54 protein-coding genes, 1 pseudogene and 1 riboswitch (1 of these 56 running past the window's edge) are annotated in these 56717 nt (G+C 72.0%); of the genes and pseudogenes, 20 read left to right on the top strand and 35 right to left on the bottom strand.

Annotation, left to right across the window (positions count from 1 at the left end; all coding sequences use genetic code 11):
- The 4 genes from ftsL to DEJ08_RS07340 form a co-directional block, all read right to left on the bottom strand.
- Window positions 1-313, bottom strand: partial view of a cell division protein FtsL gene (gene ftsL / locus DEJ08_RS07355; protein ID WP_111054977.1) — the beginning only. 410 nt of this gene lie to the left of the window's left edge; only the first 313 of its 723 coding nucleotides appear in the window; it begins with the start codon at window positions 311-313; its stop codon lies off the left edge, out of view.
- 1 nt (window position 314) lies between these two features.
- Window positions 315-1280 carry a 16S rRNA (cytosine(1402)-N(4))-methyltransferase RsmH gene (rsmH, locus tag DEJ08_RS07350; RefSeq protein ID WP_071405412.1) on the bottom strand — a complete coding sequence of 322 codons (966 nt, stop codon included), beginning with the start codon at window positions 1278-1280 and terminating at the stop codon, window positions 315-317.
- A gap of 106 nt (window positions 1281-1386) precedes the next feature.
- A complete protein-coding gene (mraZ, locus tag DEJ08_RS07345; RefSeq protein ID WP_017886616.1) occupies window positions 1387-1818 on the bottom strand; it encodes a division/cell wall cluster transcriptional repressor MraZ in 432 nt (143 codons plus the stop codon).
- Window positions 1819-2528: 710 nt separating this feature from the next.
- On the bottom strand, window positions 2529-2924 hold the full coding sequence (locus DEJ08_RS07340) for an SCO2097 family morphological protein (RefSeq protein ID WP_110864614.1): 396 nt from the start codon (window positions 2922-2924) through the stop codon (window positions 2529-2531).
- Window positions 2925-3020: 96 nt separating this feature from the next.
- Here DEJ08_RS07340 and DEJ08_RS07335 point away from each other — a divergent pair, with 96 nt between their 5' ends.
- The gene (locus DEJ08_RS07335) at window positions 3021-4139 is read left to right on the top strand and encodes a polyprenyl synthetase family protein (protein ID WP_071405410.1); all 1119 of its coding nucleotides are present in this window, start codon (window positions 3021-3023) and stop codon (window positions 4137-4139) included.
- 69 nt (window positions 4140-4208) lie between these two features.
- Here DEJ08_RS07335 and DEJ08_RS07330 read toward each other — a convergent pair whose 3' ends face one another.
- On the bottom strand, window positions 4209-4565 hold the full coding sequence (locus DEJ08_RS07330; RefSeq protein ID WP_171907813.1) for an Rv2175c family DNA-binding protein: 357 nt from the start codon (window positions 4563-4565) through the stop codon (window positions 4209-4211).
- A gap of 172 nt (window positions 4566-4737) precedes the next feature.
- On the opposite strand from DEJ08_RS07330, the gene DEJ08_RS07325 reads away from it, so the two are divergent.
- Window positions 4738-6009, top strand: a complete 1272-nt coding sequence (locus DEJ08_RS07325) for a LysM peptidoglycan-binding domain-containing protein (protein WP_258367171.1) — start codon at window positions 4738-4740, stop codon at window positions 6007-6009.
- Window positions 6010-6091: 82 nt separating this feature from the next.
- A complete protein-coding gene (gene pknB / locus DEJ08_RS07320; RefSeq protein ID WP_111054986.1) occupies window positions 6092-8167 on the top strand; it encodes a Stk1 family PASTA domain-containing Ser/Thr kinase in 2076 nt (691 codons plus the stop codon).
- Window positions 8168-8322: 155 nt separating this feature from the next.
- Here the strand turns inward: pknB and DEJ08_RS07315 are convergent, their stop codons facing one another.
- The 3 genes from DEJ08_RS07315 to DEJ08_RS07305 form a co-directional block, all read right to left on the bottom strand.
- Window positions 8323-9708, bottom strand: coding sequence for a class II 3-deoxy-7-phosphoheptulonate synthase (locus DEJ08_RS07315; RefSeq protein WP_110864693.1), 1386 nt, complete (start codon window positions 9706-9708; stop codon window positions 8323-8325).
- Window positions 9709-9812: 104 nt separating this feature from the next.
- A complete protein-coding gene (locus DEJ08_RS07310; RefSeq protein WP_071405408.1) occupies window positions 9813-10538 on the bottom strand; it encodes a lysophospholipid acyltransferase family protein in 726 nt (241 codons plus the stop codon).
- Between the two features lie 93 nt (window positions 10539-10631).
- Window positions 10632-11585, bottom strand: coding sequence for an ROK family glucokinase (locus DEJ08_RS07305; protein ID WP_017886608.1), 954 nt, complete (start codon window positions 11583-11585; stop codon window positions 10632-10634).
- Window positions 11586-11706: 121 nt separating this feature from the next.
- Between DEJ08_RS07305 and DEJ08_RS07300 the strand changes: the two genes are divergently transcribed.
- Complete coding sequence (locus DEJ08_RS07300) at window positions 11707-13644, top strand: AMP-dependent synthetase/ligase (RefSeq protein WP_111054978.1); 1938 nt, start codon at window positions 11707-11709, stop codon at window positions 13642-13644.
- A 377-nt stretch (window positions 13645-14021) separates the two neighbouring features.
- Here the strand turns inward: DEJ08_RS07300 and DEJ08_RS07295 are convergent, their stop codons facing one another.
- The 3 genes from DEJ08_RS07295 to DEJ08_RS07285 form a co-directional block, all read right to left on the bottom strand.
- The gene (locus DEJ08_RS07295) at window positions 14022-14153 is read right to left on the bottom strand and encodes a hypothetical protein (RefSeq protein WP_258366694.1); all 132 of its coding nucleotides are present in this window, start codon (window positions 14151-14153) and stop codon (window positions 14022-14024) included.
- A gap of 142 nt (window positions 14154-14295) precedes the next feature.
- On the bottom strand, window positions 14296-14799 hold the full coding sequence (locus tag DEJ08_RS07290) for a peptide deformylase (protein ID WP_071405406.1): 504 nt from the start codon (window positions 14797-14799) through the stop codon (window positions 14296-14298).
- A gap of 1 nt (window position 14800) precedes the next feature.
- Complete coding sequence (locus DEJ08_RS07285; RefSeq protein WP_111054979.1) at window positions 14801-18211, bottom strand: pyruvate carboxylase; 3411 nt, start codon at window positions 18209-18211, stop codon at window positions 14801-14803.
- Window positions 18212-18271: 60 nt separating this feature from the next.
- Between DEJ08_RS07285 and DEJ08_RS07280 the strand changes: the two genes are divergently transcribed.
- On the top strand, window positions 18272-19084 hold the full coding sequence (locus DEJ08_RS07280) for a ParA family protein (RefSeq protein ID WP_027465232.1): 813 nt from the start codon (window positions 18272-18274) through the stop codon (window positions 19082-19084).
- Between the two features lie 345 nt (window positions 19085-19429).
- Here the strand turns inward: DEJ08_RS07280 and DEJ08_RS07275 are convergent, their stop codons facing one another.
- The 5 genes from DEJ08_RS07275 to DEJ08_RS07255 form a co-directional block, all read right to left on the bottom strand.
- The gene (locus DEJ08_RS07275) at window positions 19430-19990 is read right to left on the bottom strand and encodes a MerR family transcriptional regulator (protein WP_111054987.1); all 561 of its coding nucleotides are present in this window, start codon (window positions 19988-19990) and stop codon (window positions 19430-19432) included.
- A 184-nt stretch (window positions 19991-20174) separates the two neighbouring features.
- Complete coding sequence (gene ftsR, locus DEJ08_RS07270) at window positions 20175-20879, bottom strand: transcriptional regulator FtsR (RefSeq protein ID WP_027465230.1); 705 nt, start codon at window positions 20877-20879, stop codon at window positions 20175-20177.
- The gene (locus tag DEJ08_RS07265; RefSeq protein ID WP_051596676.1) at window positions 20879-21358 is read right to left on the bottom strand and encodes an FHA domain-containing protein; all 480 of its coding nucleotides are present in this window, start codon (window positions 21356-21358) and stop codon (window positions 20879-20881) included. The genes ftsR and DEJ08_RS07265 overlap by 1 nt, the downstream gene beginning before the upstream one ends.
- Before the next feature lie 135 nt (window positions 21359-21493).
- Window positions 21494-22525 (bottom strand): FecCD family ABC transporter permease, encoded by a 1032-nt coding sequence (locus DEJ08_RS07260; RefSeq protein ID WP_258367172.1) that lies wholly within the window; start codon window positions 22523-22525, stop codon window positions 21494-21496.
- Entirely contained in the window at window positions 22522-23556 is a 1035-nt protein-coding gene (locus DEJ08_RS07255; RefSeq protein ID WP_111054980.1) for a FecCD family ABC transporter permease, read from the bottom strand. Before DEJ08_RS07255 ends, DEJ08_RS07260 begins: the two co-directional genes overlap by 4 nt.
- A gap of 159 nt (window positions 23557-23715) precedes the next feature.
- Between DEJ08_RS07255 and DEJ08_RS07250 the strand changes: the two genes are divergently transcribed.
- Window positions 23716-25209, top strand: a complete 1494-nt coding sequence (locus DEJ08_RS07250) for a trypsin-like peptidase domain-containing protein (RefSeq protein WP_258367173.1) — start codon at window positions 23716-23718, stop codon at window positions 25207-25209.
- Window positions 25210-25230: 21 nt separating this feature from the next.
- On the opposite strand, the gene DEJ08_RS07245 is transcribed toward DEJ08_RS07250, so the two are convergent.
- Window positions 25231-26388, bottom strand: coding sequence for a hypothetical protein (locus DEJ08_RS07245; RefSeq protein ID WP_111054981.1), 1158 nt, complete (start codon window positions 26386-26388; stop codon window positions 25231-25233).
- Window positions 26389-26648: 260 nt separating this feature from the next.
- On the bottom strand, window positions 26649-26906 hold the full coding sequence (locus DEJ08_RS07240; protein WP_258367174.1) for a hypothetical protein: 258 nt from the start codon (window positions 26904-26906) through the stop codon (window positions 26649-26651).
- A 33-nt stretch (window positions 26907-26939) separates the two neighbouring features.
- Here DEJ08_RS07240 and DEJ08_RS07235 point away from each other — a divergent pair, with 33 nt between their 5' ends.
- Window positions 26940-27302: an RNA-binding S4 domain-containing protein gene (locus DEJ08_RS07235; protein ID WP_071405402.1), complete on the top strand. Its 363-nt coding sequence runs from the start codon at window positions 26940-26942 to the stop codon at window positions 27300-27302.
- Here DEJ08_RS07235 and DEJ08_RS07230 read toward each other — a convergent pair.
- The 5 genes from DEJ08_RS07230 to DEJ08_RS07210 form a co-directional block, all read right to left on the bottom strand.
- Window positions 27296-27673, bottom strand: coding sequence for a hypothetical protein (locus DEJ08_RS07230; RefSeq protein WP_175330823.1), 378 nt, complete (start codon window positions 27671-27673; stop codon window positions 27296-27298). The genes DEJ08_RS07235 and DEJ08_RS07230 overlap by 7 nt on opposite strands.
- 79 nt (window positions 27674-27752) lie before the next feature.
- Entirely contained in the window at window positions 27753-28682 is a 930-nt protein-coding gene (locus DEJ08_RS07225; protein ID WP_111054990.1) for a J domain-containing protein, read from the bottom strand.
- A 173-nt stretch (window positions 28683-28855) separates the two neighbouring features.
- On the bottom strand, window positions 28856-29932 hold the full coding sequence (locus DEJ08_RS07220) for a winged helix DNA-binding domain-containing protein (protein WP_111054991.1): 1077 nt from the start codon (window positions 29930-29932) through the stop codon (window positions 28856-28858).
- Complete coding sequence (locus DEJ08_RS07215; RefSeq protein ID WP_111095034.1) at window positions 29929-30675, bottom strand: phosphotransferase enzyme family protein; 747 nt, start codon at window positions 30673-30675, stop codon at window positions 29929-29931. The genes DEJ08_RS07220 and DEJ08_RS07215 overlap by 4 nt, the downstream gene beginning before the upstream one ends.
- A gap of 103 nt (window positions 30676-30778) precedes the next feature.
- On the bottom strand, window positions 30779-31705 hold the full coding sequence (locus tag DEJ08_RS07210; protein WP_284180518.1) for an NUDIX domain-containing protein: 927 nt from the start codon (window positions 31703-31705) through the stop codon (window positions 30779-30781).
- Window positions 31706-31766: 61 nt separating this feature from the next.
- Window positions 31767-31862, top strand: a riboswitch (TPP riboswitch).
- Here DEJ08_RS07210 and thiM point away from each other — a divergent pair.
- The 3 genes from thiM (at window position 31851) to thiD (ending at window position 34974) form a co-directional block, all read left to right on the top strand.
- A complete protein-coding gene (gene thiM, locus DEJ08_RS07205; protein ID WP_181439028.1) occupies window positions 31851-32714 on the top strand; it encodes a hydroxyethylthiazole kinase in 864 nt (287 codons plus the stop codon). Its footprint overlaps the riboswitch before it by 12 nt.
- The gene (gene thiE, locus DEJ08_RS07200; RefSeq protein ID WP_258367175.1) at window positions 32711-33460 is read left to right on the top strand and encodes a thiamine phosphate synthase; all 750 of its coding nucleotides are present in this window, start codon (window positions 32711-32713) and stop codon (window positions 33458-33460) included. The genes thiM and thiE overlap by 4 nt, the downstream gene beginning before the upstream one ends.
- A complete protein-coding gene (thiD, locus tag DEJ08_RS07195) occupies window positions 33457-34974 on the top strand; it encodes a bifunctional hydroxymethylpyrimidine kinase/phosphomethylpyrimidine kinase (RefSeq protein ID WP_111054994.1) in 1518 nt (505 codons plus the stop codon). Before thiE ends, thiD begins: the two co-directional genes overlap by 4 nt.
- A 103-nt stretch (window positions 34975-35077) precedes the next feature.
- Here thiD and DEJ08_RS07190 read toward each other — a convergent pair whose 3' ends face one another.
- The 4 genes from DEJ08_RS07190 to DEJ08_RS07175 form a co-directional block, all read right to left on the bottom strand.
- Window positions 35078-35587, bottom strand: coding sequence for a metallophosphoesterase family protein (locus tag DEJ08_RS07190; protein ID WP_111054995.1), 510 nt, complete (start codon window positions 35585-35587; stop codon window positions 35078-35080).
- Window positions 35584-36054, bottom strand: coding sequence for a MarR family winged helix-turn-helix transcriptional regulator (locus tag DEJ08_RS07185; RefSeq protein ID WP_051596672.1), 471 nt, complete (start codon window positions 36052-36054; stop codon window positions 35584-35586). Before DEJ08_RS07185 ends, DEJ08_RS07190 begins: the two co-directional genes overlap by 4 nt.
- Before the next feature lie 83 nt (window positions 36055-36137).
- Window positions 36138-36599 (bottom strand): VOC family protein, encoded by a 462-nt coding sequence (locus tag DEJ08_RS07180; protein WP_111054996.1) that lies wholly within the window; start codon window positions 36597-36599, stop codon window positions 36138-36140.
- 21 nt (window positions 36600-36620) lie between these two features.
- A complete protein-coding gene (locus tag DEJ08_RS07175) occupies window positions 36621-36917 on the bottom strand; it encodes a GNAT family N-acetyltransferase (protein WP_071405393.1) in 297 nt (98 codons plus the stop codon).
- 76 nt (window positions 36918-36993) lie between these two features.
- Here DEJ08_RS07175 and DEJ08_RS07170 point away from each other — a divergent pair, with 76 nt between their 5' ends.
- Window positions 36994-37629, top strand: coding sequence for an NADPH-dependent F420 reductase (locus DEJ08_RS07170; RefSeq protein ID WP_111054997.1), 636 nt, complete (start codon window positions 36994-36996; stop codon window positions 37627-37629).
- Between the two features lie 104 nt (window positions 37630-37733).
- Here DEJ08_RS07170 and DEJ08_RS07165 read toward each other — a convergent pair whose 3' ends face one another.
- Window positions 37734-38702, bottom strand: a complete 969-nt coding sequence (locus DEJ08_RS07165; RefSeq protein WP_111054998.1) for an aldo/keto reductase — start codon at window positions 38700-38702, stop codon at window positions 37734-37736.
- A 97-nt stretch (window positions 38703-38799) separates the two neighbouring features.
- On the opposite strand from DEJ08_RS07165, the gene DEJ08_RS07160 reads away from it, so the two are divergent.
- Window positions 38800-40035: a hypothetical protein gene (locus DEJ08_RS07160; RefSeq protein ID WP_146248519.1), complete on the top strand. Its 1236-nt coding sequence runs from the start codon at window positions 38800-38802 to the stop codon at window positions 40033-40035.
- A gap of 168 nt (window positions 40036-40203) precedes the next feature.
- Here the strand turns inward: DEJ08_RS07160 and DEJ08_RS07155 are convergent, their stop codons facing one another.
- On the bottom strand, window positions 40204-41061 hold the full coding sequence (locus DEJ08_RS07155) for a LysR substrate-binding domain-containing protein (RefSeq protein ID WP_017886578.1): 858 nt from the start codon (window positions 41059-41061) through the stop codon (window positions 40204-40206).
- A 136-nt stretch (window positions 41062-41197) separates the two neighbouring features.
- Here DEJ08_RS07155 and DEJ08_RS07150 point away from each other — a divergent pair, with 136 nt between their 5' ends.
- The gene (locus tag DEJ08_RS07150; protein ID WP_111055000.1) at window positions 41198-42520 is read left to right on the top strand and encodes an MFS transporter; all 1323 of its coding nucleotides are present in this window, start codon (window positions 41198-41200) and stop codon (window positions 42518-42520) included.
- A 178-nt stretch (window positions 42521-42698) separates the two neighbouring features.
- On the opposite strand, the gene DEJ08_RS07145 is transcribed toward DEJ08_RS07150, so the two are convergent.
- Window positions 42699-43346 carry an NAD(P)-dependent oxidoreductase gene (locus DEJ08_RS07145; RefSeq protein WP_111055060.1) on the bottom strand — a complete coding sequence of 216 codons (648 nt, stop codon included), beginning with the start codon at window positions 43344-43346 and terminating at the stop codon, window positions 42699-42701.
- Window positions 43347-43454: 108 nt separating this feature from the next.
- On the opposite strand from DEJ08_RS07145, the gene DEJ08_RS07140 reads away from it, so the two are divergent.
- Together DEJ08_RS07140 and DEJ08_RS07135 are read left to right on the top strand one after the other, a co-directional pair.
- Entirely contained in the window at window positions 43455-43817 is a 363-nt protein-coding gene (locus DEJ08_RS07140) for a winged helix-turn-helix transcriptional regulator (protein ID WP_071247254.1), read from the top strand.
- 50 nt (window positions 43818-43867) lie between these two features.
- Window positions 43868-44899, top strand: coding sequence for an NADPH:quinone reductase (locus tag DEJ08_RS07135; RefSeq protein WP_111055001.1), 1032 nt, complete (start codon window positions 43868-43870; stop codon window positions 44897-44899).
- A 103-nt stretch (window positions 44900-45002) separates the two neighbouring features.
- On the opposite strand, the gene DEJ08_RS07130 is transcribed toward DEJ08_RS07135, so the two are convergent.
- Both DEJ08_RS07130 and DEJ08_RS07125 read right to left on the bottom strand, forming a co-directional pair.
- The gene (locus DEJ08_RS07130) at window positions 45003-45188 is read right to left on the bottom strand and encodes a hypothetical protein (protein ID WP_111093138.1); all 186 of its coding nucleotides are present in this window, start codon (window positions 45186-45188) and stop codon (window positions 45003-45005) included.
- A gap of 41 nt (window positions 45189-45229) precedes the next feature.
- Window positions 45230-46039, bottom strand: coding sequence for a GAF domain-containing protein (locus DEJ08_RS07125; protein ID WP_110865089.1), 810 nt, complete (start codon window positions 46037-46039; stop codon window positions 45230-45232).
- Between the two features lie 113 nt (window positions 46040-46152).
- Here DEJ08_RS07125 and DEJ08_RS07120 point away from each other — a divergent pair, with 113 nt between their 5' ends.
- Together DEJ08_RS07120 and DEJ08_RS07115 are read left to right on the top strand one after the other, a co-directional pair.
- Window positions 46153-47049, top strand: coding sequence for a patatin-like phospholipase family protein (locus tag DEJ08_RS07120; RefSeq protein WP_111055002.1), 897 nt, complete (start codon window positions 46153-46155; stop codon window positions 47047-47049).
- Window positions 47046-49123, top strand: a pseudogene (locus DEJ08_RS07115) (S9 family peptidase). The gene DEJ08_RS07120 and the pseudogene DEJ08_RS07115 overlap by 4 nt, the downstream one beginning before the upstream one ends.
- Window positions 49124-49162: 39 nt before the next feature.
- Here DEJ08_RS07115 and DEJ08_RS07110 read toward each other — a convergent pair.
- Complete coding sequence (locus DEJ08_RS07110; RefSeq protein ID WP_111055003.1) at window positions 49163-50344, bottom strand: acyl-CoA dehydrogenase family protein; 1182 nt, start codon at window positions 50342-50344, stop codon at window positions 49163-49165.
- A 59-nt stretch (window positions 50345-50403) separates the two neighbouring features.
- On the opposite strand from DEJ08_RS07110, the gene DEJ08_RS07105 reads away from it, so the two are divergent.
- Together DEJ08_RS07105 and DEJ08_RS07100 are read left to right on the top strand one after the other, a co-directional pair.
- Window positions 50404-51012: a QsdR family transcriptional regulator gene (locus DEJ08_RS07105; protein WP_111055004.1), complete on the top strand. Its 609-nt coding sequence runs from the start codon at window positions 50404-50406 to the stop codon at window positions 51010-51012.
- Window positions 51009-51452: an acyl-CoA thioesterase gene (locus DEJ08_RS07100; RefSeq protein WP_111030304.1), complete on the top strand. Its 444-nt coding sequence runs from the start codon at window positions 51009-51011 to the stop codon at window positions 51450-51452. Before DEJ08_RS07105 ends, DEJ08_RS07100 begins: the two co-directional genes overlap by 4 nt.
- 5 nt (window positions 51453-51457) lie before the next feature.
- On the opposite strand, the gene DEJ08_RS07095 is transcribed toward DEJ08_RS07100, so the two are convergent.
- Both DEJ08_RS07095 and DEJ08_RS07090 read right to left on the bottom strand, forming a co-directional pair.
- A complete protein-coding gene (locus DEJ08_RS07095) occupies window positions 51458-51898 on the bottom strand; it encodes a VOC family protein (protein ID WP_071405380.1) in 441 nt (146 codons plus the stop codon).
- 224 nt (window positions 51899-52122) lie between these two features.
- Entirely contained in the window at window positions 52123-55599 is a 3477-nt protein-coding gene (locus DEJ08_RS07090; RefSeq protein ID WP_111055005.1) for a proline dehydrogenase family protein, read from the bottom strand.
- A gap of 105 nt (window positions 55600-55704) precedes the next feature.
- On the opposite strand from DEJ08_RS07090, the gene DEJ08_RS07085 reads away from it, so the two are divergent.
- Window positions 55705-56607 (top strand): LysR substrate-binding domain-containing protein, encoded by a 903-nt coding sequence (locus DEJ08_RS07085; protein ID WP_071405378.1) that lies wholly within the window; start codon window positions 55705-55707, stop codon window positions 56605-56607.
- The last annotated feature ends 110 nt before the right edge of the window (window positions 56608-56717 follow it).

The raw sequence follows: 56717 nt of genomic DNA, 5'->3' as shown, positions 1-56717 counted from the left end.
GGTTCTGCGGTGAGTCGAGGACCCGGAGCTGCTCGGACAGCGACTGCTGCGTGCGGGACAGGTTCGTCTGCTCGGCCGACAGCGAGTTGAGCGTGTAGGCGCCCTGGCTGAGCACCATGCTGATGCCGAGCTGGGCCAGCAGCAGGATGCCGAGCGCGGCGACGGCCACCACGGCGTACCCGATGCGGGGGCGAGCCCGGCGCTGGGCCGCGGTCGGGGTGACCTCGACCAGCTCGGGGCGGTGCTGACGGTCGGGGCGCGGGGCCCGCGACGGGACGACCGCAGGGTCGACGAGTGCGAGGTTCGTGCTCATGTCAGTTCCGGATCCGCTCGGCCGCGCGCAGGCGCACGGGGGTTGCTCGGGGGTTGGCGGCGCGTTCGGCCTCGTCGGCCAGCTCGGCGCCCTTGACGATCAGGGAGAAGGTCGGGGCGTGCTCGGGCAGCTCCACCGGCAGGCCGGCGGGGGCGCTCGACTTCGTGCGCTCCACCAGGGCCCGCTTGACGATGCGGTCCTCGAGGGACTGGTACGACTCGACGACGATCCGGCCGCCGACCGCGATGGCGTCGAGCGCCGCCGGGATCGCCCGCTCGAGCACGCTGAGTTCGGCGTTGACCTCGATGCGGAGCGCCTGGAAGACACGCTTGGCCGGGTGCCCCTGGCGCTGGATGGCGACCGGGGTCGCGTCGTGCAGCACCTGGACCAGGTCGCCGGACATCTCGAACGGCTTCGTCGCCCGCCGCTCGACGATCGCTCGGGCGTAGCGGCCGGCGAGCTTCTCCTCGCCGTAGCGCTGGAAGATGCGGCGGAGTTCGCCCTCGTCGTAGGTGGCCAGGACGTCGGCGGCAGTCTGCCCCTCGGTCCGGTCCATGCGCATGTCGAGCGGTGCGTCCTGGCTGTACGCGAACCCGCGCTCGGCCCGGTCGAGCTGCAGCGAGCTCACGCCGAGGTCGAACAGCACGCCGTCGACCTTCGTGAAGCCCTCGCCCTCGATCGCGTCGACGATGCCGTCGTACACGGTGTGCACGAGGCGGACACGGTCGCCGAAACGGGCCAGGCGCTCCCCCGCGATGCCGAGTGCGTCGGTGTCGCGGTCGAGTCCGATGAGCGTCAGCTCCGGGAACCGCTCGAGCAGGCCCTCGGAGTGGCCGCCCATGCCGAGCGTGGCGTCGACGACGACCTTGCCCGGTCCTTCGAGCGTCGGCGTGAAGAGGTCGACGATGCGCTGGAGCATCACCGGCGTGTGCGGGAAGCGTGGCGTCTCGTTGTCGTTGTCGGCCATGTGCAGCCCCTCGTCTCCTGGGCCGTGGGTCCGGATCCCCATCCATGCGACCTGACACCGGGGAAGTGGCGTCAGGGCTTCACGGCTGGGAGTCCCGATCCGCGGATCAGAAGATCCCCGGGATCACCTCCTCGTCGTTGTCGGCGAATGCCTCTTCGGCTTCGGCGTAGTAGGCCTCCCACGCGGGGGTGGACCAGATCTCGGCACGGTCACCGCTGCCGATGACCGTGAGGTCCCGCTCGAGCCCCGCGTACTCGCGGAGGTTCTGCGGGATCGTCACGCGGTTCTGCTTGTCGGGCTGTTCGGCGCTGGCCCCCGAGAGGAACAGACGCATGTAGTCCCTGGTGCGCTTCGACGTCATCGGGGCGGTCCGGATGCGCTCGTGGAGTTCCTCGAACGTCCGGGCGCTGAAGACCACGACGCAGCGTTCCTGGCCGCGGGTCATCACGAGCCCGCCGGACAGTTCGTCCCGGAACTTGGCGGGGAGGATCACGCGACCCTTCTCGTCGAGCTTCGGGGCATGAGTACCGAGCAGCACGTCGGGCCTCCCCTCCGCTCCACCGGACCGTTGCGAGCCCCACTTTACTCCACTCCCCTCCCCTCGACCAGGAATCCGCTCCCTTTTCCGCCCGCGACACCCCTACTGGGGGCATCGAAGCCGGAATGCACCCCGCGGGGATGACCGCGGACGCCCGGATCCATGCGGTTCGCGAGCGCCGGAGCAGCCGTGGAGGAAAGTGGAGGACTTTCGCAGCCGGTGGAGCGCCCCGGGGCGCGCCGCGGGCTCACAACGGCGAATGGTCACGAACTGTCGCTCGCGCGGGCCCCAGCCGACAGTTCGTGCGACCTCGGCGGCCACCGCGCGGCATGTCGTGACCACTCGCGCACGCACCGGCGGCGGTCCACCCCGGCCTCCCCGGCCTGGAGGCCCGTCCCACCTCCGCCGCAGAGCCCACACTGGCGCAAGGTCGGCTCCACCCCGCCCGGCCGCCGGTCAGCGCACCGTCACGACGTGCCGCCGCCGCGACGCCGAGTGGGCACGAACCGTCGCTCGCGCAGCCCCCAGCCGACAGTTCCTGCACCCTCGGCGGCCAGCACGCGGCATGTCGTGAACACTCGCGCCGGCACGACCCCGGCACGACCCCGGCCGGACCCCGCAAAAACCAGCCCCCGGGAACACCAAACGGGGCCGACCCGAAGGCCGACCCCGTGGAGGAGTGTGGAGGGAGTCCTGGCGACCCCCGTCAGCTACTGACTCTGGTCGTTCCGCTTGTCCCAGCGCTCGTTCATCCGGTCCATGAAGGACCCGCCGCCACCGGCGGACGGACGCGCCGACCCACCGGACGCGGGCTTGCCCGGCCGAGCGGGCTTCGCCTTCGGGGCACGCATGCCCGGGCGCAGCGCGAACAGGACACCGGCGAGCATCACGACGAAGCCGAGGATGCCGAGCAGCGGTGCCTTGATCACCAGGCCGACGATGACGATGGCGACCCCGGCGAGTGCGCCGAGGACCCCGAGCGTGATGGCTGTGTACGTCGGACGACCCTGTCGACGTGTGACACGCGCCACGAAATCGGAATCGTTCTGGTAGAGGCTGCGCTCCATCTCTTCGAGAAGGCGCTGCTCCTGTTCCGAGAGCGGCATCTTGGTTCCCTCTGTTCCTGGGATCGACGCGGGGTTGAAAAACGCGGGTTGAGTGGACCGATTCTATGCCTCGACCACTCCACTAGGGTAGGGATCGTGGCTGAGAGTACGCGATTAGTGGACCTCGTATCGGCGCGTATCGACCGGGCACTCGACGAGCAGCGTGAACGGCTCCTCGCGATCAGCCCCGACCTCGCGCCGTTCGACCGGTACGCCCGAGACCTGTTGTCCGGCGGCAAGCGCTTCCGGGCGCTGTTCTGCTACTGGGGATGGCAGTCGGTGGCGGGCCGTTCGGGCTCGTTCGACCCGCTGGCCGAAGGGTCCCGACAGACCACCGCCGAGGCCGTCGTCACGGTCGCCGCAGCGCTCGAGGTCTTCCACGCCGCGGCCCTGGTGCACGACGACATCATGGACCGCTCGGACACCCGTCGTGGGCGTCCGGCCGCGCACCGCCGCTTCGAGTCCCTGCACGAGGAGTCCGGCTTCGTCGGCGACCGCGGGCAGTACGGCACGAACTCCGCGCTGCTCCTCGGCGACCTGCTGCTCTCGCTGAGCGACTCGGTGTTCGACGAGGGCCTCGCGCTCCTCGACCCGGTGCGGGCCCGCATCGTCCGCCAGGAGTTCCACGCCATGCGCCTCGACGTCACGGCGGGGCAGTACCTCGACGTGCACGAGGAGACCGCCTGGCCCGTCATCGACGAGTCCGAGCACCTGCTCCGCGCCCAGCGCGTCATCGTCTTCAAGTCGGCGAAGTACTCGATCGAGGCCCCGCTGGTCATCGGCGCCCTGGTCGCCGGCGCGAGCGACTCCCAGCTCGAGGGCCTCCGCGCCTTCGGACTCCCCCTCGGCGTGGCGTACCAGCTCCGCGACGACATGCTCGGGGTCTTCGGTGACCCCGAGGTCACCGGCAAGCCGGCCGGCGACGACCTGCGCGAGGGCAAGCGCACCGTCCTCATCGCCTCGGCGCGCAAGACGCTGGCGAGCGGCCCGCGGCAGCTCCTGGACGAGCTCCTCGGCGACCCCGACCTCGACGAGGAGCAGGTGCAGATGCTCCGCGCGACCCTCACCGAGTCCGGTGCCGTGGCCGCCGTGGAGCGGTCGATCGAGCGGCACGTCCAGCGCGCCAAGGCGGCACTGGACGCCTCGCCGCTGACACCGTCGGCACGCGAGCAGCTCGCGTCGCTGGCCGACACGGTCAGCCGCCGGTCGTCCTAGACGCACCCCAAGACAGACGGGAGGCCCGGTGCCAGCTGGCACCGGGCCTCCCGTCTGTCCGGAACGCGTCTAGAGCAGCGACTGGGCGATGCGACGCACCTCGGCCTTGCGACCGGCGCGCAGCGCCGCGATCGGCGTGGTGCCCATCGCGTCGTCGACGGTGAGCATCCAGCGCACCGCCTCGTCGTCGGTGAAGCCGTTGTCGCCGAGCACGATCAGCGTGCCGCGGAGTTCGGGCATGGGCTCGCCGTCCTCCAGGAACTCGACGGGCACGCGCAGCACACCGCCGACGCGGGCTGCGAGCAGGGTCTTCTGCTCGAAGAGTCGGTGGATCCGTCCGGGGCTGGTGCTGAACATGTCCACCAGCTCGGGGACGGTCAGCCAGCGTTCGGAGAGGGACAGGTCGTCGACGGGTGCGGCACTCACACGCCCATGGTGCCAGAGTGACCGCCGGAGTGAATGCGCCTCGTTCGTCACATTCGTCACATCCACCCCATCTGACTCTCTGGTTGACTTGAGAATCAGGCCATGCCAGCGTTGTGGCACCTGTGAGTGCGCGCATGCGTGCGCACGGCTCAGTCGAGATCAGGAGAAACCCGTGGACCACGCTGCAGACGAAGTCGCCCGGCGCGCACGATCCGCCCGGTTCGCCACCATGCCCATCGTCCTCGCGGGCACCATCGCCGTGACCGCAGGCCTCACCGGCCCGGTCGCGCACGCCGAGCCCCGGCACGACGACGCCGACACGAACCACAAGCGCCACGTCGACCAGGACCGCGCCGTGACCGACCGCCCGGTGTTCGGCACCGCCGTCGCCCGGCCGTCGCAGACCGTCGTGCGGACCGTCGCCGCGACCACGAAGGCCCCCACCACATACACCGTCCACCACGGCGACACGGTCTCGGGCATCGCCGCCCGCTTCGGCCTGTCGGCGCAGGAGATCCTCGTGCGCAACGGCCTCGGCTGGAACACGATCATCCACCCCGGACAGACGCTCCACCTGGCGTCGACCCCCGCCGTCACCACCGCCGCGGTCCGGACCTCCGGGTCGACCGGCGGCTCCGGCTCGGACACCTCGAGCTACCACGTGAAGCACGGCGACACCGTCTCCGGCATCGCGTCCCGCGTCGGCGTGTCGACCACGGCGCTCCTCAGCGCGAACAATCTGTCGCAGCGCAGCGTCATCTACCCCGGGCAGACGCTGCGGGTGCCGCACGGCACGTCGTCGACACCGTCGGTGTCGACCGCCTCGGCCCCGTCGACCAAGTCGAGCGTGAAGATCAGCGCCGGCGACACCGTGGCCTCGATCGCCGCCGCGCACCACGTCTCGGTCAAGTCGCTCCTGTCGGCGAACGGCCTGTCGTACACGAGCACGATCTACGCCGGCAAGACACTCGTCATCCCGTCGTCGAACGCCACCGCCGCCCCCGCGGTCGCTGCCAGCGCCGCGGTGAGCGGTGCCGTCGGCCTGAGCGCCGAGCAGCGCCAGAACGCCGCGACCATCGTCGCCGTGGGTCGATCGCTCGGAGTCCCGGACCGCGGCATCGTCGTGGCCCTCGCCGCCGCGATGCAGGAGTCGAGCCTCCGGAACCTGCCGCACGGCGACCGCGACTCGGTCGGCCTGTTCCAGCAGCGGCCGAGCCAGGGTTGGGGCAGCGCGGCGAAGCTGCAGGACCCGGCGCACGCCACCGCGCTGTTCTTCGGCGGGCGGAACAACCCGAACGCCGGCAAGACCCGCGGGCTGCTCGACGTGCCCGGCTGGTCCTCGATGAGCATCACCGACGCGGCCCAGGCCGTGCAGCTCTCCGCCTACCCGAAGGCCTACGCCACCTGGGCGAGCGCCGCCGAGGGCTGGCTGGCGACCCTCTGAGCCTCATCCGGAAGATCGAGATTGGGTCACGGCCGGTGCGCCGGTGCGTCCGAGTGCGGTCTCGATTCGTAGAATGCCGCCGATGACCACCAACGCCGCCACGGACCCGATGATCGGTCGCATGATCGATCAGCGGTACCGCGTCCGCTCCCGCATCGCGCGCGGGGGCATGGCGACCGTCTACCTCGCGACCGACGTGCGCCTCGAGCGACGCGTCGCGATCAAGATCATGCACGGGCACCTGGCCGACGACCAGGCCTTCCGTGAGCGCTTCATCCAGGAGGCCCGTTCGGCCGCCCGGCTGTCGCACCCGAACCTGGTGGGCGTCTACGACCAGGGCGCCGAGGGCGAGATCGCCTACATCGTCATGGAGTACATCCCCGGCATCACGCTGCGGGACCTGCTGCAGGAGCACCACGCCCTGACGCCCGAGCAGGCGACGGACATCCTGCGCGCCGTGCTGGCCGGGCTCGCCTCGGCCCACCGCGCCGGGATCGTGCACCGCGACCTGAAGCCCGAGAACGTCCTGCTCGCCGACGACGGCCGCATCAAGCTCGGCGACTTCGGCCTGGCCCGCGCCACGACCGCGAACACGGCGACGGGCGCGGCACTGCTCGGCACCATCGCCTACCTGTCCCCCGAGCTCGTGACCCGCGGCGCCGCCGACTCGCGCAGCGACATCTATGCGCTCGGCATCATGCTCTACGAGATGCTCACCGGCGAGCAGCCCTACAAGGGCGAGCAGCCGATGCAGATCGCCTACCAGCACGCCAACGACTCCGTGCCGGCACCGAGTGCCGCCGTGTCCGGGGTGCCGCCGGAGCTCGACGAGCTGGTCGCCTGGTCGACCGCACGCGACCCCGAGGACCGCCCCCGCGACGCCCGCGAGATGCTCGACCACATGTCGGGCAACCAGCAGCGTGCGACCGGCCAGTACCGCACGGCCGTGCTCCGCCCCGAGAACGGGACCGCGATCCTGCCCTCCGGTGGTGCCGGCACGCTCGGCGCCGCAGCGGCCGCCGCCTCGGTCGGGGCTGCAGGAGCCGCAGGAGCGGACGAGACCGCGATCATCGACCGGTCCGGCGACCGGGACACCGGCGACCGCGGTCGAGCACCCGCCCGTGCACGCGGCAACGCCCCGGGTCCCCGTCGCACCGGGGCACAGCCGGGCGTGCTCTCCCCCGCCGGACAGCGGCTCGCCGACCAGTCGGCGAAGCGTCGGAAGCGCGGCTGGATCCTGCTGTCCGTGGTCGTCGTGCTCGCGCTGATCGGAGCCGGCTTCGGCTGGTACTTCGGCCCGGGGCCGGGTGGCAACGTGCGGATCCCGGAAGTCACGGGCAAGTCGGTCTCGCAGGCCCGGCAGCTGCTCGAAGCACAGGGCCTGCAGGCGGCGTCGAAGACCGGGACACGGTTCGACGCCGTCGTCGCGAAGGGGCAGGTCTCCACGACGAAACCGGCCGCGGAGCGCGAGGTGCAGAAGGGCACGGCGGTGCAGATCGTCGTGTCGAACGGCCCCCGGATGATCCCGCTGCCGGCGATCGTCGGCCAGCCGCTCTCCACCGTGACGGCCGCGCTCGACGACGACTTCGAGCTGCAGGACGACCGGTACGAGTTCTCCGCCGATGCCCCGAAGGACACCGTGGTCGCGGCGACCGGTCGGGCGTCCGGCGGCAAGGCCCTCGACCTCACGACGGTGCAGGCCTACGGCGAGACCGGGCCGGTCACCCTGACCGTCTCGCTCGGGCCGGTTCCCGACGTGGTCGGCAAGACGGTCGACGAGGCCTCCGCCGCACTCGACGAGGTCGGCCTGATCCTCGGCGCCCGCACCGAGGAGTACAGCGACACCGTGCCCTCGGGCCAGATCGTCTCCGCCGCCGTGCAGGACTCCCCCGCCGTGCGCGGGTCGGCGGTGGACGTCGTCGTGTCGAAGGGGCCGACGCCGATCACCCTGCCGGACGTCGCCGCAAAGAAGCTCACGATCAACCAGGCCTCGGAGACCCTCGAAGGTCTCGGCCTCAAGGTGTCCGTGCCCGACTGCACGAACATCCTCTGCGGCTTCTACGACTGGAAGTCGACGTTGCCCGTCACCGGCACCGATCCGGGGGCCGGCGCCACGGTCTACCGCGGCGACACGATCACCCTGTCCTACGACCAGTAGGGGCCGACACCGCACCCTCGGCCGTGGACGCGACCCCAGGACGGACGGGAGGCCCGTGGCGGCGCCGTCACGGGCCTCCCGTCCGACACGCGAAAGCGACAGAACCCCGCGGACATGCCGCGGGGTTCTGTCGCTTCGGCGAAACGGTTCCTGCGTTACGAGCGGTCGGGCTGGTGCGCGCCGAGTTCCTCGGCCACCAGGAAGGCGAGCTCGAGGGACTGCATGTGGTTGAGGCGCGGGTCGCACAGCGACTCGTAGCGCGTGGCGAGGGTGGCCTCGTCGATGTGCTCCGAGCCGCCGAGGCACTCGGTGACGTCGTCACCGGTGAGCTCGACGTGCATGCCACCCGGGTACGTGCCGACCTGGCGGTGGGCCTCGAAGAAGCCGAGGACCTCGTCCACGACGTCGTCGAACCGGCGGGTCTTGTAGCCCGTCGGCGTGGTCAGGCCGTTGCCGTGCATCGGGTCGGTGACCCACAGCGGGTTGGCGTCCATGCCCTTGATCGCCTCGAGCAGCTTGGGCAGCTCGTCGCGGATCTTGCCGGCGCCCATCCGCGTGATGAAGGTCAGGCGACCCGGCTCACGGTTCGGGTCGAGCTTGTCGACGAGCGCCTTCATGTCGTCGACGCTCGTCGTCGGGCCGAGCTTCACGCCGATCGGGTTGCGCACCCGCGACAGGAAGTCCACGTGGGCGCCGTCGATGTCGCGCGTGCGCTCACCGATCCAGATGAAGTGCCCGGACGTGTCGTACGCCAGGCCGGAGCGCGAGTCGATGCGGGTCATCGGGCGCTCGTAGTCCATCAGCAGCCCCTCGTGCGAGGCGTAGAACTCGACGTGCTTGAGCGCCTCGAAGTCGGCACCGCAGGCGTCCATGAAGCGGATCGCGCGGTCGATCTCCTTGGCGAGGTGCTCGTAGCGGGCGTTCGCGGGGTTCGAGGCGAAGCCCTTGTTCCAGGAGTGCACCTGGCGCAGGTCGGCGAAGCCCCCCTGGGTGAAGGCCCGGACGAGGTTCAGCGTGGAAGCAGCGGTGTGGTACCCCTGCACCAGGCGGCGCGGGTCGGCCGTCCGGCTCTCCGGCGTGAAGTCGTAGCCGTTCACGATGTCGCCGCGGTAGGCGGGCAGCGTGACGTCACCGCGGGTCTCGAAGTCGCTCGAGCGGGGCTTGGCGAACTGCCCGGCCATGCGCCCCATCTTGATGACGGGCATCGAGGCGCCGTAGGTCAGCACGACGGCCATCTGCAGGATCGTCTTGACCCGGTCGCGGATGGAGTCGGCGGTGGCACCGGCGAAGGTCTCGGCGCAGTCACCGCCCTGCAGCAGGAACGCCTTGCCCTGGGCGGCCGCGGCGAGCCGCTCACGCAGCTTGTCGACCTCGCCCGCGAACACGAGCGGCGGGAGCGTGGCGATCTCGGCCGAGGCGGCCTCGGCCGCGGCGGCGTCCGGCCAGGTCGGCTGCTGCTTGATCGGGAGCGTCCGCCAATAGTCGAGCCCCTCGATGACGTCCGGATCCTGCAGGGCGACGAAGTCGGTCGACTCGGGCAAGGGCGTTACCTCGGTGTTCTGTGCGGGCGGCCCGACGACGCTGACCGGCACCGGGCCGCGCGTCGTCGATGGGCGTCCTGGCGGGGTGCCGGGACCATCAGAGCCTAACGTGCGGGCGTCGACTTCCGTTCCCGCATGACGGCCTCGCGCGCGGAGCTCGCCCGCTCCTTCACGCTGGTGGCGTAGACGTCCACGTACTCCTGACGGCTCAGGCCGGCGAGCTCGTGCATGACCTCGTCCGTGACGCTGCGCAGGATGAAGCGGTCGGTCTCGAACCCCTGGAACCGCGAGAAGTCGAGCGGCTTGCCGAACACGACCCCGACGCGCTTGATCTTCGGGAAGCGCTGCCCGATCTGCTGCACCTCGCGCGTGCCGACCATGGCCACGGGGACGACGAGCACGCGCCCCTCGAGGATCATCCGGGCGATGCCGGTGCGGCCGCGGTAGAGCTTGCCGTCGGGGCTGCGGGTGCCCTCGGGGTAGATGCCGAGCTGCTCACCGCGCGCCAGGACCTGCAGGCCGGTGCGGAGCGATGCCTCGGACGCCTTGCCGCCGGAGCGGTCGATCGGCAGCTGGCCGATGGCGTTGAAGAACGTCTTCGTCGCCCAGCCCTTCAGGCCACGGCCGGTGAAGTAGTCGCTCTTCGCCAGGAACGACAGTCGACGGTCGAGCACCGCCGGCAGGATCACCGAGTCGATGAACGAGATGTGGTTCGACGCGAAGATGACCGGGCCCGAGGTCGGGACGTGCTCGCGCCCGACGACCCACGGCCGGAACAGGGTGAGGATGAGCGGGCCGAGCACGAAGTTCTTCAGCAGCCAGTAGGTCATCGACGACTCCAGGTGGTGAGAAGGTCCGGGTGGTGCACGGCCCGGGGTGGGCGGTCGTTCCTGTGTGCGTGTGTGCGTGTGTGCGCGCCGACCCTACGCCGTGCGGGCGTGGATGCGGGCGAGGTCGGCGGCACCGACGACGCCGGCGTCGTTGACGAGTTCGGCGATCACGAAGTCCGGCTCGGGGTGGTACCCGCGGGCCGGCAGGTTGTTGAGGTACGCCTGCTTGATCGGGTCGAGCAGCCGGTCCCCCGCGCTGGCGACGCCGCCGCCGAACACGAAGAGCTGCGGGTCGAGCACCGCGGACAGTGACGCGCACGCCTCGCCGAGGTGCCGACCGAGCCGACGGAGGGCCGCGAGGGCACCCGGGTCGTCGGCCAGGATCAGGTCGCCGACGATCTTGCCGTCGAGCTGGCCGCCGTTGTCGGCGCGGGCGTCGGCCAGGGCCGAACCGATGCCACCGGCGTCGGCGACGTCGTTCGCCATGCGCTGCAGGGCCCGGCCCGAGCCGTACTGCTCGATGCAGCCGCGGGCGCCGCAGCCGCAGGGCAGCCCGTTCGGGACGATGCGCAGGTGGCCGATCTCGCCGCCGGTGCCGAAGCCCCCGCGGAACAGGCGGTCCTCCGTCACGATGGCCCCACCGACGCCCGTGCCGATGGTCAGCATGGTCATGTCGGACACGAGTCGACCGGCGCCGAACCGGAACTCGGCCCAGCCGGCGGCGTTCGCGTCGTTGTCCACCGTGATGTGGAGGTCGCCGAGGCGCTGCTGCAGCTTCTGCCGGAGCGGTTCGTTCCGCCACCGGATGTTCGGCGTGTAGTAGACGATCGACTGCGAGGCGTCGATGAACCCGGGGGCAGCGACCCCCACGGCGCCGACCTGGTGGAGCGAGCTGAGTCGCTCGACCATCGAGACGACGTCGTCGAGCATGGCGTTCGGGTCCGCAGCGTTGGTGGCCACGCGGTCCTCGGCGACGATCTCGCCCAGTTCCGTCACGACCGCACCCGCGATCTTGGTGCCCCCGATGTCGATTCCGATGGCGTGCACGAGCAACGAGCCTACCGGTTCGCCGCGAAGTCACGGAACGCCCGGTGACGCGTCCTATGCTGGCGGTGTCGCCTCGGTGTTGAGGCGCACTCGAGTCGAACCGGCAGACAAGGGAGTCACCGTGAACGATCAGCGTCCTGCACGCAGCAGCGCCTCCACCGACACGTCCACCGTTGGCAGCGCCGCCACCGGGACCACGACGTCGGCCGGGAGGCACGCCACACCCCACAGCGCCGGTCCCGTCGCCCCGGACCACGGCTCCGCAGCGCGGCTCCTCGGCGACCGCGTCCGGCTGACGCCCGACCGTCCGATCCTGGCCCAGCGCCACGGCGACACCTGGACCACCTTCACCGCGGCGGAGATTCTCGCCCGGGTGCGCGGCATCGCGAAGGGGTTCGTCGCCGCCGGGCTCGAACCGGGCGCGCACGTCGCGATCCTGTCCCGCACCCGTCTGGAGTGGACCCTGGTCGACTTCGCCGTGTGGACAGCCGGCCTGGTGTCCGTGCCCGTGTACGAGACGAGCTCCCCCGACCAGGTGCGCTGGATCCTGTCCGACTCCGAGTCGGTCGCGATCATCGTGGAGCAAGAGGAACATGCGCGCCGCGTCGCCTCCATCGCACCCGACCTGCCGTCCCTGGGCCAGCACTGGACGATCGACGGCGGCGGCCTCGACGACCTGACCCGGCTCGGCGAGGACGTCACCGACGACGAACTCGACGCCCGGACCGCGAACGTGCACGGGCACGACGACGCCACGATCATCTACACCTCGGGCAGCACCGGCCGGCCGAAGGGCTGCGTCCTGCGGCACGACAACTTCACCGCCACGGTGGAGGGCGCGAGCGAAGCCATGCCCGAGGTCGTCGCCGACGGCGCCTCGACCCTGCTGTTCATCCCGCTCGCCCACGTCTTCGCCCGGTTCATCGCCGCGATGTCGGTGTCCGCCGGCGTCCTCGTCGGCCACGAGCCGGACACCAAGGACCTGATGCGGGCGGTGTCGACCTTCAAGCCGACGTTCCTGCTCGCGGTCCCCCGGGTGTTCGAGAAGATCTACAACTCAGCCGAGCAGAAGGCCGACCTCGGCGGCAAGGGCAGGATCTTCCGCGCGGCGGCCGACACCGCGGTCGCCCACTCCGAGGCCCTCGCAGCCGGCAGGGTGCCGTTCCTGCTCGGGCTGAAGTTCAAGCTGTTCGACCGGCTCGTGTACGCGAAGCTCCGCGACGCCCTCGGCGGCCGGGTCGAGTACGCCGTCAGCGGTTCGGCGCCCCTGTCCCCGCGACTGTCGCACTTCTTCCGCTCGATCGGGGTGCTCATCCTCGAGGGCTACGGCCTGACCGAGACCACCGCCCCCGCCACCGTCAACCGGGCCCGGGAACTCCGCATCGGTACGGTCGGGCGGGCGCTGCCCGGCATCGAGGTCCGGATCGCCGACGACGGCGAGATCCTGATCCGCGGCGTCGACGTCTTCGACCGGTACTGGCGGAACGACGAGGCGACCGAGCACGCATTCGCTGACGGCTGGTTCCGCACCGGCGACCTCGGCCGGATCGACGCCGACGGAGTCCTCACGGTCACCGGACGCGCCAAGGAGCTCATCGTCACCGCGAGCGGCAAGAACGTCGCGCCGGCACCGCTCGAGGACGGCATCCGCGAGCACCCGCTCATCGGCCAGGTCGTGGTCGTCGGCGAGGGAAAGCCGTTCGTCGCAGCACTCGTGACGCTCGACCGCGAGATGCTCCCCGGCTGGTGCGAGTCCCGCGGGATCACCCCGGCGCTGAGCGGGCACGAGGCCGCCTACGACGAGCGTGTGCTCTCCGCCGTCCAGGAGGCCATCGACGCCGCAAACGGGCGGGTCTCCCGCGCCGAGTCGGTCCGGTCGTTCACGATCCTCGACACGGACCTGACCGAGGCCTCCGGGCACCTCACGCCGAAGCTGACGATCAAGCGGTCGGTGATCCTCAAGGACTTCGCCGCGGACATCGACCACATCTACTCCGGGTCGAAGGTGCAGACGACGGCGACCCCGGTGATCGAGGGTCGGCGGCGCAACCGCGCGTAGCGCCGGCCGGGTCGTTCCGGGCGTACCGGGTCGTTCCGGGCGTACCGGGTCGGTTCTTCCGACCAGGTACGCCCGATTGCGCAAGGTATGCGAGGTCGTGGACGCCACGGCCTGGAGGCCCGGCGCCGGTCCGCCGGACTGGCGCCGGGCCTCCAGGCGGTCGCCGCGTGCGGGCTGGCAGCTTTCGGGCGTACCTGGTCGTTCCGGGCGTACCGGGTCGATTCGGGCGTACCGGGTCGATTCTTCCGACCAGGTACGCCCGATTCCGCCAGGTACGCGCGGGTGTGCACGCAACGGCCTGGAGGCCCGGATCACGTCCGTCGGACGTGATCCGGGCCTCCAGGCCGTTCAGCGGGCGCCGGGGGCGCCTGCGGGGCTCAGGCCTCCTGCGACTGCTCCGTCGCGGGGGCGTCGAGGACGGCGGTCGAACCGGTCGTGACGGTGGTCTCGGCTGGTCGACGGTTGGTGCGGGTGCGGTGCGAGCTGAGCTCGTCGTTCTGACTGGTCATGCGGGAGTCCTGGGGGGATGGGATGGTCGTCGGTGGGAGGCCGACAGCAGCACGGTACCCCCTCGTCAGGACAAAGCGACAATCCCCCGTGGGGGTGTCACACCACTGTTCACAGCCGGCGAACGCGGGACTGTGCAAGCGCTCAGTGGAACCAGTCCTGCGCACGGATGTCGCGCAGTGCCTGACGGCGGACCTCGGGGTCGAGCGTCATCACGTAGACGGTGCCGTCGAGGTGGTCGCACTCGTGTTGGAGCGCCTCGGCCATCAGGCCTGTGCCCTCGAGGACGACCTCGTCGCCGTCGACGTCGACACCCCGCACCTTCGCGTACGGGGAGCGACGCGTCGGGTAGCCGAGCCCCGGGACGGAGAGGCAGCCTTCTTCCATGAGCTCGGGCTCCCCGGAGACCTCGACGATCTCGGGGTTGAGGACGTAGCCGACCTCACCGTCCACGTTGTACGAGAACGCACGGAGTCCGACGCCGATCTGGGGCGCGGCCACTCCGGCACGTCCGGGTTCCTTGACGGTGTCGATGAGGTCCTGCACGAGGTCACGGACCCCGGCGCTGCCGAGCAGTTCGGGCCGGATCGGGTCGGCCGGCGAGCGGAGGACGGGGTCGCCGAACAGGCGGATGGGACGAACGGTCAATTTACTGCAGCACCACCAGGAGGTCGCCGGCGTCCACCTGCTGGGTCACCGGGATCGCGAGTCGGCCGACGGTGCCCGACACGGGCGCCGTGATGGCCGCTTCCATCTTCATCGCCTCGATGCTCGCCACCGGCGTACCGGCCTCGACGACGTCACCGACGGCGACCTTGAGCGTCACCACGCCGGAGAACGGCGCGGCCACGTGCTTGGGGTCGGACGCGTCGGCCTTCTCGGCCGCCTTCGTCTCGACCTCGACCGAACGGTCGCGGACGGCGACCGGGCGGAGCTGCCCGTTCATCGTCGCCATGACCGTGCGGATGCCCTTGGCGTCCACCTCGCCGATCGCCTCGAGCCCGACGAACAGGTCGACGCCCTTGCCGAGCGGGACGCTGTGCTCCTGCTCGGGGCGCAGCCCGTACAGGTAGTCGACGGTCGGGACGACGGACAGATCGCCGTACTGCTCCCGCACGCGCTGGAACTGCTGCGTCGGCTGCGGGAAGAGCAGGCGGTTGAGCGCCTGCTGGCGCTCCGGCCCGGGGGTCTCGAGGTGCGCGCGTTCGTCCGCGGGCACCGGGGTGATCTCGAGGCGGACGTCGCGCCCGGCCAGGACCTTCGAGCGGAACGGCTCGGGCCAGCCGCCGGGCAGGTCGCCCAGTTCGCCGGCCATGAACCCGACCACGGAGTCCGGGATGTCGTACTTGTCGGGGTTCTGCTCGAAGTCGACCGGGTCAGCACCGACCGCGGCGAGCTGCAGCGCGAGGTCACCGACGACCTTCGACGACGGCGTGACCTTGGTGGGGCGTCCGAGGATCCGGTTCGCCTCGGCGTACCAGTCCTCGACCTGCTCGAACCGGTCACCGAGGCCGAGGGCGATCGCCTGCTGCCGGAGGTTCGACAGCTGGCCGCCGGGGATCTCGTGCTTGTAGACACGCCCGGTCGGACCGGCGAGCCCGGACTCGAACGGGGCGTACACGCGACGGACCGATTCCCAGTACGGCTCGAGGTCACCGACGGCGTCGAGGGACAGACCGGTGTCGCGCTCGGTGTGGGCCAGCGCGGCGACCAGGGCGGACATGCTCGGCTGGCTGGTCGTGCCCGCCATGGGTGCTGCGGCCACGTCGACGGCGTCGGCCCCGGCGCGCGAGGCGGCGAGCAGGGTCGCGAGCTGGCCGCCGGCGGTGTCGTGGGTGTGCACGTGCACGGGCTGGTCGAAGCGCTCGCGCAGCGCGGTGACGAGCTTCTCGGCCGCACCGGCACGGAGGAGCCCGGCCATGTCCTTGATGCCGATGACGTGCGCGCCGGCGTCGACCATCTGCTCCGCCAGGCGGAGGTAGTAGTCGAGCGTGTAGAGGTCCTCGGCGGGGTCGAGGAGGTCGGCGGTGTAGCAGAGCGCCGCCTCGGCGACCGCCGTGCCGGTCGCGAGCACGGCCTCCAGGGCTGGACGCAGCTGGCTGACGTCGTTCAGCGCGTCGAACACGCGGAAGACGTCGACGCCGGACCGGGCCGCCTCGTCGACGAAGGCGTCGGTGACCTCGGTCGGGTACGGCGTGTACCCGACCGTGTTGCGGCCGCGCAGCAGCATCTGGATCGGGATGTTCGGCATCGCTTCGCGCAGCGAGGACAGGCGCTCCCAGGGGTCCTCACCGAGGAACCGGAGTGCCACGTCGTACGTGGCACCTCCCCAGGCCTCGACGCTGAGCAGCTGCGGGGTGAGCCGCGCGACGTGCGGCGCGACGGCGACGAGGTCCTTCGTGCGGACCCGGGTGGCGAGGAGCGACTGGTGGGCGTCGCGCATCGTCGTCTCGGTCACCGCGAGGGCCGTCTGGGCGCGCAGGGCCTTTGACCACTCGGCCGGCCCCATGGCCAGCAGGCGGTCGCGCTGTCCCTCGGGCACCGGCACCGTCAGGTCGGTGGCCGGGAGCTTGTCGGCCGGGTCGGTGACGAGCGGCGACCGCTCCCCGTTCGGCTTGTTCACCGTGACGTCGGCGAGCCAGGTGAGCACCTTCGTGCCGCGGTCCTTCGAGACGTGGCCGCCGAAGAGCTGTGGGCGTTCCTCGATGAACTTCGTCGAAACGTCGCCGCGGGCGAAGTCCGGGTCCTCGAGCACGGCCTGCAGGAACGGGATGTTCGTGCTGACGCCGCGGATGCGGAACTCGGCGAGGGCGCGCTTGGCCCGGGACACCGCCGCCGGGAAGTCACGGCCGCGGCACGTCATCTTCGCGAGCATCGAGTCGAAGTGCGGGCTGATCTGCGCGCCGGTGGCGACTGTGCCGCCGTCGAGCCGGACGCCCGCGCCGCCGGGGCTACGGTAGGTGCTGATCCGGCCGGTGTCCGGACGGAAGCCCTGCGTCGGGTCCTCGGTCGTGATGCGGGTCTGCAGCGCGGCGCCGTGCACGGCGACGGTGTCCTGCGACAGGCCGAGGTCGGCGAGGGTCTCCCCCGCCGCGATGCGCATCTGCGACTGCACCAGGTCGACGTCGGTGACCTCTTCGGTGACCGTGTGCTCGACCTGGATGCGCGGGTTCATCTCGATGAAGACGTGCTGCCCCTCGCGCTCGCCCTCGGTGTCGAGCAGGAACTCCACGGTGCCGGCGTTCACGTACCCGATCGACCGGGCGAAGGCCACGGCGTCGCGGTGCAGTGCCTGCGCGATCGCGGGGTCGAGGTTGGGCGCCGGCGCGATCTCGACGACCTTCTGGTTGCGCCGCTGGACTGAGCAGTCCCGCTCGAACAGGTGGATCGTGCCGGCGTCGGTGCCGGTCGCGTCGGCGAGGATCTGCACCTCGATGTGGCGTGGACGGATGACGGCCTGCTCGAGGAACATCGTCGGGTCGCCGAACGCACTGTCGGCCTCGCGCATGGCTGCTTCGAGGGCGTCACGCAGCTCGGGCTTCGTCTCCACCCGGCGCATGCCTCGGCCACCACCACCGGCGACGGCCTTGGCGAAGACCGGGAACCCGATCGCGTCGGCGCCGGCGATCAGTTCGTCGATGTCGCGGCTCGCCGGGGTGCTCGCCAGGACCGGGACGCCGGCCGCGATCGCGTGCTCCTTCGCGGTGACCTTGTTGCCGGCCATCTCGAGCACGTGCTCGCCCGGACCGATGAAGGTGATGCCGTTCGCGGCTGCTGCCGCGGCGAGCTCAGGGTTCTCGGACAGGAACCCGTACCCCGGGTAGATCGCGTCGGCCCCCGACTCGCGGGCGACGCGGATGATCTCGGAGACGTCCAGGTACGCCCGGACCGGGTGGCCCCGCTCCCCGATCAGGTAGGCCTCGTCGGCCTTGAGACGGTGCAGGGAGTTCCGGTCTTCGTACGGGTAGACGGCCACCGTACGGGCCCCCAACTCGTACGCGGCACGGAACGCGCGGATGGCGATCTCGCCACGGTTCGCAACGAGGATCTTCGTGAACACGACGTCCCTTTCAGCCCGGGTTGAGGTGAGACAACCCTAGTGGCGGTAACGTTGCTCAACGTGCATGTACTCAGCGTGAGCTCCCTCAAGGGTGGTGTCGGCAAGACGACGGTGACGCTCGGCCTGACCTCGGCCGCGTTCGCCAAGGGACTGCGCACGCTGGTGGTGGATCTGGACCCGCAGTCCGACGTCTCCACGGGCCTCGACATCAACCTCGCCGGCCACCTCAACGTCGCCGACGTCCTCGAGAACCCGAAGGAGAAGATCGTCCGTCAGGCGATCGCCCCCTCGGGCTGGACGAAGGGGTCGCAGGGCAAGATCGACGTCATGGTCGGGTCGCCCTCCGCCATCAACTTCGACGGGCCGCACCCGTCGATCCGCGACATCTGGAAGCTCGAAGAGGCCCTGGCCAACGTCGAGCAGGACTACGAACTCGTCCTCATCGACTGTGCGCCGTCGCTGAACGCCCTGACCCGCACCGCGTGGGCCGCGTCCGACCGTGTCACCGTCGTCACCGAGCCCGGCCTGTTCTCCGTCGCCGCCGCCGACCGTGCGCTGCGCGCCATCGAGGAGATCCGCCGCGGCCTCTCCCCGCGCCTGCAGCCCCTCGGCATCATCGTGAACCGTGCCCGGGTGCAGTCGCTCGAGCACCAGTTCCGCATCAAGGAACTCCGCGACATGTTCGGCCCGCTCGTGCTCTCGCCGCAGCTGCCGGAGCGCACGTCGCTGCAGCAGGCGCAGGGTGCCGCGAAGCCGCTGCACGTCTGGCCCGGCGAGTCCGCGCAGGAGATGGCGAAGAACTTCGACCAGCTGCTCGAGCGCATCATGCGCACCGGCAAGATCGGTCCGTACGCCGAGGGTGGCGCCGCGTAGGTCGGTGCTCGCGCGGTCGCGGCGCGGTCGTGATCGCGGTCGCGTGACGTGCCGCTCACGTCCGCCGAGCGGTCACCAACTGTCGGCCGGCAGCGTCGCAGCCGACAGTTCGTGACACCTCGGCGACGCGCACACGACGGTTCGTGACACCTCGGCGACTGCCGGGAGGCCCACCCCTGCCCCGGCAGACACGCCCGACCCCGGCTCGCCCAGCGGCCACAACATACCGCTCACGTCCGGCGAGCGGTCACCAACTGTCGGCCGGCAGCGTCGCAGGCGACAGTCCGTGACCCCTCAGCGACGCGCACACGACGGTTCGCGACCGCTCGCCCGGAACCCGAAAGGTCAGGAAGCGCGGGAAACGCGACGAGCGGCGAGCTCGTCGGAGGGGTCGGCCGCCGCGGTGGCGTCGAGCTCGACCAAGGAGCTCTCGACCTCACGCAGGACCTTGCCGACCGCGATGCCGAAGACACCCTGGCCGCGGGACACGAGGTCGATGACCTCGTCGTCGGAGGTGCACAGGTACACCGAGGCACCGTCGGACATCAGCGTGGTCTGCGCCAGGTCGGAGACGCCGGACTCACGGAGCTGGTTGACCGCGGTGCGGATCTGCTGCAGCGAGATGCCGGTGTCGAGCAGGCGCTTCACGAGCTTGAGCACGAGGATGTCGCGGAACCCGTACAGGCGCTGCGACCCGGAGCCGGCGGCCCCGCGGATCGTCGGCTGCACGAGCTCGGTGCGGGCCCAGTAGTCGAGCTGTCGGTACGAGATGCCGGCTGCCCGTGCGGCGACGGTGCCGCGGTAGCCGTTCTGCTCGTCGTGCTCGGGCAGACCATCGGTGAAGAGCAGCCCGAGGTCGTACCGGGTCACATCAGACTCGGTGCCAGGGGTGTCGTTCCCACTCATGAGCTTGCCTTCCACGACGATCGAGCTCCCACCCGAAGCTTCAACGACGGGTTGAGAGTTGTTCCGAGGTCCACGGTAGCGACTCCGACCGCTCCCGCGCGGGACATCCGACCCGGCGCGTCCGGCGTGTCGAGGATACGCCTCGGCCACTGACACACAAGCCCTGTCGGAGCACCGGACGGCGTCATGCGTCGAGACGACCGATGGCCTGGCGGATGAGGTTCGACCGGATGATCTCGAGGTGCCCGGCGATCTCGCGCGCGAGCTCGGTGGCCTTCGCCCGCGAGGTCGCGTCGCCCCGGCGGGAGACCGGCATGAGGGCGGACTCGATGAGACCGACCTCGCGCTCGGCGGTGCTGCGCAGCGTGCGGAGGTGGCGCGGCTCGATACCCGTGCGCTGCAGTTCGACCAGGGCCTTCAGCACGGAGACGCCGTCGTCGCCGTAGGTGTCGGTGGCCGGCAGCAGCGAGGCCGAGACCGCGTCGGCGAGGAGCATCGGGGAGGCGCCGGCTGCCCGGACCGTCTCGTCGCGGGTGTACCGGCGTTCGCGACCGAGGATCGACGGCTTCGGTGCATCGCCTCCGCCGGGGAGGACGGGCTCGCGTCCGGCATCGAGGTCGGCGAGGTACTCCTTGATGACCTTGAGCGGCAGGTAGTGGTCACGCTGCAGTCCGAGGATCACCCGGAGCCGCTCGAGGTCGGCAGCGGAGAACTTGCGGTACCCACTGGCCGTGCGGATCGGGGTGACGAGCTCACGCTCTTCGAGGAACCGCAGCTTGGAGCTCGACAGGTCCGGGAACTCGGGCTTGAGGCGAGCGAGGACCTGCCCGATGGTGAGCAGGTCCGGTGCCGCGGACCCCGCCCGGGCCGCAGCGGACCGTGCGGCCACTACGCGTTCGCCAGGCGCGCCAGGTCGACCCGAGATGCGTAGAACGTCAGGCGGAACTTGCCGACCTGGACCTCGGCCCCGTCGGTGAGCAGCGCTTCGTCGATGCGGACACCGTCGAAGTACGTGCCGTTCAGCGAACCGTTGTCCTTGACGCTGAAGCTGGTGCCGTGGCGCAGGAACTGCGCGTGCTTGCGCGACACGGTGACGTCGTCGAGGAAGATGTCGGCGTCGGGGTGTCGACCGGCCGTCGTGACGTCGGAGTCGAGGAGGAACCGCGCACCCACGTTGGGGCCGCGACGGACCACGAGCAACGCTGACCCGGAGGGCAGTGCGTTGACGGCTTCACGTTCTTCGGTCGAGACACCGGACTCGGCGGTGAGCGCCGCGCCCATGTCCATGCTGAAGGTCAGCGTGGTGTCGACCAGCCGCTGCTCCGGGGTCTTCTGACCGCCCGGCTGCGGGACCACTGGATCTGGCATCGGTGGACCTCCTCCTCTTGGCCCACCAGCGTATCGGAAACGAAGCCCCGAGCGGCAGCCCCGTTCTGGGACTGTGGAGGGACTTCCGCGATCCGCGAACGCACGAGCCGCGTCAGCGACCCGTGGGACCCGGCGTCACCTTCCCCGCGCGAGCAACCAGAGCAGGTACGGCGCCCCCACGACGCCCGTCACGACGCCCACCGGCAGCGCGGTGCCGGTGAAGGCGAACTGTGCCAGCAGGTCGCTGCCGAGCGTGATCGCGGCACCGACGGCAGCAGCCGGCGCGAGTGCCACCCGTCCGCCGCCGACGAGGCGTCGCGCGATCGGCGCGGCCATCAGCGCCACGAACGAGACGGGCCCCGCGGTGGCGACGGCTGCGGCGGTCAGGCACACGGCGGTGAGGAGCAGGAGCACCTTTGCCCGGTCCGGCCGGAGTCCGAGTGCGGCGGCGACCTCGTCCCCGAGGCTCAGCACCTGCAGACGGGCGGACTGCAGCAGCGCGAGCACGCCGAGCACGACGAACGCGACGCCGAGCACCCCGACCAGGTCGCGGTCGACGGCGTTCAAGCTGCCCGAGAGCCAGAGCAGCGCGGTGCCGGCCTGGGTGACGGTGCCGCTCGTGAGCATCCAGCCGGTGATGCTCAGGCAGATGGCCGCGACGCCGATCCCGACGAGGATCACCCGGTTGCCGGTGATCCCCCGTCGCCAGGCGAGCCCGGCGATGACGATCGAGACCACCACGGCGCCGACGAGCACGACCGAGAAGAGCGTGCCACCGCTGGCACCGAACAGCACGATGGCGGTGAGTCCGGCGGCGCTGGCCCCCGAGGTGATCCCGATGACGTCGGGGCTCGCGATCGGGTTCCGCACGACGCTCTGCACGATCGCGCCGGCGACGCCGAGACTGGCGCCGACGAGGACGGCACCGAGCACCCGCGGCCCGCGGAGCTGCCCGATGACGAAGTCCGAGATCCGGTCCCCCTGGCCGAACAGGGACGCGAGCACCTGGCCCGGGGTGAGCGGGATCGAACCGGCGCCGAGCCCGACCAGGACGAGCACCACGACGACCGCCACCACGGCGACGAGCACCGCGACCTCACGACGCCGGCCGGCCGAGCGGCGCAGACCGCCGGACCGCGGGCGGCCGGAGCCGAACAACTGCCTCACAGTCCCCGCACCGCCCTCGACCGCACGAGCGCGATGAACACCGGCGCCCCGATCAACGCCGTGACGATGCCGACCTGCAGCTCCCCCGGGTACGCCACGAGGCGGCCGATCACGTCGGCGACGAGCAGCAGTGCGGGGGCGACGATCGCCGACAGCAGGATGGTCCAGCGGTGGTCCGGGCCGCTCAGGCGGCGGACGGCGTGCGGCACGGCGAGCCCGACGAAGGCGATGGGCCCGGCGGCGGCCACCGCGGACCCGGCCAGCAGCACCGCGACCAGACCGCCGACGGCGCGGACGAGCACAACCCGCTGCCCGAGCGACGCTGCGAGTTCGTCCCCGAGCGCGAGTGTGTTGAGCGACCGACCGAGACCGAACGCGATCACCAGCCCGACGAGCACCGGCGCCGTGATGATCCCCGCCGTGCCGAGGTCCTTGCCGGTGAGGGCCCCGACCTGCCAGAACCGCAGCTGGTCGAGCAGGCTCTGGTCGGTCACGAGCACCGCGGTGGTGACCGACGACAGCGCTGCGGCGACCACAGCTCCGGCGAGGGCGAGCCCGACAGGAGAGAGGCCGCGTCGGGCGACGGTCGCGATCCCGTACACGAGCACGGCGGCGAGGGCGGCCCCGACGAACGCGAACGGCAGGTAGGCAGCCGTGCCGCTCACGCCGAAGACCGCGATCCCGGCCACCACGGCCAGGGTCGCACCGGAGTTGATGCCGAGGACGCTCGGGTCGGCGAGCGGGTTCCGCGTCACGCCCTGCATGACTGCCCCGGCCACCCCGAGCGCGGTTCCGGCGAGCAGTCCGACGACGGTGCGGGGCACACGGTTGCCGAGCACGATGAGCCCGACCTCGTCGCTCCGCCCGGGGTGCATCACCGTGTCGAGGACGGTGCCGAGCGGGATCGGCCGCGAGCCGTACGCGATCGACAGCGCACACGCCACGGCGAGGACGACGACCGCCAGCACGGTCGCACCGACGAGTCGGGGGACGGAGCTGGGAGCCGGGGGCGTGGACGTCGACGAAGGCATGGAAGTAAGGACACCCTAACGCCGCAGCCCCACTCGGCGTCCCCCGAGCAAGCCCGGAGCGTGCGCAGGGTTCGTTCATAGGCTCGTCATGGGGAAGCGCCCTGTACTGGTCTCCATCGACGCCCGACCGGGCCGTCGAGGGACGACCGGAGAGCACCGATGAACGAGACCCCGAACCCCGCAGCCGCCGACCACGACGAGGACGGCACCCCCGCCGCGCAGCAGCAGGCTCCCGGGATGCACTGGGAGGCGCCGCACGCCGACCCGGCCTCCCTGCGCCCGGCGTACGCGTTCGACGGCTCCGGTCCCTACCTCTACGGTCCGGACGGCTCCGGCCCCTATGCCTACACGCCGGACGGCCGCGGCCCGTACCTGATCGGCAGCCCCGCCCTCGCCGGCGCGAACCACGCGTGGGCGTACTCGGCGGCGACCGCGAACCACCCCGGTACGACGAAGCGCCCGCGTCGGCTGGGACTGATGATCGGCTCCGGCATCGCTGCACTCGCCATCGTCGGTGCGGCCGGTGGCACCGCCCTCGGCCTGTCGTCGCAGGGGACGACCACGACGTCGAGCCAGTCGCAGGGCACCACCACGCTGCCCGGCACCGGATCCGGCAGCGACGGCACCGACGGCACCGGCAGCAGCGACGGCACGAACGGCTTCACGGTGCCCGGCGACGGCAGCGGCAGCGGCACCAGCGGCGACGGCAGCACCGGCACGAGCACCCAGTCCCCCGCCACCGCGGCGACGGCCGCCGACAAGAAGGGCGTCGTGACCATCAACACCGTCCTGAACTACGACGAGTCGTCACAGGCGGCCGGCACCGGCATGGTCCTGACCTCCGACGGCACGATCCTGACGAACAACCACGTGATCCAGGGCGCGACGAGCATCACCGTCACCGACGAGACCACCGGCAAGGAGTACAAGGCCGACGTGGTCGGGGCCGACGCCACCAACGACGTCGCCGTCCTGAAGCTCGAGAACGCCTCGGGGCTGTCCACGGTCACGCTCGACGACGACGGCGAGCCGAGCACCGGTGACACCGTCAAGGACGTCGGCAACGCGGAGGGCACCGGCAACCTCGTCGCCGCCGAGGGCACCGTCACCGCGACCGACCAGGACATCCAGGTGCAGAGCGAGTCCGGCACCGGCACCGAGTCCCTGACCGGCCTGATCGAGATCTCGGCGGACATCGTCTCCGGCGACTCCGGCGGACCGGTGCTCGACAGCGAGGGCGAGGTCGTCGGCATGGCCACGGCAGCGTCCTCCGGCACGGCCGACGTCACCGGCTACGCCATCCCGATCACCACCGCGAAGACGATCGCCGAGAAGATCCTCGCCGGGGAGTCCTCGAGCACGATCACCATCGGGCTGCCCGCGTTCCTCGGGGTCGAGGTCAGCAACACCTCCGGCACCACGGGCGGCGTCGCCGTCGCCGGCACGGTCGAGGGCTCCGGCGCCGCGAGCGCCGGCCTGACCGCCGGGGACACGATCACGAGCATCGACGGCACCGCGGTCACGAGCTCGGACCAGCTGACCAAGGTCGTCCAGTCGCACTCGGTGGGCGACAAGGTGAGCGTCCGGTACACCGACAGCACCGGCGCCGCGAAGACGGTCACGATCACCCTGACCGCCGGCCCCGCCGCGTAGCGCGGGAGAACCCGGGCGCGCTCAGCCCAGCAGCGCCCGCACCACCGACCGGTAGACGTTGGCCGGGGAGTCCGTCCGGAAGGCGGTCTCCCCGGCCTTCGTCGCGCCCACGCGCGCGAACCCGTGCCCCTCGGCCCGCACGATCGTGATCGGCTTCGGCTTGCCCGGTCGACGCAGGTACGAGACGGTCCACGTCGCGGCCCAGAACCGCGCGAGGCGAGGGTCCGCCTCGGCGAGGGCCTCCGGCAGGTCCGGTGCGTCCGGACCGCCGGCCAGCCTGCGGCCGAGCAGGTGCCCTGGGAGCGACCCCGTGCGGAACGGGAAGGTCCACGTCGGACCGATGCCGAGCCTCCCGGCCAGCAGCGCGACGGCCCGGTCCGGCGTGACGGACGCGACCACGGCACCCGCCGCGTCGGTCCCGTCGACGACGGTCTGCGACCAGGCCTGGAGGCGCGACTCGCCCCCGTCGGGCAGGTGCTGTTCCAGCGTGACCGGCTGGGCATCGCCCTGCCAGGGTTCGAGGAGGGTCTGGGTCGACTCCGGCAGCGTGCCGAGCCGGCCGACGAGGCCCGCCTCGATGAGTTCGCGGCCCGCCGCGGTGCGGAGGAGCGTGGGGTTCCACCGGCGTCCGGCGAGGCTCCGCAGGGTACCGATCGCGCCCGTGCTGAGGCGGGGGCCGTCGAGCGACGGTGCCGGGGCGGAAGCCGGAAGGGGCTCGAGGTCGCGCTCGGGGCGCACCGGGACCGTCTCGGTGGCGCGGACGCTCTCGAGGACGGCGAGCACGAGGTCGTCGGTCTCGAGCAGCCGGGCGAGCGGGCGTTCGATCGTCAGGTCGACGCGGTGCCGACCGGTGACGAAGAGCAGGTGGGTGCCGGCGACGTCGCCGTGCTCGTCCGGCCGGACGTACTCGACCAGCCGGGCCGGGGCGCCGGCGGTGGTCCAGGGGTCGCAGCCGACGAGCAGCAGGCCCTCGACGGAGCCGGGCAGCCGTTCGAGCAGGCCGGTGTTCTCGTCGCCGATCGCGCGGTCGCTGGGGCGGGATCGGACGGTGAGGACGACGTCGTCGCCGGTGACGCGCAGGTCCGCCTGGGCTGAGTCCTCGCGGCGCCAGGAGTCCGGGCGGCGGAGGGTGAGGCGGGCGGTGCGGTCCTCGGTGCCGAGCGGGACGGGGACTGCCATGGGATGAGCGTATGTCGGGAGCGGGGCGCGGGGGCCTGCGGCTCGCCGGGGTGGGCTCGGGCCGGGTGCGCGGCGGGGTGGGGTGAGGCGGGGCGCCGGGTTCGCACGGTGCGAGGTTCGTCAGCCGGAGCGGGGTTGGTGGCTCCGTGCGGCGCCACAACCCCGCACCGAGCCTCTGACGACGCACCCGCCGACGAAGTCCGCACCGTGCGACCCCGGCTCGACAGCACGACAAGTCCGCACGGTGCGAGCCGAGCGTGTCAGCGTCGAGCAGGCCGCGCGGGCGGGGGCGGCGGGACGGGCTTCGCGGCGACGACGTCGGCGAGCCGGACCTCGACCGGGCCGCGGCGGGTGGCGATCGTCACGGCGTCGGGCGTCTGGGCGACCAGGTCACCGAGGGCGTCCTGCGCGCCGTCACCGTGGTGCGCCCGGACCACCAGGCGGTCCCCGATCGCGGCGTCGTGCAGCACCCCGAGGGCACGGGCCCGGGCGATCGCCGCCTGTTCGTCCGCATGCACCGCCCCAGGGTACGGGCCGCCTAGAGTGTCGGCATGGAGAAGGCCCGGGTCGACAGCTGGATCTGGGCCGTCCGGATCACCAAGACCCGGTCGGCCGCGACCGCCGCGTGCAAGGCCGGTCACGTCCGGGTGAACGGGGAGCGCGCGAAGCCGGCCCAGCCGATCGGCCCCGGTGACGAGGTGCGGGTGCGCCAGAACGGCTTCGACCGGATCGTCATGGTGACCGGCATCATCCTGAAGCGGACGAGCGCCCCCGAGGCCGCGAAGCACTTCGAGGACAAGACCCCGCCGCGGCTGTCGAAGGAAGAGGCCGGCTTCGTCCCGATGCGTGATCGCGGCGCCGGACGGCCGAGCAAGCGGGAGCGCCGCGACCTCGAGAAGCTCCGCGGCTACTGACGTTTCGCGGGCCCGGACCCGGGCACGTGGACATCGACCACGATCTCGAACGTGTCGGACTCGACCTCGATCCGTTCTCCGGTCCAGGGCACCTCGAGGTGCCCGTCGTCGTCCGGATCGGATCCGCCCAGCGCGCGACCGGACGGGATGCGGTGGACGGGGATGCGGGTGCCGTCCTCCGCGACGACGAACAGATCGGCCACCCGACCACGGAACTCCGTGATGCCGAACGGGTCGTCGTGGTGCCGGGACTCGGCGAACCGCGGCGTCCTTCCGTACGCGGTGAACGCCGCCGTGGCCTGCCGTTCGTAGGCGGGCCCGCAGCAGTCGTGCTCCCATCCGCCGACCACGACGACGACCTCTTCGCGCATGCCGTGATCGTACGACGCGTCGGACGGTGACGGTCGGAGCCCGGGTCGAGGGTCGGGCGTCAGGCGTCAGGCGTCAGGGTCAGACGAAGCGGACGGTCTGCTGCAGGCGGTCCCGGATCTCGAACACGTCGACGGAACCCGCCGGCGACCAGACGCCGTTCAGCACCTGGGCGAGCGCACTCCGGCGGACGACGAGCGCGGTGGGCTTCTTCGGAGAGCCGACGAGCTGCACGTCCTCGGTGACGGCGGCGTCCGGCACGACGAGCAGCCGCCCGGAGAACCGCACCCGGGTCTGCTTCTGCACGGCACGGGCGGCGCGGACGAGTTCCTTGACGGGTCGCTCCCCCGGTGCGAGCGTCTCGCCGACGATCTCGCCGTGCTCGACGCGGACCGAAGCGCCCCAGTCGATGGACTCGACGGCCCAGAGCCCGCTCGGGGTCAGGACAGCGTGGTCGAGCTTGCCCTCGGCTCCGGCGTCGAGGTCGTGCCACACCGTGACGCCGATCCCCATGTCGGAGACGATGAGGGCGGTCGCTTCTTCGGCCAGGGCCTCGGCGAGCAGCCGCCGGATGTGCCGCGGCGCGGAGCGGATGAGCGTGGGGTCGTAGGGGTCCTCGATGGGGTCGCCGAGGCCGACCCACTCGCGTTCGGCCTGCAGGAAGACCTCGCGCGACCGACCGCCGGGGTGCCCGTGGGACCGAGCCCGGGGGCGGGTGTCGCGACGCGCTGCCGGAGGTGCGTAGGCGTCACGACCGGTGTCACCCCTGCCGGCGGTCGCCCCGGACGCGCCGTACGCGCGGGACCCGATGTCGTACGCGCGCCGGGCTGCCGGCGTGCCGATGCGCTCCCATGCGAGCTGGACCTGGCGGAAGCGCTGGGCGTCGCCGCCGAGGTCGGGGTGCGTCTCGCGGGCGGCCCGCCGGTAGGCGCGGCGGAGCGCTTCGTCGTCAGCCGTCGCGGGGACGCCGAGGACTTCGTAGGGGGTGGCGTCGGCCGGGCTGTCCGTCATGGCCCTGCGACATTACCGGAGGCAGTGTCGGAGTCAGCCGCATGGTTGCTGGGTGCGGTCTGGGCCCACGCCGCCGGTTCCGCACCGACGCGCCAGCGGCGGGGCGGCCGTGCCGGTGGGGAGAGGGTCGGGGCGGCCGGGCAGTCTCGGCACACGGTCCGCAGGTGGTCGCGTCAGACCACCGTGGTCGCGACGGGCGCACCGAGGAACGCCGCGTACCGCGCGGCCGCCGCCTCGAGCGCGCGGACCGATGCCGCATCGAGGGCACCGAAGGGTGTGACGGTGACGAGGTGCCCGGCCCGGCGCTCGGTGCGCTTCCAGGTGCCGACGACGCGACCCCGGACGACGGCCATCGGCAGGAACATGCCGTTGGCCCCGGGGACGACCCGGTCGGCGTGCGCGGGGTCGAGCTGCGCGGACCGGTCGGCGTACCCGAGCAGGTACTCGTCGAAGCCGGGGAGCAGGTGCCCGGTGGGGACGCGCGCGGCTGCCGGCCGGTCGGCGAGGTCGAGGAGCCCGTCGCCGAGGTCCTCCACCGCGTTCCCCGCCGCCGCCCGCGCTCGGCGGAGGTCACCGAGCGGCAGCTTCGTCCAGCTCGCGGCGTCGGCCTCGGTCGCGGGGCCACGGCCGCGCAGGTACCCGAGCAGGACCCGGCGGAGGGCTTCGTCGCGGTCCGGCGGCTCAGCGGTGGCGGGTGCCCACTCGTCGAGCAGCACGAGCCCCTGCCCGACGCGGGCGGTGGGACCCCAGGCGACGAGGCATTCCTGCGCGAGCTGCAGGACCAGGTGGTAGCCGCGACCTCCGGACGGGTCGATGCCGGCAGTGCGGTACGCCGCGAACAGGTCGTCCCGGACCAGCGCACGACCACCGCCCAGGACCGCGATCGTCGCGTCCCGGGCCCGGCCGAGCAGGGCGTCGTCGATGCCGAGCTCGGCGGCGCGCCGGGCGATCGTGCGGAGCGTCCGTTCGGCGGTGAGCGAGAGCAGCAGTCGCAGGTCGTCGGGGCGCAAGGCGTGCAGGGTGCCGCGCATCGGCCACGAGCGGACGAGTTCCCCGCGGTCGAAGGCCTCGCGGACGTCGTCCCGCGACGATCCGGGAGCGCGGACCCCGATGGCCCAGAGCACCTGGCCGAGGTCCTGCCCCTGCACCGCCAGCATCCGCTCGACGACCTCGGTGGGTCGCAGTCCGGGTGCCGCGATGCCCTGCGCCGCGAACCGCGCCGTGCGGAGCCGCGCGGCGCTGGTGGTCACGCGACGGCGGCGGTGACGGCGTCGGCGTGCTGCTCCAGGTAGGCGACGTCGGCGCGGTACAGGTCGGCGTGGCCGTGCTGCAGGTCGCTGACGAACTTCGGGTTGCCGGCGGCGGCCTCGTGCTCGATCGTCGTGACGAGGGCGACGAGGGACGCGATCATCGTCTCGGCCAGGACACCACGGGAACGGTCGTCGAGGGCGTAGGCGCGGCAGAACTCGGCGGCCCGTGCGAGCCGCTCGTCGAGGTCGGGCGCGGTCGATCCTTCGACGGCACCGGTGGTGAACGGTGCGAACCGGTAGACGGCACTCGCGACGTCCCAGACGCGGGGCCCGGGGTGGGCGGTGTCGAAGTCGATCAGGCCGACGGCGGCGATGCCGTCGTAGACGCAGTTGTACGGGGCGAAGTCCCCGTGCACGATCGTCTCGACGGGGGCGCGGTCGGCCTGGGACCAGAGGTCGTCGGTGGCGCTGCGCGGGAAGCTCGCGGCGGCGTCGTGGAACTGGCGGAGCAGTCGGGCGCTGGTGACGAGGGCGGCCTCGCTGGCGATGTCCTCGGTCCAGGGGTACTCGCCCGCGACACCGGGGACGAACGAGACCGTCTCGAGGGTGTCACCGAGGGCGATCGGTTCGGGGGCTGCGACGAACCCCTGCTCGTGCAGGTGGGCGAGCAGCCGGTGCACCGTGGGGGTCCACGGCCCGGCGGGGCGGTGGACTCGGTCGTCGGCCCTGGTGATGCGCTCCAAGGGGAACCTCCTGCGTGTTGCGTCTCCGTTGACGTCAGGGCCAGCGTACCGGCAGCGACCGACGGCCGCTCGGCGACCATCCGGAACACGGCGGTCCAGGCGGCTACAGCTGGTCGCGCAACCAGGACGGCCCGTGGACGATCGCGCCGAGGGCCTCGACGCGGTCGCGGAGCTCGCGGTCGGCCGTCACGACGACGACCGGCCCGTCGTCGGCCTGCACCGCGGCCCGCGCGGACTCGACGATGGCATCGTCGCCGGAGGCCGGAGCACGGACGACGTCGACAGCGCCGGTGGCGGCGCCGCGGTCTGCGCCCGCACCGCCCACGTCCGCAGCGGCCCGGGCCTCCCCCTCGAGCACCACGGTCCACCGCGGCCACCACCGTGCGAACGGCAGGTCGAGCAACGATGCGGCGACCCCGCCCTCGGCGAGCGCCGACACCTGTGCCAGCAGGCGCGATGCGGCGCCGGCTCGGTCCTTCCACCAGCCGTCGGGCACGCTGCCGACGACGTTGGCCGCGTCGACGACGACGTGCGGGGTGGTCGCGATCGTGGCGCGGAGCGCCGGCCACGACCTGCCGAAGCCGGGGTGGAGGGGCAGGTCGTCGACCTGGTCGATCGGGATCCACGACAGGGCGAGGCTCTCACGGTCGGCGATGACGGGTTCGAAGGGCCGGGAGGCGCGCCCCACGACGGTCGTGTAGGTCCAGAAGCCCAGGTCGAGCAGCGCCGTGTGGCGCAGGGCGATCGCGTCGTCGGGGACGCCGGCTTCCTCGGCGGATTCGCGGAGGGCCGCGGTCACGGCTGCTTCGCCCTGGTGCCGTGCGCCGCCGGGGATGCCCCAGGTGCCGCCGTGGTGGCTCCACTCGACGCGGTGCTGCAGGAGCACGCGGCCGGTGCCGTCGTCGACGAGCAGGCCGGCGGCGCCGAAGCGTCCCCACGCCTTGGTGCCGTCGGGGCCGACCGCCCAGGCGTCGCCGGGGTCGCGGGGGCCGGGTGGGGGCCGGGGGGCATTGCGTCTGGCACGGTCCAACCCTGGCACACGGTGCCCGGAGCGGGCCTCGAAGTGGTCACCGGGCGTCGTGTACGGTGTCGCTCGAGACACGGGGTGCCGCATCCAGCGGCTGAGATCACACCCGTCGAACCTGCTCGAGCTCGTACTCGCGAAGGGATCGTCCATGGAAACCGCTGCGCCCTCCCCTGCCTGGGCCCACCGAACCGCCGAACTGCTCGAGGCCGTGCGTGCCCGGGCGCCGCTGGTGCAGTGCATCACGAACACCGTCGTGCAGAACGTCACGGCGAACGTGCTGCTCGCACTCGGCGCCTCGCCCGCGATGGTCGACGTGGCGACCGAGGCGGGGCCGTTCGCCCGCGTCGCCGATGCCCTGCTGGTGAACACCGGCACCCCGCACGCCGAGCCGCGGGTCGCCGCGCTCGAGGCCGTGCACGCCGCCCGTGCCGCGGGGACCCCGTGGGTCCTCGACCCGGTGGCGGTCGGCTCGCTGCCGGTGCGCACCGCCCTGGCGCGCGACCTGCTCGCGCTGCACCCGACGGTGCTGCGGGGCAACGCGTCCGAGGTGCTCGCCCTGCTCGGCGACTCGGCCGGTGGCCGCGGGGTCGACAGCACGGTGGGCACGGAGGACGCCCGGGTCGCGTCTGTCGCTGCTTCGGACGGGAGGCTCGTGGCCGCGGTGGCCGTGTCGGGTGCGGTCGACCTGCTGGTCGCGCCCGGCATCGGTGTGGTCCGGGTCGCGAACGGGACCGACCTGCTGACGCGGATCACCGGTGGTGGGTGTGCGCTCGGCGCGGTCGTCGCCGCGTTCACGTCGGTCGCGCCGGAGGACGCGGGTGCCGCTGCCGTCGCCGCCACCGCCGTGCACACGATCGCCGCCGAGCTCGCGGAGCGGGACGCCGGTGGGCCGGGGACCTTCCAGCCGCTGTTCCTCGACCGGCTCGCGTCGCTGACCCCTGAGGACGTCGTCCGCGAGGCCCGGATCACGGTCGAGACCGCTCCCGTCGGTGCCCGGGCGGTGTCCGCGTGAGCGGGCTGCAGTCTGCGGGGTTCGGCGTCTACCTGGTGACCGACGGTGCCCTGGCCGACCGGCACGGCGTCCGGGTGCTCGGGGTCGTCCGTGCCGCCGTGCACGCCGGGGTCCGGATCGTGCAGGTACGGGACAAGGACGCCTCGGCGCGTGACCTGCTGGCACTCACCGCGGCGGTCGCCGACGCCGTCGGGGACCGTGCGAGAGTGGTGGTCGACGACCGGCTCGACGTCGCCCTCGCCGCACGGCACGCGGGACACCGGGTCGCGGGCGTGCACCTCGGCCAGTCCGACGTCCCCGTCACCGCCGCCCGTGCCCTGCTCGGCGCGGACGCCCACGTGGGCCTCACCGCGAACACGCTCGCGCACCTGGCCGCCGTCGAGCGACTGCCCCGCGGCACCGTGGACCTGCTCGGCGTCGGGGTCGTGCACCCCACCGCGACGAAGGCGGACCACCCGCCGGCGCTTGGCCGCGACGGGTTCGCCCGGCTGGCCGCCGCGACCGACGTGCCGTGCGTGGCGATCGGCGGGGTGACCCTCGACGACGTCGCGCCGCTCCGGGCTGCCGGTGCCGCGGGGGTCGCGATCGTGTCGGGCATCTGCGCTGCGGCCGACCCCGGATCCGCGGCGGCGGCGTACGTGGCCGCGTGGGGCCCGGGACCCGACCACGGGACGGAGGCGAGGCCGTCAGGTGACGGCGATCCGCACCTCCAGGCCGACGCCACGCACCACGGGGCGGACGCATGAGCGTCCCACGGGTGCTGAGCATCGCCGGGACCGACCCGACGGGCGGGGCCGGGATGCAGGCGGACCTCAAGGCGATCGCCGCGCACGACGGGTACGGGATGGGGGTCGTGACGGCGCTCGTCGCGCAGAACACGCACGGGGTGCGGTCGGTGCACGTGCCGGACGCCGGGTTCCTGCGGGAGCAGCTCGACGCGGTGTCGGACGACGTCGAGGTCGACGCGGTGAAGATCGGGATGCTCGGCACCGCCGGCGTCGTGCGGGTCGTGACGGACTGGCTGCGGGAGCACCGGCCGCCGGTGGTCGTCGTCGACCCGGTGATGGTGGCGACGAGCGGGGACCGGCTGCTCGACGAGGACGCGGCCGCAGCCATGGGGGCGCTGTTCGCGCTCGCCGACCTGGTGACGCCGAACCGGGCCGAGCTCGTGGTGCTGGCGGAGCTGGCCGGGGTGTCGTCGTCGGCTTCGTCGCTGGATGCCGCGCGTGCCGTGGCGGCGCGGTGGGACGTCCTGGTGCTGGCGAAGGGCGGCCACGACGAGGGGCCGACCTCGGACGACGTGCTCGTGGCACCGGACGGCACCGTGCGGGTGTTCACGGGTCCCCGGGTCGCGACGACGAACACGCACGGCACCGGGTGCTCGCTCTCCAGTGCGATCGCGACGCTCGCCGCGCGGCACGGCGACTGGGAGCTCGCGGTCGGTGTGGCGAAGGAGTGGCTGACGGCGGCGCTGCGCGGGGCCGACGCGATGTCGGTCGGGAGCGGCAACGGCCCGGTCGACCACGGGGCGCAGGCGCGGGCAGCCCTGCCGGCGCTGTCGTACACGGACGTGTGGTGGGCGGATGCGGCATCGGTGCTGCAGGAGACGATCGACTGCGCGTTCCTGGTGGGGCTCCGGGACGGGACCCTCGAGCCGGAGGTGTTCGCGGGCTACCTGGCGCAGGACGTCCACTACCTGCGGGCGTACGAGCGGCACCTGGCGGCACTCGGGGTCGGTGCGCCCGGTGCTGGTTCGGGTGCTGGTGCTGCGTTCTGGGCGGCGGCTGCGCAGAGGTGTGCCGACGAGGCCCGTGACCTGCACCACCGTCGGCTGGCCGGCTCGCACGCCGACGATCCCGTGCACCCCACGTGCGCCGGGTACCTCGCGCACCTGCAGGAGGCCGCCGACTCCGGCTCCCGTGCGGTGCTCGCCGCCGCGGTGCTGCCGTGCTTCCGGGTCTACGCCTGGGTCGGGTCGCAGCTCGGGGTCGCTCCGGACGGGCACGCCTTCGCGGACTGGATCACGGCGTACGGGGACCCGGGGTTCGCGGCGTCGAGCGCCGAGGCGACCCGGCTCGTCGAGGAGGCAGCCCGTGCGGCGACGCCCGACGAGCGGGGGCGGATGGCGCGGGCGTTCCGGCGTTCGGCGGAGTGGGAGCTCGCGTTCTTCCGGATGCCGACGGCAGGGGCTGCTGGTGCCGGGGCCACCGCGGCTGCGGGCGGCGCGGTCGGTGCCGCCGAAGCGACACTGCTGCGCTGACGGCCGTCGAACACCCCGCGAAAGCGACAGATGTCCGGAGAAGTTCCGCGGGGATCTGTCGCTTTCCGGAACGGGGCGCGCCGACGCAGGCCGGCGACCGGGACTAGCCGGCGACCGGCGGTAGCCGCACCAGTTCGACGGACAGCTCGGCGCCGCTGACCGTGCCGCGCATCCACGTGTGGTCGGGCTGGCGACGGCGGTCGGTCGGCGAACCGGGGTTCAGCAGGCGCATCCCCGACGACGCCACGGTGTCCCACGGAATGTGCGAGTGGCCGAAGACGAGCACGTCGGTGTCCCGGTACTCGGCGTCCATCCGGCGCTCCCGACCGGTCGATGCCCCGGTCTCGTGCACCAGGGCGAAGCGCAGGTCCTCGACACCGAACCGGGCGACGAGCGGCAGCCGGTCGTCGAACTCCGGACCGTCGTTGTTGCCCCGCACGCCCTCGAAGCGGCGGGACCGCGCCTGCACGGCGTCGAGGGTGGCCAGGTCGACCCAGTCCCCCGCGTGCACCACGAGGTCGGCCGCGTCGACGTCGTGCCACAGTCCGGGCGGCAGGTCCTTCGCGCGCTTCGGCAGGTGCGTGTCGGACAGCAGGACGAACGACGTCGTCACGACTCGGTGGGTGCCGGCATCGGGAGCCCGGCCTCGTCCGAGGCGCCGAGGCGCTCCAGCAACCCGGCGAGCAGTGCGATGTCGTCGTCCGACCAGTCGGCGAGCCGTTCGTCGAGCGCGTCCCGGTGCAGCTGCACCGACCGCTCGAGCGCGGCGCGGCCGGCGTCGGTCGCCTCGAGCGGCTTCGCGTTGCCGCTGCCACCGTCGGTCGTCCGCACCAGCCCGGTCGCGAGGAGCCCGGACAGCTGCCGCGAGATCGTCGAACGGTTCAGCCGCAGGTACCGGGCGATGTCGATGGCCATGCAGCCCGGGTGCTGGACGACGAAGTCGACGAGGGACTGGTCGACGACGCTCAACACCTGGTCCGAGCCCCGGGCCCGGATGCTCGCCCGACGGGTGATGCGGGCGAGCTCCGTGTACGCCCGGCTGATGTCGCTGTTGCGGACCCTCGAACTCGGGTGGTCCATGGTGGCTCCAGCCTGTCTGTGCCGGCGCCGGCCGGCGGTCTTCTCGTCCGGTCACACTACCGGCGGGTCCGCGGAGAGTGGGGTCAGCGACCGCCCGCGGCAGCCTGCAGTGCGGGGATGTCCAGCTTGACCATCTGCATCATGGCCTCGAACACGCGGGCATTCGCCTCCGGATCACCCGATCCGCTCATCAACTCCCCCAGCATCGACGGGGTCACCTGCCACGCCAGACCCCAGCGGTCGGTCAACCAGCCGCACGCCGTCGGGCTCCCGCCGTCGGCGAGCAGGGCGTCCCACAGCCGGTCGAGCTCGTCCTGCGTGTCCACGTCGATCTGGAACGAGACGGCGTCGGTGTGCGGGTGCCCGGGGCCGCCGTTCATCGCGCGGTACGGGGCACCGAGCAACGTGAACTCGACGACGAGCGCACGGCCGTCGGGCATCCGGCTCACGCTGTCGACGTGACTGTCGGGGAACAGTCCGACGTAGTACTCGGCCGCCTGTTCGGCCTGGTCGTCGTACCAGAGGAACGGGGTGATGGTGGGCACGGGAGCCCCTTCGTTCGGTGCTCAGTCCGCGGCGCTGCGGATGAGCAGGTCGGCTTTCTCGGGGTGTTCGTCGAACCACTTGCCGACGAACCAGCACATCGGGACGATGCGCTTCGTGGTCGACGACTCGACGTCGGCGACGGCGTACTCGACGAGTTGCGCCGCGTAGCCGTGGCCGCGGTGCTTCGGGACCGTGTACGTGTGCGGGAAGGCAACAGCGTCACCGTTCACCCGGTAGTCGAGCACGCTCACGAGCTCGCCACCGACGTACATCGCGTAGCGGTCCTGGTCGGTCTCGTCGCGGAACTCGTGGTCCATGCCGCCATCATGCTCCCGGCGCGGCGTTCGCGCCTCCCGGGGAATGCACGACGGCGGGCAGCGTTGCAGGGACACCATGACAACCATCGGAATCATCGGCGCCGGCAACATCGGATCCCAGCTCGCTCGGCTCGCGGTACGGAACGGCCACCAGGTCGTCATCGCGAACTCCCGCGGCCCGGAGACCCTGACCGACCTGGTCACGGAACTCGGCGACAGCGCACGCGCAGCGACCCGCGACGAGGCAGCCGCAGCGGGCGAGATCGTCGTCGTGACGGTGCCGCTCGCCGCGATCGAGACGATCCCCGTCGAGCCCCTCGTCGGCAAGGTCGTCATCGACACCAACAACTACTACTGGGAGCGCGACGGCCACATCGCCGCCCTCGACGACCAGTCCACGACCACGGCCGAGATGCTGCAGGACCATCTGCCCGGCGCCCGTGTCGTGAAGGCGTTCAACCACATCGGCGCCGACGACCTGACCGGCCACGCGACGCCCGCCGGCACCCAGGACCGTCGTGCCCTGGTCATCGCCGGCGACGACGACTCCGCCAAGCAGACCGTCGCCGAGCTCATCGACGCGTTCGGCTTCGACGTGGTCGACGCCGGGCCGCTCGCCGAGGGCTGGCGCATCCAGCGGGACACTCCCGGCTACGGCCCGCGGATGACCGCCGCCGAGCTGCGCGACGCCCTGGCCGCCGCGACGCGCTAGTCCGCCGCGCCGCACCGCCGCCGTTTCGCGCTGAGCGACACCCCACGGGCTCCGCACCCCGTGATCTGTCGCTCAGCGCGAAACGACCGGGCGCGAAAGCCCGCTCAGGCCCGGTCGAAGATCGTCGTCATGTCGGCGATGTCGTCCTCGGTCGGCGCCCAGGTGGTGCCGGCCTCGACGTTCTGCGAGATCTGCTCCGGCTTCGTCGCCCCCGCGATGACGCTCGACAGCCCCGGCTGCGCCAGGAGCCACGCGAACGTCGCCTGCAGCATCGTCACACCCCGGTCGTCGCAGAACCGCTGGTAGTCGTCGAGCACGTCCCACGGGGCATCCTCGAGCACCTGCGGCTTCGAGGTCGTCAGCCGCCCGTCGGCCGGACCGCCCGCCTTCGTGTACTTGCCGGTGAGCAGCCCGTTGTACAGCGGGAAGAACGGCAGGAACCCGAGCGCGTACGCCCGCACCGCCGGCAGGACCTCGGCCTCGGCGTCCCGGGCGAGCGGGCTGTACTCGTTCTGCGCGGACACGAACGCGGTGGCCCCGGCGATCGACGCCGTGAGTTCGGCCTCGGCGATCTGCCACCCCGCGAAGTTCGAGTGGCCGACGTAGCGGATCTTGCCCTCGCGGACCAGGTCGTCGAGGACCGACAGGGTCTCCTCGATCGGCGTCACCTCGTCGGGCCGGTGCATCTGGTACAGGTCGATCCAGTCCGTGCCGAGACGCCGGAGCGACGACTCGACCGCGAGCCGCACGTACCGGCGGGACCCGCGGACGCCCCAGTCCGGCCCGTTCGCGCCCTGCATGTCCATGCCGAACTTCGTGGCGAGGACGATCTCGTCACGTCGGCCACGGATCGAGCGTCCGAGCATCTCCTCGGACATGCCCGGCACGCCGCCGTAGATGTCCGCGGTGTCGAAGAGCGTCACCCCGGCGTCCAGGGCCGCAGCGACGACGGCGTCGGTGCCCTCCTGCGACTCGGACGCGGTTCCCCGCCGCCCGAAGTTGTTGCAGCCGAGGCCGACGGTGGAGACGACGAGCCCCGAGGGACCCAGAGGACGGTGTTCGATTCCGGTCATCACCCGAACGTACCGGCGACCCCGAACTGGGGCTGCGATCCACACAGCGGTTGCCGCTACAACTGAGCATGGATCAGTCGACGGAAGGAGCGCCGCAGTGGCAGCGCATCGCATGCCCGAATCGGACCGGCCCCGTCGGCCCGTCCCGGCCTGGGTGACCGCTCCGCCCGTCGACGAGGTCGCGCCCGAGCGGGTCGCCGCCGCCGGTCACGTGAACGCCTCCGGCCGGGAGGCCCGCCCCACCCCCGCCTCGTCACGCGCCGCCCACGCGGCGCCCGTCCCACCGACCACGGTCGCCCCGGCAGGGAACGCCGCGGCTGAGCAGGCACCCGCCGCGCACGCACCGACGTCCGAGCCCGCGTCGATCGCCGCACTGGTCGAGGCCGACGCCCCCGTGCCCGACTTCCCGCCGCAGCAGGAACTGCTGCCCCCGGCCCCGACGTCACCGAACGTGCACACCGTGCCGTTCGAGACCCCCGCGGTGCCGCCGTCGTCGGTCGTCCCCGCCTCCGGGCTCGTGGTGCCGGTCTCCCCGGTCGCCGCCGCACCCGCCTCAGCGGACGCCGCACCACTCGTCGCACCGCTCACCACCCCCTCGCCGGAGGCACCGCCGACCGCCACACCCGCGGTGCCCGTCGCCGGACAGCCCCGGTTCTCGGTGCCCGGCCTCGAACACGTGGTCGTCGAGGGCACCGAACCCGAGCCCGTCGGCCCGATCGGCTACCGGACGCCCCGACGCTTCGCCCACCAGCAGGCCGCCGCACGGTCGGCCGCACCAGCACCAGCACCCGCTCCCGCAGCCGCGGGGTCGTTCGACGCCGTGCTGCACGCGGCGCCGACCACCGCGGCTCCCGGCGGCACCGCCGTCGCGACCCCGAAAGCCCGGGCGACCACGGCCCTGGTCGCACCCACCCCGGTGCCGCAGGGTGCTGGCGGGGGCGAGGCGGGCCTCCCGACCGAACTGCTCGACCAGCCCGTGACCGCAGCCGCCCTGCCAGAGCCACGCCGTGCGCTCGGTGCGACCGCCGGCGCAGTGCTCGGCGCCGTCGCCGGGATCACGACGATCGGTCTGGCGGCCTGGTGGTTCACCGCTCCCGCGACCGTGCACGGCGTCGGCGTGGTGCTCGGGCTGCTCGCGCTGGTGCTCTCGATCGTGACGCTGCGCGACCGGACGGCCACGTGGCAGCGGCCGGTCGCGCTGCTCGGCGCCGTGCTCGGTGGCGTCGGCACGATCGTGCTGCTGTGGGCGGTCGCGACGGCGCTGCTGCCGCTCGCGGGCGTGACGCTGCTGGACGTCACCGGCACCGGCACGACCCCGACGCTCGCCCCGTAGCGCGGCGAGCGCTCAGACGCCGTCGTCTCGGCAGGACGCCGCGTCGACGTCGAGACGCCCCCGACAGTCGCGGCGTCTCGACGGCTCGGCGGTGTTGAGACAACACGCCGGCGTCTTGCTGCGGACACCAGCCCGAACACGCCGGCGTCTCGCCGCCGATGCACGCGCTCAGACGGCGCGGACGACCCCGCGGGACAGGATCGCGTTCGTCAGCGCGTCGATCGGCTCCCGCTGCACCGTCGGGTTCGCGATGAGGACGTAGTCCACCGCAGGCAGATCCGGCAGCCCGAGCCGCTGCGACACCTTCACCAGGTCGGCCGGGATCAGCGAGTGCGGGAACACCGCGACGCCGATGCCCGCGCGCACCGCGGCGAGCACCCCGTTGACGTCGCGGGTGTTGCAGGTGATCCGCCAGGTGCGGCCAGCGGCCTCGAGGGCGTCGATCGCCATCTGCCGGCTGATGCTCGGCGCCTGGTACGCGATGAGCGGGACGGGTTCGCCGGGTTCCAGGGCGATGCCGTCCTGCGCCATCCACACCATCTGGTCGGTGGCGACCCGGGTGCCCTCGGCGGACTCCCCCGCCGTCTGCTTGATGAACACCAGGTCGAGCTGGCCGGCGTGCACCCGGCGGAGCAGCGGTGACGACTGGTTCACCGTGAGCTCGAGGTTCACCTGCGGGTGCAGCCGTCGGAAGTCCCGCAGGATCCGCGGCAGCTGGGTGATGGCGAGGTCGTCCGCCGCCCCGAACCGCAGGCGTCCGCGGGTGGCTGCGCCGGAGAAGTAGGCGTCGGCGGTGGCGTGCGCGGCGAGGATCGTCCGTGCGAATCCGGCCATCGCGTCCCCGTTGTCGGTCAGGGCGACGCCGCGGGTGTCCCGGGCGACCAGGGTGCGCGCCACCGCGGTCTCGAGGCGCCGGACGTGCTGTGACACCGTCGGCTGGCTGATGCCGAGCCGGGTGCCGGCCTGCGTGAAGCTGCCGGTCTCCGCCACGGCCAGGAACGTCTGCAACAGGACCGGATCGAGCACGTCGCGCCTTCCGTCGGTGCGACCTCATTCGACATCGCAATGGAGTGATAGCCACCATAGGGGTATCGAATGGGCCGGCGCCACGTAGTTTCGTTGGGGTACCAGATCCACACCGACGTCCGGAGAACCCCGCACCGTGAGCGCGTCACCGACGACCCTCCCCCCGCCCACCGAACCGCTCCCGATCCAGGCCACGCGACCGCCGTGGCGCCACACGCTCATCGCCCTGTCCGTGCCGAACTTCCGGCTGTTCACGGCGACCAACCTGGTGGCGATGACCGCCGGCTGGATGCAGCGCATCGCGCAGGACTGGCTCGTGCTGCAGCTGACCGGGTCGGTCGCGCAGGTCGGCATCACGGTCGCCTGTCAGTTCGCGCCGATGCTGCTGTTCGGGCTGCTCGGCGGCGTCCTGGTCGACCGGTTCTCGAAGCGCGCGCTCATGATGATCACGCAGGGCGCCTTCGCGGTGCTGTCCGCGCTGCTCGCCGTCCTGACGCTCGCCGGCGTCGTCGAGGCGTGGCACATCTGGGTGATCGCGTTCCTGGTCGGCATGGTCACCGTGATCGACAACCCGGCACGGCAGGTGTTCGTCACCGAGATCGTCGGGCACAAGCACCTGCGGAACGCCATCAGCGTGAACTCGTCGGTGTTCCAGCTGGGCGGCATGATCGGTCCGGCACTGTCCGGAGCCCTGCTCGTGGCGGTCGGCGCGGGGTGGTCGTTCGGCGTGAACGCGATCGCCTGCGTCGCCGTCGTCGTGACGCTCGGGTTCCTGAAGGTCTCGGAGCTGCACCGCACACCACCGGCGCCCCGCGGCAAGGGGCAGCTCGTGGAGGGCCTCCGCTACGCCGTGCACAAGCCGACGATCATCGTGCCGGTGATCCTCGTCGCGTTCTTCTCGGTGTTCGCGCTGACGATGCCCGTGCTGCTGTCCGCCTTCGCGTCACAGGTGTACGACGTCGGCGCCGGCGGCTACGGGGTGTTCAACTCCGCCGTGGCGATCGGCGCCCTGGTCGGTGCGCTGCTCTCCACCCGGAGGGCCGTCGTCCGGCTCCGCACCATCGTCGGCGGGGTGTTCTGGACGGGCGTGCTGCTCGTCGTCTCGGGGTCGATCCCGGCGATCGCACCGTTCACCGTCGCGCTGGTTGCTGTCGGGATGTCGCAGCTGCTGTTCCAGACCGCGTCGAACTCACTCGTGCAGCTGTCCTCGAACGTGGCGATCCGCGGCCGGGTGATGTCGCTCTACGTCCTCGTGCTGCTCGGTGGACAGGCGATCGGCGGGCCGCTGATGGGCCAGATCGTCGACCGCTTCGGTGCGCACGTGGGGATGATGGTCGCCGGAGGCGTGCCGACCGCGGCCGCCGCCGTGATCGCGCTCGTGCTCGCCCGCCGGGGCGGCCTGCACCTGGCGGTGCGGATGCGCCACCACCTGCCGGTGCCGGCGATCGTCGCGCACTGACGCGGGGCCCTGGCGGTGACCACCCGCCGGCCTGGAGGCCTGTGGCGGCTCCGTCCCGCGCCTCCCGTCCGCCCCTTGGTCGCGCCGGGCGGTGCGCAAAACACCGGTGTTCACGCTCGACGCCGCGGGATCCCGCGGTGTGTTGCGTGAACACCGGTGTCTTGCGAGGGGCAGTGCCTCAGTAGGCGACGCCGAAACGCGTCTGGTGGTGCGCCGGGGTGACGATCTCGTCGACGAACGCGATGGCGTAGTCGGCGCCGGAGATGTCCGAGTTGCCCTCGGCGTCGGCGAGCAGGACCTCGTCCGAGGCGCGGTAGGTGCCGCGACGCTCGCCCGGGTTGTAGCCGCCGAAGGCCGCGGCGGGGCTCACGTAGAACCAGTCGACCTCGGTGTCCGACGCACGGAGGGCGTCGAGGATCTGCGCGTGACTCTTCGCCTCGCCCTTGAAGGCGTCCGGGAAGCCGTCGGTGTCGAAGAGGCGGGGGCCGTCCTCTGACACGCGCATCGAACCGGCACCGCCGACGATGCCGAGCCGCGCACCGGCTGCAGCGGCGGCGTCGACGAAGTGCTGGAACTTGTCCTTCAGCTCGCTGCCGTCGGCCTGCACGGCGTGGAGCGAGACGATGACGACGTCGGCACCCTTGGTGACCTCGGACACGAAGTCGGCGTCGAACGCGTCACCCTGCGCCAGGGTGAGGCCCTCGGCAGGCTCGAGCTTGCTCGTGTCGCGGGCGACCGCGGTGACGGCGATGCCGCGGGAGAGTGCCTCGTGGGTGATGGCGGAGCCGGCGTAACCGGTACCTCCGAAGACGACGATGTTGGTCATGGTGTTCCCTTCGTGGACGTGCTGTGCGTCGGTGACGTTGACAGTCACCGTACAAGAGTTACTCTCTTTGAGTAAGTAGGCACCTGGCGGTGCGTTGCGGAGGACACCATGTCAGCACTCGAGTACAGCCCCTACGCGGCGGACTGCCCCAGTCGGCAGCTGCTCGACCGCATCGGCGACCGGTGGAGCGTGCTGACGATCGGCGCCCTCGCCGACGGTCCCGCACGGTACTCGGCGGTGGCGGCCCGGGTGCAGGGGGTCTCCCAGAAGATGCTCACCCAGACGCTGCGGGCCCTCGAGCGCGACGGCATGGTGACGCGGACGGTGTTCCCCGAGATCCCGCCGCACGTGGAGTACGAACTGACCGAGCTCGGGCGGTCGTTGCGCACGGTGCTCGTGCCACTGGAGGACTGGGCCACCTCGCACATGCCCGACGTGGCCGAGGCGCGCGAGGGGTACGACGCGCGCTGAGCGACCCCGCACTCGGAATCCCCGACGGCGACGAGTGGTTGCCTGGGGACATGCGATCGATCGTCTACACGAAGCCCGGTGCCAGCAGCGTCCTCGAACTCGTCGAGCGGGAGATCCCGGAGCCCGGTGCCGGTGAGGTCCGCGTCCGCGTCGTCGTCTCCGGCGTGAACCCGACCGACTGGAAGGCCCGTGCCGGCGGCACGTACGGCGACGGACTGCCCTTCCCCGAGATCACGCCGAACCAGGACGGCGCGGGTGTCGTGGACGCCGTCGGCCCCGGAGTCGACGGGCTGACCGTCGGTGACCGCGTCTGGCTGTTCATGGCGGCGGCGTCACGGCCGACCGGCACGGCACAGGAGTACACGGTCGTGCCCGAGTCGCGCGTGGTCCCGCTGCCCGACGGTGTCTCGTTCGACGTCGGCGCCTCGCTCGGCGTCCCCGCGATGACGGCACACCGAGCGCTCACCACCCACGAGGACGGCCCCGCGCGACTGGGCCCCGGAGCCCTCGACGGCTTCACCGTGCTCGTCGCCGGCGGCGCCGGTGCCGTGGGGCACGCCGCGATCCAGCTCGCCCGCTGGGCCGGAGCGACCGTCATCACGACGATCAGCTCGGACGCGAAGGCAGCCCTCGCCACGGCAGCCGGCGCCGACCACGTCGTGAACTACCGCGAGGAGGACGCCGCCGAGCGCATCCGGTCGATCGCGCCGGACGGTGTCGACATCGTCGTCGAGGTGTCGATCCCGCAGAACGCCGCGCTGGTCGCCGACGTGCTGGCGAACCACGGTGTCGTGTCGATCTACGCGAACAACGGCGGCGACGAGGCGAGCCTGCCGATCCGCCCGAACATGAGCGTGAACGCCCGCTACCAGTTCCTGCTGCTCTACACGATCGGCGACGAGGCGCTGTCCGCGGCGGCCGAGGACGTCACCGAGGCGCTGCACGACGGTGTGCTGCCGGTCGGCGAGGACGCCGGACTCCCGCTCACCCGCTTCGCGCTCGAGCAGACCGCCCAGGCGCACGACGCGGTCGAGCAGGACACGGTCGGCAAGGTGCTCATCGACGTGACCGAGGCGCCGTAGCTGCGACATCGGAGCCGGCTCGGGCTCCGGCTCCGGCTCCGGCTAAAACGAACGGCTCCCACGCACGCGTGGGAGCCGTTCGTCGTGGACGATGCGGGAGGGGTCAGCGACCCAGACGCGCGGCGATCGCTGCGGTGACCCGGAGCCGGGCTGCAGCGCGCTCGCGTTCGATGTTGGCGGCGATGACGTCGAGGTCTTCGTAGTCGGCGTCGGTGGTGGTGTCGTTCCAGTTCGGCGAGGAGATCCGGGCACGCCCGAACGACGGCGGAGCAGGGTTCACGGTCGTCATGGGGGCATCGTACGTCGAGCGTCCGACAGAGCGTGTGAGCATCACGGGCCTTTCCTTGGATTGCGGTCGCGCTCGGGGAACGAGTAGGTCAACGAGAACGCGACGGCCATGAACGACGCCATCATCGCGATGTTCTTTGCGTCGAGTTCGGTGAAGGCGTCGGGAACCGGGGAGTCGACGGTGAGCATGCCGAACGAGTACTGGTCGGACCGGATCACCACCGAGACGTACGAGGTGTACCGCGGCTCGAAGCCCGGCAGGTCCTGGTCGACGTCGACGTCGGCCGAGCGGTCACCGACGATCCGGGGTGATCCCCCGACCAGCACCCACTCGAGGTTGCGGTCGCCGTAGGGCGTGCCCGCTCGGAAGACCCCGGCGGTGTCGCCGGCGCCACCGTGACCGATCGGCTCGAGCGCCCGCAGATCGGTGGACAGCTGGTACACGTTGGCGCGGACGTCGGGCACCTTCGGCAGCAGGTAGAACGCCAGGGCCACGGCGACGCGGTCGGCGACGACCGAGAGTTCGCCGTGGCGCTCGGACCGGGGCAGCTCGGTGAACCGGACGAGCCGGGTGGCGATCTGGCCGAACGCGTACCGGACCGCCGTCGACTGCTCGAGCTCCGCCGCGGTGGCGTTGTCCTCGGCCACCGACCGGGCGGCGTCGCTGCGCCGGGTCCGGACCACCTGCACGGTCACGGCGCCGACGAGCACGACGAGCCCGAACGCGACGAGCGACAGCCGGACCGCCGGCGTGACGAACAGGTTCGGCAGCTGGAACGCCGCGGTGGGCGCAGCAGCCACCACGATCGGCCACACGACCGTGCCGACCCGTCCTGAACGCTGGTTCCCCATGACCACGACGCTAGGTCACGCCACCGACGCGGACGGAGTTGTCCACAGGCGGGTTCTCCACAGGATCCATCGGCCTCCACCGGCCCGTCGCACGCAGCTGGTAAGCAGGACCCATGACCGACGTCAGCACGCCCGTTCCCGGATCCAGAGCCCTCGTCCTCGGCGGCGGAGGTGTCGCCGGCATCGCGTGGGAAGTCGGCGTCCTCGTCGCCCTGCAGGAAGCCGGCGTCGACCTCGACGCCGCCGACCTCGTCGTCGGCACCAGCGCCGGCAGCGTCGTCGGCGCGTTCGTCCGGAACGGTGCCGTCCAGCAGGCCTACGACCAGCAGCACACCCCGGCGCCGACCACCTACGAAGAGCCGGCCCCCATCGACGTCGAGGCCGTGCAGCAGCACATCGGCGCAGCACTGCAGGGTGCGACCGGCGAGCAGGACGCCCGGGCTCGACTCGGTCACGCCGCTCAGCAGGTCGTCGGTGGTCAGAGCGACGACGAGCGGACGGCGACCTTCGGCGAGACGCTCCCGTCCACCGAGTGGCCGGAGAAGCCGCTCGCCGTCACCGCGGTCGACGCCACCGACGGCACCTTCCGCCTGCTGACGGCGGCCGACGGCGTGCCGCTCCCCCGTGCGGTCGCGGCCAGCTGCTCGGTGCCCTTCGTCTGGACGCCGGTCGCCATCGACGGCCGCCCGTACGTCGACGGTGGTGTCCGCTCGGGCACCAACGCCGACGCCGCCGCCGGGTACGAGCGCGTGCTCGTCATCGCCTGCGGCCCCGAGGGCCCGTCCCCGTGCGGGCCGTGGCTCGACGTCGCCGTCGAGGCCCTGCGCGCCGGTGGTTCGTCGGTCGAGGTCGTGGTGGCGGACAGCGCCTCCCAGCAGGCCTTCGGCACGAACTCGCTCTCGCTCGCCACCCAGGCACCGTCGGCCGAGGCCGGCCACGCCCAGGGCACCGCGGTCGCCGAGCAGGTCGCCGCCTTCTGGGCCGAGGACCTGGCGAGCGTGCACGCATGAGCACCCCGTTCTCCGACCTCGACCAGTACGTCGCGCTCCCCCGTGTCGACGGCATCGACATCAGCCCCGACGGCACCCGCGTCGCCCTGACGGTCAGCGCCCTCGACCCGGACGGCACCGGGTACCGCCGGTCGATCTGGCAGGTACCAGCAGCCCCGGCGGAGGACACGGACGACGCCGGCACACCCGCCGCACGCCCGGCCCGTCTCACGCGCTCCGCCAAGGGCGAGGGCGGCATCGCCTTCACCCGCACCGGCGACCTGCTCTTCGTCTCCACCCGGCCCGACGCCGACGCCACCGACCTCGAGGCCGCCCAGCTCTGGGTGCTGCCCGCGACCGGCGGCGAGGCCCGTCCGCTCACCCGCCTGGCCGGCGGCGTCGGTGGGGTCCTGGCCACCGCGGCCTCGTCGGACGTCGTGGCGCTGACCGCCGACCTGCTGCCGGGGGCCGGCTCCGATCCCGCGACCGTGCTCGAGGCCGACGCGGAGCTCCGGAAGAGCCGGAAGGACAAGCAGGTCCGCGCGATCCTGCACGAGACGTACCCGGTCCGGTACTGGGACCACGACCTCGGGCCGGCCCAGACGCACGTGCTGACGCTCGACACGGTCGACAGCGACAGCGGCACTGGCAGCGACGCCGTCGGCGCCAGCGCCGAGCCCGTCCAGCCCGTCGACCGCACACCGGCCCCCGGACGCTCGCTCGACCACGTCAGCGGGGCGCTCACGCCCGACGGCTCGGTCCTGCTGGTCTCCGTCGGCGTCCGGGAGGCCCGTGGGGACCGCTCGACGCTCGTCACCATCGAACTGTCCAGCGGCCACCGCACGGTGCTGTTCGACGACGTCGACGTCACCACGAGATGCCGGCGCTCAGCCACGACGGCAGGACGATCGCCTGGGTCCGCACCGTCCGATCCACCCCGGCCGGCGCGAACCAGCAGGAGGTCTGGGTCGCCGGCATCGACGGCTCCGACGCCCGCCACGTCGCGACCGACTGGGACCGCTGGCCGAGCGAACTCGTGTTCGAGCACGGCGACCGCGCGCTCCTGGCGGTCGCCGACCAGGACGGCCGCGCGCCGGTCTTCCGCATCCCCCTCGACGGCGGCGCCGTCGAGCAGCTGACGCACGACGACTGGGCGTACTCGAGCCTGCGCGTGGCGGCGGCGACGGGCGTGGTCGTGGCGCTCCGGGCCTCCTGGGTGGCCCCGCTGCACCCGGTGCGGATCGCGGCGGACGGCACGGTGACCCCGTTGGCGACTCCGGCGCCCCTGCCGGACGTGCCCGCCCACCTGGAAGAGGTCGAGACGACCGCAGCCGACGGCGCCCGCGTGCGCGGCTGGCTCGTCGTGCCCGAGGGTGAGGGGCCGCACCCGCTCGTCCTGTGGATCCACGGCGGACCGCTCAACTCTTGGAACCAGTGGTCCTGGCGCTGGAACCCGATGCTGCTCGCAGCCCGGGGCTACGCCGTGCTGCTGCCGGACCCCGCGCTGTCCACCGGCTACGGGCTCGACTTCGTGAACCGCGGCTGGAACGCCTGGGGGCAGGCGCCGTACACCGACCTGATGGCGATCACCGACGTGGTCGAGGCGCGGGCGGACATCGACGCGACCCGCACCGCCGCGATGGGTGGATCGTTCGGCGGGTACATGGCGAACTGGGTCGCCGGGCACACCGACCGGTTCCGCGCGATCGTCACCCACGCGAGCCTGTGGGCGCTCGACCAGTTCAACGGCACGACGGACTCGTCGCAGTACTGGTCGTCGATCTTCGACGCCGAGGGGATCGCGGCGAACGACCCGCACCGGTTCGTGGCCGACATCACGTCACCGATGCTCGTCATCCACGGCGACAAGGACTACCGGGTGCCGATCGGCGAGGGGCTGCGGCTCTGGTCCGAACTCGCGGAGCACCATGCGGCACCGGACGGCTCGATGCCGCACCGGTTCCTGTACTTCCCGGACGAGAACCACTGGGTGCTCGCTCCGCAGCACGCGGTGGTCTGGTACGAGACGGTGTTCGCGTTCCTCGGGCAGCACGTGCTCGACCAGGAGTGGGAGCGGCCGGCGCTGCTCGGGTAGCGCACCCGCCCGGCGAACCGGGGCGAGCCGGGTGGGCCGCTAGACGAACGCGGCCTGCCCGGTGATCGCCCGCCCGACGATCAGGGTGTTGACCTCGCGCGTGCCCTCGTACGAGTAGATCGCCTCGGCATCGGCGAAGAACCGGGCCACGCCCTTGTCGAGCACGATGCCGTTGCCGCCCTGTACTTCGCGGCACCAGGCGACGGTCTCCCGCATCTTCGCGGTGGCGAACGCCTTCGCCATCGCCGAGTGCTCGTCGCCGCCGACCCCGGCGTCCTGCATGGCCGAGGCCTGCGTGCACAGTGCGATCGAGGCCGTGATGTTCGACAGCGACTTGACGAGCAGGTCCTGCACGAGCTGGTGGGCGGCGATCGGCTTGCCGAACTGGATCCGCTCGCGGGCGTAGGCCAGCGCGGCCTCGTACGCACCGACCGCGATGCCGACGGCCTGCCAGGCGACCTCGGTGCGGGTCAGTCGGAGCACCTCGGCGGTCGAGCGGAACGACGTCGCGTTCTGCAGCCGACGCGACTCGGGCACCCGGACGTCCTGCATGACGATGTCGGCGTTCTGCACGCCGCGCAGCGCGATCTTGTCCTCGATCTTCGTCGCGGTGAAGCCCGCGGTGTCGGTGGTGACGAGGAAGCCCTTGACCTGACCGTCGGCGACGTCCTTCGCCCAGATCACGACGACGTCGGCGAACGTGGCGTTGCCGATCCAGCGCTTCTCGCCGTCGAGCACCCACTCGTCGCCCTCGCGCCGGGCGGTGGTGCGCAGACCCTTCGCGGAGTCGCTGCCCGAGTACGGCTCGGTGAGCCCGAACGCCCCGACGATCTCACCCGTGGCCATCCGCGGGAGCCACTCGCGCTGCTGTTCGTCGCTGCCGGCGACCGCGATCGAGTTCATCGCCAGGCCGGACTGCACGCCGATGAAGGTGGCGACGCTCGCGTCCACGCGTCCGAGTTCGAGGGCCGCCCACCCGCGGTACACGGCCGAGTTCTCGAACTGCCGCACGAGCGGGACGCCCGGCCCGTACATGCCGAGCTCGGCGAGGGGCGCGATGACCTGCATCGGGAATTCGGCGCGCGCCCAGTACGCGTCGGCGATGGGCGCGACCTCGCGCTCGAGGTACTGACGGAGCTGCCCGAGCGACGCGCGCTCCTGCTCGGTGAGCTGTTGCTGGAAGCCGTAGAAGTCCGATTCGAGCAGGGGCGTCGCGGGCATCGTCGTTGACATGGGAACCACGATGCATCATTCTCGAAAACGTTGCAAGAGAGGATCGCGTGTACACATCAGACTCTGCGCTGCGCGCCTTCCGGGAGGCCCGTCACACCTTCATCTCCGGCTCACGGATCGACATGGGGGCGTTGGCTGCCGCACTCGGCGTCGACCGCACGTCGCTGTTCCGCTGGGTCGGCAACCGTGACCGGTTGCTGTCCGAGATCCTGTGGTCCCTCGCAGTCCCGACCCTCGACGGAGCCACCCATGCCGCCGACGAGATCGGAGCGACCGGAGCTGCCCGGCTCGTCGTCGTGCTCGACCGGTTCACCGCCGACCTGATCGACGCCCCGTACTTCCGGGCGTTCCTGACGCGCGAACCCGCTCGGGCGATGCGTCTGCTCACCACCTCGGACAGCGACGTGCAGAGCCGCTTCGTCGCCCGGGTGACCGCTCTCATCGAGCAGCAGGAGTCGTCCGGTACGTTCGATCCGGCACCGTTGTCGGCTGAGGAGCTCGCACGGCTGCTCGTCCGGATCTCCGAGTCGTTTACCTACGCCGAGTTCATCTCCGGTGAGACCCCTGATCCCGACCGGGCACGTGCGGCGTTCGAGTACGTCCTGCGGCCCGACGCGGTGCATGCCACACCCGCACCACCGATCGGAGACCGATGACCATCGACGAGTACCCGTTCCGCCGCTCCTACCCCACCCGGTGGAACGACAACGACATGTTCGGGCACGTCAACAACACGATCTACTACTCGGCGATGGACAACGCGTCGACGTACTGGTTCCGCGAGGCCGCCGGGCTCGACCCCTTCTCGTCGGAGTGGATCGCCGTGCTGGTGTCGTCGAGCTGCCGGTTCGTCGAGTCCGCCGTCTGGCCGGACGTGATCGAGGTCGGGATGCGCTCGAAGCACCTCGGCACCACGAGCCTGTCATGGGAGTTCGGTCTGTTCCGTCAGTCCGACGGCGCCCTGCTCGCCACCGGTGAGTTCGTGCACGTCATCATCGACCGCGAGGGCGCCCGCCGTCCGATCCCGCTGCCCGCCGAGCTCCGCGAGCTCGTGACCGGCTCGATGGTCGCGCAGCAGGCCGCCGTCGCCGACTGACGACCTCAGCCCTTCAGTGCAGCCAGCTCGAGGTTGATGTCGTCAGGGTCCTGCACGGACAGGATCACCATGCCGGCGTCGCCGAGGTCGGTGACCTCGCCGTGCTCGACACCCGCGGCATCGAGTCGGGCGGCCGCTTCGTGCAGCTCGTCGACCGAACCCACGACGAAGCTCACGTGGTCGAGGCCGACGGTGTCCGGATCGAACGTCTGCCCTGCGGGAGCGACCGGACGGAGTCCGAACACCTGGTCACCGAGCCGGAACACCGATCCGCCGTAGAAACGCTCGCGGTCCTCGCGGACACCCGGCTCGTCGACCTGGTCGCTGAAGTCGATCGCCGGATCCGTGCCGAGCAGCAGCTGGTAGAAGGCCTTGCTCCGGTGGATGTCGGTCACGGTGACACGGACGTGGGCCAGGGCGGTCGGGCGTGCGAACGGCTCGGTCATGGTGGAGCTCCTCATGGGTTGCGCGCCGTGGTTGCGACGCGCACCCGAGGCAACGCTCGGTCCCTCCGAAGCACCCGAGGCCGTGCGGCGACCGGACAGCCCCGTACACAACGCTCCGTACGCCGCACAACCGAAGTGCCCCCGAACCACGCGATCGCGCGGTTCGGGGGCACTTCGGTCGTGCAAGCGGCGCTGGACCCGAACGCCAGCGCCGCAGTCCGGGGTCAGATCAGGTCGTCGGTCAGGTGGTTCGGCGTGCCGAAGCGGTGCGCCGTGATGGACACCGCCTGCTCGCGGACGAACGGCAGGATCTCGAGCCGCCCGGCCTCGGTCACGGGGCCGCCGTAGACCGCGACGTCCGGACGACCGCCGACGGCCGAGTACAGCGCCGAGGTGTCACCGCCGATGAGCCGCACCCGGGTCGAGGGACCCGAGGCGACCGAGCTCGCGAAGGCCTCGTCGGACACCGTCTGCGACAGCGAGCGGACGATCGGCAGCGAACGGATCGCCGAGGCGACGGACGACGGCAGCGTCGCGGCCGTGGAGACCTCGATCGTCGTGCCGGCACGGAGCGCTGCGGCGACGACGCGGACGAGCTCGATCACGGAGGCGTCAGCGTCCGTGTCCGAGTCGGCAACCGCGGCCAGCCGCACCTGCACCGACGGGAACGGCAGGTACCGGGCGATGTTCCGCTCGGCGGAGAGCGCCGAGACGTCGGTCGCGGTGCCGAACAGCGTCGACCACGCCTGCTCGTCGGACGCCAGCGCACGGTCGAGCATCGGCGAAGCAACCTCGGCCGCCCGGACGAAAGCACTGACCGGGGCGGAGGGAACAGCCGACGCGGTCGCCGCAGCCGGCGTCCAGGACCCGAGCCCGAGCAGGTAGTTCAGCCCACCGGCCTTCGTGCCGGCGCCGACCGCCGACTTCTTCCACCCGCCGAACGGCTGGCGGCGGACGATGGCGCCCGTGATGCCGCGGTTGACGTAGAGGTTGCCTGCCTGGATCCGCGACAGCCACGTGCCGATCTCGGCCGGGTCGAGCGAGTGCAGGCCCGAGGTCAGGCCGTAGTCGACCTCGTTCACGATGTCGATCGCCTCGTCGAGCGAGTCGGCGGTCATCATGCCGAGGATCGGGCCGAAGTACTCGGTGCGGTGGAACTCCGAACCGCGGCGGACGCCCTGTCGGACACCCGGGCTCCAGAGCTTGCCGGTCTCGTCGAGCTGCTTCGGCTCGACGGCCCAGGACTCCCCCGCGCCGAGCTTCGTGAGGCCGTCGAGCAGCTTGCCCGAGGCCGGCTCGATGACGGGACCCATCTGCGTCGCGGCGTCGGTCGGGTACCCCACGGTGAGGGAGGCCACCGCGTCGAGCAGCTGGTTCCGGAAGCGCTTCGACTTCGCGACCGAGCCGACCATGACGACGAGGGACGCGGCCGAGCACTTCTGGCCGGCGTGCCCGAACGCGGACGCGACGACGTCCTTCACGGCGAGGTCGAGGTCGGACGACGGCGTGACGATCACGGCGTTCTTGCCCGAGGTCTCGGCGAGCAGCGGCAGGTCGGGGCGGAACGAGCGGAACAGCTCGGCCGTCTCGTACGCACCGGTGAGGATGACCTGGTCGACCATCGGGGACGCGATGAGCTGCTGCCCGAGGTCGTTCTCCGACACCTGCAGGAACGCGAGCACGTCGGCCGGGGCCCCGTGGGCGTCGAGCGCGGTCTCGATGATCGAGGCGAGCACGGCGCCGGAGCGCTCGGCGGGCGGCGCGGGCTTCAGGACGACGGCGGACCCGGCCGCCAGCGCGGCGAGGGTCGATCCGGCGGGGATCGCGACGGGGAAGTTCCACGGCGGCGCGACCAGGGTCAGCGCCGCGGGCGTGAAGGTGGCGCCGTCGACGTCGTCGAGCGAGGACGCAAGCGTGCCGTAGAAGTGCGCGAAGTCGATCGCCTCGGACACCTCGGGGTCGGCCTGGTCGATGGTCTTGCCGGTCTCCGACGCCATGACCTCGATGAGGGCGGCGCGGTTCGCCTCGAGGGCGTCACCGACGGCGTGCAGCACGGCACCACGCGCACCACCGGACCAGGTCCCCCAGACCGCACCGGCGGCCTTGGCGCGGCCGAGCGCGGAGTCGAGCGCCGTGGCGGAGTCGACCCGGGCCTCCTGGACGGCGCGGACGCCGAGCGTCGACGAGGCGACCCGTGCGGTGATGGCGTCGCCCCAGGCGCGGACGGCGCCGACCGAGGGGTCGCTGTCCGGGGTGTTCTCGAAGTGGCCGGGGCCGGGGCGGCCGACGGCGGCGTACCGGTCGGCGACACGGTGGGAGGCCGGCGCTTCGAGACCCTCGGGCGTCGCGAGCGGCACCAGGGACGCGCGGAAGCGCTCCTCTTCACGGGCGAACAGCGGCGGCGAGGACACCAGCGAGAAGACCGCGGACATGAAGTTGTCCTGCGAGGCGCCCTCTTCGAGACGACGGATCAGGTAGGCGATCGCGACGTCGAACTCGCCCGGGTGCACGACCGGCGTGTAGAGCAGGAGCGAACCGACGGTGTTCTTCACGGCCGAGGCCTGCCCCTGCGCCATGCCGAGCAGCATCTCGAACTCGATGCCGTCCCGCACGCCGCGCTCACCGGCGAGCAGCCAGGCGTGCGCGACGTCGAACAGGTTGTGCCCGGCGACACCGACGCGGACGTTCTCGACGCGCGACGGGGTGAGCGCCCAGTCGAGCACGCGCTTGTAGTTGGTGTCCGAGTCCTGCTTGGTGTGCCAGGTGGCGAGCGGCCAACCGTGGACCGAGGCCTCGACCTGCTCCATCGGCAGGTTCGCGCCCTTCACCAGACGGACCTTGATGCCGGCACCGCCGCGGGCACGGCGGGCGGCGGACCACTCCTGCAGCTCCTGCATCGCGGCGAGCGCGTCGGGCAGGTACGCCTGCAGCACGATGCCGGCTTCGAGGCCGAGGAACTCGGGCTCGTCGAGGAGCTTCGTGAAGACCGCGATGGTGAGGTCGAGGTCCTTGTACTCCTCCATGTCGAGGTTGATGAACTTGGCCGGGGTGGCGGCTGCGGCACGCTGGAAGAGCGGTCGGAGCTGCTCGACGATGTCGTCGACCGCGTGGCCGAACGCCCACGGCGAGTGCGGGTGCACGGTCGAGGACACCTTGATGGAGACGTAGTCGACGTCGTCGCGGGCCAGGAGCTTGTGCGTGCCCTCGAGTCGGCGGGCGGCTTCGCGCTCGCCCAGGACGGCTTCGCCGAGCAGGTTGACGTTGAGGCGGACGCCGTCGCGCTTGATGCCGGCGATGGCCGGGCCGAGCTTGGAGTCGGTGGCGTCGACGATCAGGTGGCCGACCATGTTGCGGAGGACGCGTCGGGCGATGGGGACCACGACGTTCGGCAGCATCGGGGCCATGCCGCCGCCGAGCCGGACGAGTCCGCGGAGCGCGGCGGGCAGGAACCCGGGGGCGTCCGGGGCGATCTGGCGGAGCTTGCGGGCGGCGACGGCGAGGTCTTCCGGTCGCACGACCCCGTCGACGAACCCGACGGCGAAGTCGAGTCCGGCGGGGTCGGCGAGCACGCCGGCGAGCTGCTTCGCGGAGCCGTCGACCGGGTAGGACTCGGCCTCGGCGAGCCACTGTCGGACGAGCGCGACGGACTGGTCCGCCAGGGCGTCGTGGTCGATGGCGGAGTCCTCGTGCAGCGTCGTCATGGGTTCAGTGTGGAGGTCGGGGATGCGGTAGCGGAAGTGAGCGTTCCTGATGGATACCGTTCAGTTGCGCTACCGTTTTTAGTCCGGCCCGGCTAGCGTCGGACCATGCTCGACGTCCGCCGTCTCGTGCTCCTCCGTGAGCTGTCCATCCGCGGCACGATCGCGGCCGTCGCCGAGGCCGTGAACTTCACCCCGTCGGCGGTCTCGCAGCAGCTGAGTGCCCTGGAACGGGAGGCCGGCGTGCAGCTCCTCCGCAAGGCCGGGCGTCGGCTGCAGCTCACCCCGCAGGCCGAGGTGCTGGTGGCCGCGGCGGGCCAGGTGCTCGACGTCCTCGAGCACGCGCAGTCACAGGTGGAGGAGACCCTGTCGTCCGTTCAGGGGCGTGTGCGGGTCGCGGTGTTCCAGTCCGCGGCCCTCGCCCTGATGCCGAGTGCCCTGCACGAGATGGCCACGGAACACCCCGACGTCCGGGTCGAGATGGTCCAGCGGGAACCGGAGACCGCACTGAACGAGACGTGGGCTCGTGACTTCGACATGGTCATCGCCGAGCAGTACCCGGCCCACGCCGCACCGCACCTGCCCGGGCTCGACCGCTCCGACCTGACGACCGACGCCGTCCGGCTCGCCCTGCCCCCGCTCGACACGGCCCTGCGCCCGGTGTCGTCGCTCGAGGACGCCCGCACCATGCCCTGGGTGATGGAACCCCGCGGCACCGCGTCGCGGCACTTCGCCGAGCAGGTCTGTCGGCGCTGGGGCTTCGAGCCCGACGTCCGGTACGAGACCGCCGATCTGCAGACGCAGATCCGTCTGGTCGAGTCGGGCAACGCGGTGAGCCTGATGCCGGACCTGATGTGGACCGGTCGGACGACGACCTGTCGGCTGCTCGAGCTGCCGGAGGGCCCGCGACGCACGATCTTCACCGTGGTGCGGTCCGCGGGGTCGTCGTCCCCGGCGGTCCGCGCGCTCCGTGACGCGCTCGAGCGCGCGGCGGCGGCCGTCGGCGACTGATCCGCCGGCGCGCACGCCATCCGGCGCACTCCAGCCGACGCGCACGCCAGCCAGCGCGCACGCGAGACGGCACCGTGACCGGATCGAGACCTGTGCATCCGTCAGGATCT

The sequence above is a fragment of the Curtobacterium sp. MCLR17_054 genome (assembly GCF_003234335.2).
Taxonomy (GTDB): domain Bacteria; phylum Actinomycetota; class Actinomycetes; order Actinomycetales; family Microbacteriaceae; genus Curtobacterium; species Curtobacterium flaccumfaciens.
This window is presented reverse-complemented; position numbering and strand designations above follow the sequence as displayed.

Bases quoted from the DNA above. Each gene is read 5' to 3' on its own strand.
- DEJ08_RS07170 (WP_111054997.1), top strand. From the start codon at position 36,994: ATGACAACCATCGGAATCATCGGCGCCGGCAACATCGGATCCCAGCTC.
- DEJ08_RS07175 (WP_071405393.1), bottom strand. From the start codon at position 36,917: ATGGACCACGAGTTCCGCGACGAGACCGACCAGGACCGCTACGCGATG.
- DEJ08_RS07310 (WP_071405408.1), bottom strand. From the start codon at position 10,538: ATGACCTACTGGCTGCTGAAGAACTTCGTGCTCGGCCCGCTCATCCTC.
- DEJ08_RS07165 (WP_111054998.1), bottom strand. From the start codon at position 38,702: ATGACCGGAATCGAACACCGTCCTCTGGGTCCCTCGGGGCTCGTCGTC.
- DEJ08_RS07245 (WP_111054981.1), bottom strand. From the start codon at position 26,388: ATGGCAGTCCCCGTCCCGCTCGGCACCGAGGACCGCACCGCCCGCCTC.
- DEJ08_RS07250 (WP_258367173.1), top strand. From the start codon at position 23,716: ATGAACGAGACCCCGAACCCCGCAGCCGCCGACCACGACGAGGACGGC.
- DEJ08_RS07130 (WP_111093138.1), bottom strand. From the start codon at position 45,188: ATGACGACCGTGAACCCTGCTCCGCCGTCGTTCGGGCGTGCCCGGATC.
- rsmH (WP_071405412.1), bottom strand. From the start codon at position 1,280: ATGGCCGACAACGACAACGAGACGCCACGCTTCCCGCACACGCCGGTG.
- DEJ08_RS07100 (WP_111030304.1), top strand. From the start codon at position 51,009: ATGACCATCGACGAGTACCCGTTCCGCCGCTCCTACCCCACCCGGTGG.
- DEJ08_RS07125 (WP_110865089.1), bottom strand. From the start codon at position 46,039: ATGGGGAACCAGCGTTCAGGACGGGTCGGCACGGTCGTGTGGCCGATC.
- thiM (WP_181439028.1), top strand. From the start codon at position 31,851: ATGGAAACCGCTGCGCCCTCCCCTGCCTGGGCCCACCGAACCGCCGAA.
- DEJ08_RS07145 (WP_111055060.1), bottom strand. From the start codon at position 43,346: ATGACCAACATCGTCGTCTTCGGAGGTACCGGTTACGCCGGCTCCGCC.
- DEJ08_RS07295 (WP_258366694.1), bottom strand. From the start codon at position 14,153: ATGACCAGTCAGAACGACGAGCTCAGCTCGCACCGCACCCGCACCAAC.
- DEJ08_RS07135 (WP_111055001.1), top strand. From the start codon at position 43,868: ATGCGATCGATCGTCTACACGAAGCCCGGTGCCAGCAGCGTCCTCGAA.
- DEJ08_RS07090 (WP_111055005.1), bottom strand. From the start codon at position 55,599: ATGACGACGCTGCACGAGGACTCCGCCATCGACCACGACGCCCTGGCG.
- DEJ08_RS07255 (WP_111054980.1), bottom strand. From the start codon at position 23,556: ATGCCTTCGTCGACGTCCACGCCCCCGGCTCCCAGCTCCGTCCCCCGA.
- DEJ08_RS07185 (WP_051596672.1), bottom strand. From the start codon at position 36,054: ATGGACCACCCGAGTTCGAGGGTCCGCAACAGCGACATCAGCCGGGCG.
- DEJ08_RS07275 (WP_111054987.1), bottom strand. From the start codon at position 19,990: ATGAGTGGGAACGACACCCCTGGCACCGAGTCTGATGTGACCCGGTAC.
- DEJ08_RS07225 (WP_111054990.1), bottom strand. From the start codon at position 28,682: ATGACGGACAGCCCGGCCGACGCCACCCCCTACGAAGTCCTCGGCGTC.
- DEJ08_RS07340 (WP_110864614.1), bottom strand. From the start codon at position 2,924: ATGCCGCTCTCGGAACAGGAGCAGCGCCTTCTCGAAGAGATGGAGCGC.
- DEJ08_RS07230 (WP_175330823.1), bottom strand. From the start codon at position 27,673: ATGCGCGAAGAGGTCGTCGTCGTGGTCGGCGGATGGGAGCACGACTGC.
- DEJ08_RS07120 (WP_111055002.1), top strand. From the start codon at position 46,153: ATGACCGACGTCAGCACGCCCGTTCCCGGATCCAGAGCCCTCGTCCTC.
- thiD (WP_111054994.1), top strand. From the start codon at position 33,457: ATGAGCGTCCCACGGGTGCTGAGCATCGCCGGGACCGACCCGACGGGC.
- DEJ08_RS07085 (WP_071405378.1), top strand. From the start codon at position 55,705: ATGCTCGACGTCCGCCGTCTCGTGCTCCTCCGTGAGCTGTCCATCCGC.
- DEJ08_RS07110 (WP_111055003.1), bottom strand. From the start codon at position 50,344: ATGCCCGCGACGCCCCTGCTCGAATCGGACTTCTACGGCTTCCAGCAA.
- DEJ08_RS07265 (WP_051596676.1), bottom strand. From the start codon at position 21,358: ATGCCAGATCCAGTGGTCCCGCAGCCGGGCGGTCAGAAGACCCCGGAG.
- DEJ08_RS07235 (WP_071405402.1), top strand. From the start codon at position 26,940: ATGGAGAAGGCCCGGGTCGACAGCTGGATCTGGGCCGTCCGGATCACC.
- DEJ08_RS07140 (WP_071247254.1), top strand. From the start codon at position 43,455: ATGTCAGCACTCGAGTACAGCCCCTACGCGGCGGACTGCCCCAGTCGG.
- DEJ08_RS07095 (WP_071405380.1), bottom strand. From the start codon at position 51,898: ATGACCGAGCCGTTCGCACGCCCGACCGCCCTGGCCCACGTCCGTGTC.
- pknB (WP_111054986.1), top strand. From the start codon at position 6,092: ATGACCACCAACGCCGCCACGGACCCGATGATCGGTCGCATGATCGAT.